This is a genomic window from uncultured Sulfitobacter sp. (assembly GCF_947500075.1).
In the GTDB taxonomy this organism is placed as follows: domain Bacteria; phylum Pseudomonadota; class Alphaproteobacteria; order Rhodobacterales; family Rhodobacteraceae; genus Sulfitobacter.
The window spans coordinates 278,128-334,668 of the sequence record NZ_CANMQS010000004.1 but is presented as its reverse complement, the minus strand read 5'-3'; the positions used below and the strand labels follow the sequence as shown (position 1 = coordinate 334,668).

General features: G+C 61.4%; 56 protein-coding genes (2 of these 56 cut by a window edge). 30 read left to right on the top strand and 26 right to left on the bottom strand.

Annotation, left to right across the window (positions count from 1 at the left end):
• A protein-coding gene (gene modC / locus Q1A91_RS14535) for a molybdenum ABC transporter ATP-binding protein (protein ID WP_299878756.1) crosses the window boundary here: on the top strand, positions 1-465 show its 3' end. 624 nt of this gene lie to the left of the window's left edge; only the last 465 of its 1,089 coding nucleotides appear in the window; the start codon falls outside the window, past its left edge; its stop codon occupies positions 463-465.
• A gap of 2 nt (positions 466-467) precedes the next feature.
• Here the strand turns inward: modC and Q1A91_RS14530 are convergent, their stop codons facing one another.
• Positions 468-1,238, bottom strand: a complete 771-nt coding sequence (locus Q1A91_RS14530; protein ID WP_299878753.1) for an EcsC family protein — start codon at positions 1,236-1,238, stop codon at positions 468-470.
• Between the two features lie 45 nt (positions 1,239-1,283).
• Positions 1,284-1,772: a GNAT family N-acetyltransferase gene (locus tag Q1A91_RS14525; protein ID WP_299878750.1), complete on the bottom strand. Its 489-nt coding sequence runs from the start codon at positions 1,770-1,772 to the stop codon at positions 1,284-1,286.
• A gap of 78 nt (positions 1,773-1,850) precedes the next feature.
• Here Q1A91_RS14525 and Q1A91_RS14520 point away from each other — a divergent pair, with 78 nt between their 5' ends.
• Positions 1,851-2,456: a flavin reductase family protein gene (locus Q1A91_RS14520; protein ID WP_299878747.1), complete on the top strand. Its 606-nt coding sequence runs from the start codon at positions 1,851-1,853 to the stop codon at positions 2,454-2,456.
• 110 nt (positions 2,457-2,566) lie between these two features.
• Here the strand turns inward: Q1A91_RS14520 and Q1A91_RS14515 are convergent, their stop codons facing one another.
• A complete protein-coding gene (locus Q1A91_RS14515) occupies positions 2,567-4,228 on the bottom strand; it encodes a SulP family inorganic anion transporter (protein ID WP_299878744.1) in 1,662 nt (553 codons plus the stop codon).
• A 168-nt stretch (positions 4,229-4,396) separates the two neighbouring features.
• Here Q1A91_RS14515 and Q1A91_RS14510 point away from each other — a divergent pair, with 168 nt between their 5' ends.
• Both Q1A91_RS14510 and Q1A91_RS14505 read left to right on the top strand, forming a co-directional pair.
• Positions 4,397-5,155 (top strand): hypothetical protein, encoded by a 759-nt coding sequence (locus tag Q1A91_RS14510; protein ID WP_299878741.1) that lies wholly within the window; start codon positions 4,397-4,399, stop codon positions 5,153-5,155.
• Positions 5,156-5,260: 105 nt separating this feature from the next.
• A complete protein-coding gene (locus Q1A91_RS14505; protein ID WP_299878738.1) occupies positions 5,261-6,133 on the top strand; it encodes an S-methyl-5'-thioadenosine phosphorylase in 873 nt (290 codons plus the stop codon).
• Here Q1A91_RS14505 and Q1A91_RS14500 read toward each other — a convergent pair.
• Positions 6,130-6,858 (bottom strand): DsbA family protein, encoded by a 729-nt coding sequence (locus Q1A91_RS14500; protein WP_299878735.1) that lies wholly within the window; start codon positions 6,856-6,858, stop codon positions 6,130-6,132. The two genes, Q1A91_RS14505 and Q1A91_RS14500, sit on opposite strands and share 4 nt — an antisense overlap.
• 84 nt (positions 6,859-6,942) lie before the next feature.
• Here Q1A91_RS14500 and Q1A91_RS14495 point away from each other — a divergent pair, with 84 nt between their 5' ends.
• From Q1A91_RS14495 to Q1A91_RS14485, 3 genes are all read left to right on the top strand, one after another.
• Positions 6,943-7,572, top strand: coding sequence for a LysE family translocator (locus Q1A91_RS14495; RefSeq protein ID WP_299878732.1), 630 nt, complete (start codon positions 6,943-6,945; stop codon positions 7,570-7,572).
• The gene (locus Q1A91_RS14490; RefSeq protein ID WP_299878729.1) at positions 7,569-8,099 is read left to right on the top strand and encodes an adenine phosphoribosyltransferase; all 531 of its coding nucleotides are present in this window, start codon (positions 7,569-7,571) and stop codon (positions 8,097-8,099) included. The genes Q1A91_RS14495 and Q1A91_RS14490 overlap by 4 nt, the downstream gene beginning before the upstream one ends.
• A gap of 210 nt (positions 8,100-8,309) precedes the next feature.
• Positions 8,310-8,498, top strand: coding sequence for a hypothetical protein (locus tag Q1A91_RS14485; RefSeq protein WP_299878726.1), 189 nt, complete (start codon positions 8,310-8,312; stop codon positions 8,496-8,498).
• Between the two features lie 6 nt (positions 8,499-8,504).
• Here the strand turns inward: Q1A91_RS14485 and Q1A91_RS14480 are convergent, their stop codons facing one another.
• The 11 genes from Q1A91_RS14480 to coxB all read right to left on the bottom strand — a co-directional run bounded on the left by Q1A91_RS14480 (position 8,505) and on the right by coxB (position 18,465).
• Positions 8,505-9,920 carry an FAD-binding oxidoreductase gene (locus Q1A91_RS14480; RefSeq protein WP_299878723.1) on the bottom strand — a complete coding sequence of 472 codons (1,416 nt, stop codon included), beginning with the start codon at positions 9,918-9,920 and terminating at the stop codon, positions 8,505-8,507.
• A 39-nt stretch (positions 9,921-9,959) separates the two neighbouring features.
• Positions 9,960-10,781, bottom strand: coding sequence for an MBL fold metallo-hydrolase (locus tag Q1A91_RS14475; protein ID WP_299878720.1), 822 nt, complete (start codon positions 10,779-10,781; stop codon positions 9,960-9,962).
• A gap of 111 nt (positions 10,782-10,892) precedes the next feature.
• Complete coding sequence (locus tag Q1A91_RS14470) at positions 10,893-11,477, bottom strand: GNAT family protein (RefSeq protein ID WP_299878717.1); 585 nt, start codon at positions 11,475-11,477, stop codon at positions 10,893-10,895.
• Entirely contained in the window at positions 11,477-12,739 is a 1,263-nt protein-coding gene (locus tag Q1A91_RS14465; protein WP_299878714.1) for a pitrilysin family protein, read from the bottom strand. The genes Q1A91_RS14470 and Q1A91_RS14465 overlap by 1 nt, the downstream gene beginning before the upstream one ends.
• Positions 12,736-14,124, bottom strand: coding sequence for a threonine synthase (gene thrC, locus Q1A91_RS14460; protein WP_299878710.1), 1,389 nt, complete (start codon positions 14,122-14,124; stop codon positions 12,736-12,738). The genes Q1A91_RS14465 and thrC overlap by 4 nt, the downstream gene beginning before the upstream one ends.
• Before the next feature lie 3 nt (positions 14,125-14,127).
• The gene (locus Q1A91_RS14455; RefSeq protein WP_299878707.1) at positions 14,128-14,805 is read right to left on the bottom strand and encodes an SURF1 family protein; all 678 of its coding nucleotides are present in this window, start codon (positions 14,803-14,805) and stop codon (positions 14,128-14,130) included.
• A 99-nt stretch (positions 14,806-14,904) separates the two neighbouring features.
• On the bottom strand, positions 14,905-15,711 hold the full coding sequence (locus Q1A91_RS14450; RefSeq protein ID WP_299878704.1) for a cytochrome c oxidase subunit 3: 807 nt from the start codon (positions 15,709-15,711) through the stop codon (positions 14,905-14,907).
• Positions 15,712-15,734: 23 nt separating this feature from the next.
• Complete coding sequence (locus Q1A91_RS14445) at positions 15,735-16,319, bottom strand: cytochrome c oxidase assembly protein (RefSeq protein WP_299878700.1); 585 nt, start codon at positions 16,317-16,319, stop codon at positions 15,735-15,737.
• Positions 16,319-16,504: a cytochrome C oxidase assembly protein gene (locus tag Q1A91_RS14440; RefSeq protein ID WP_299878697.1), complete on the bottom strand. Its 186-nt coding sequence runs from the start codon at positions 16,502-16,504 to the stop codon at positions 16,319-16,321. The genes Q1A91_RS14445 and Q1A91_RS14440 overlap by 1 nt, the downstream gene beginning before the upstream one ends.
• Positions 16,501-17,439 carry a heme o synthase gene (gene cyoE / locus Q1A91_RS14435; protein WP_299878694.1) on the bottom strand — a complete coding sequence of 313 codons (939 nt, stop codon included), beginning with the start codon at positions 17,437-17,439 and terminating at the stop codon, positions 16,501-16,503. The genes Q1A91_RS14440 and cyoE overlap by 4 nt, the downstream gene beginning before the upstream one ends.
• A gap of 96 nt (positions 17,440-17,535) precedes the next feature.
• Positions 17,536-18,465, bottom strand: a complete 930-nt coding sequence (coxB, locus tag Q1A91_RS14430) for a cytochrome c oxidase subunit II (protein WP_299878691.1) — start codon at positions 18,463-18,465, stop codon at positions 17,536-17,538.
• Between the two features lie 183 nt (positions 18,466-18,648).
• Here coxB and tldD point away from each other — a divergent pair, with 183 nt between their 5' ends.
• The 7 genes from tldD (at position 18,649) to Q1A91_RS14395 (ending at position 27,606) form a co-directional block, all read left to right on the top strand.
• Positions 18,649-20,070, top strand: a complete 1,422-nt coding sequence (gene tldD / locus Q1A91_RS14425) for a metalloprotease TldD (protein ID WP_299878688.1) — start codon at positions 18,649-18,651, stop codon at positions 20,068-20,070.
• A gap of 80 nt (positions 20,071-20,150) precedes the next feature.
• Positions 20,151-21,284, top strand: a complete 1,134-nt coding sequence (gene dprA, locus Q1A91_RS14420) for a DNA-processing protein DprA (RefSeq protein ID WP_299878685.1) — start codon at positions 20,151-20,153, stop codon at positions 21,282-21,284.
• A 222-nt stretch (positions 21,285-21,506) separates the two neighbouring features.
• Positions 21,507-24,110 (top strand): type I DNA topoisomerase, encoded by a 2,604-nt coding sequence (gene topA / locus Q1A91_RS14415; protein ID WP_299878682.1) that lies wholly within the window; start codon positions 21,507-21,509, stop codon positions 24,108-24,110.
• A gap of 226 nt (positions 24,111-24,336) precedes the next feature.
• A complete protein-coding gene (locus Q1A91_RS14410) occupies positions 24,337-25,032 on the top strand; it encodes a CoA transferase subunit A (protein WP_299878679.1) in 696 nt (231 codons plus the stop codon).
• Between the two features lie 11 nt (positions 25,033-25,043).
• Positions 25,044-26,159, top strand: coding sequence for a GSCFA domain-containing protein (locus Q1A91_RS14405; protein WP_299878677.1), 1,116 nt, complete (start codon positions 25,044-25,046; stop codon positions 26,157-26,159).
• Positions 26,156-26,980, top strand: coding sequence for a hypothetical protein (locus Q1A91_RS14400; protein ID WP_299878674.1), 825 nt, complete (start codon positions 26,156-26,158; stop codon positions 26,978-26,980). The genes Q1A91_RS14405 and Q1A91_RS14400 overlap by 4 nt, the downstream gene beginning before the upstream one ends.
• 2 nt (positions 26,981-26,982) lie before the next feature.
• Entirely contained in the window at positions 26,983-27,606 is a 624-nt protein-coding gene (locus Q1A91_RS14395) for a 3-oxoacid CoA-transferase subunit B (protein WP_299878671.1), read from the top strand.
• A 73-nt stretch (positions 27,607-27,679) separates the two neighbouring features.
• On the opposite strand, the gene Q1A91_RS14390 is transcribed toward Q1A91_RS14395, so the two are convergent.
• Positions 27,680-28,492 (bottom strand): lytic transglycosylase domain-containing protein, encoded by an 813-nt coding sequence (locus tag Q1A91_RS14390; RefSeq protein ID WP_299878668.1) that lies wholly within the window; start codon positions 28,490-28,492, stop codon positions 27,680-27,682.
• A 364-nt stretch (positions 28,493-28,856) separates the two neighbouring features.
• Here Q1A91_RS14390 and Q1A91_RS14385 point away from each other — a divergent pair, with 364 nt between their 5' ends.
• From Q1A91_RS14385 to Q1A91_RS14310, 16 genes are all read left to right on the top strand, one after another.
• Complete coding sequence (locus Q1A91_RS14385; RefSeq protein ID WP_299878665.1) at positions 28,857-29,054, top strand: hypothetical protein; 198 nt, start codon at positions 28,857-28,859, stop codon at positions 29,052-29,054.
• Between the two features lie 142 nt (positions 29,055-29,196).
• Positions 29,197-29,379 (top strand): hypothetical protein, encoded by a 183-nt coding sequence (locus Q1A91_RS14380; protein ID WP_299878662.1) that lies wholly within the window; start codon positions 29,197-29,199, stop codon positions 29,377-29,379.
• A gap of 211 nt (positions 29,380-29,590) precedes the next feature.
• Positions 29,591-30,451: a Flp pilus assembly protein CpaB gene (gene cpaB / locus Q1A91_RS14375; RefSeq protein WP_299878659.1), complete on the top strand. Its 861-nt coding sequence runs from the start codon at positions 29,591-29,593 to the stop codon at positions 30,449-30,451.
• A gap of 205 nt (positions 30,452-30,656) precedes the next feature.
• Positions 30,657-32,093 carry a type II and III secretion system protein family protein gene (locus tag Q1A91_RS14370; RefSeq protein ID WP_299878656.1) on the top strand — a complete coding sequence of 479 codons (1,437 nt, stop codon included), beginning with the start codon at positions 30,657-30,659 and terminating at the stop codon, positions 32,091-32,093.
• 16 nt (positions 32,094-32,109) lie between these two features.
• Positions 32,110-32,772: an OmpA family protein gene (locus Q1A91_RS14365; RefSeq protein ID WP_299878653.1), complete on the top strand. Its 663-nt coding sequence runs from the start codon at positions 32,110-32,112 to the stop codon at positions 32,770-32,772.
• A gap of 288 nt (positions 32,773-33,060) precedes the next feature.
• Positions 33,061-34,299 carry an AAA family ATPase gene (locus Q1A91_RS14360; RefSeq protein ID WP_299878650.1) on the top strand — a complete coding sequence of 413 codons (1,239 nt, stop codon included), beginning with the start codon at positions 33,061-33,063 and terminating at the stop codon, positions 34,297-34,299.
• Between the two features lie 106 nt (positions 34,300-34,405).
• Positions 34,406-35,782: a CpaF family protein gene (locus Q1A91_RS14355; RefSeq protein ID WP_299879460.1), complete on the top strand. Its 1,377-nt coding sequence runs from the start codon at positions 34,406-34,408 to the stop codon at positions 35,780-35,782.
• A 12-nt stretch (positions 35,783-35,794) separates the two neighbouring features.
• Positions 35,795-36,757, top strand: coding sequence for a type II secretion system F family protein (locus Q1A91_RS14350; protein WP_299878647.1), 963 nt, complete (start codon positions 35,795-35,797; stop codon positions 36,755-36,757).
• A gap of 11 nt (positions 36,758-36,768) precedes the next feature.
• Positions 36,769-37,764 carry a type II secretion system F family protein gene (locus tag Q1A91_RS14345; RefSeq protein ID WP_299878645.1) on the top strand — a complete coding sequence of 332 codons (996 nt, stop codon included), beginning with the start codon at positions 36,769-36,771 and terminating at the stop codon, positions 37,762-37,764.
• Positions 37,764-38,345, top strand: coding sequence for a tetratricopeptide repeat protein (locus tag Q1A91_RS14340; RefSeq protein ID WP_299878643.1), 582 nt, complete (start codon positions 37,764-37,766; stop codon positions 38,343-38,345). Before Q1A91_RS14345 ends, Q1A91_RS14340 begins: the two co-directional genes overlap by 1 nt.
• Before the next feature lie 41 nt (positions 38,346-38,386).
• Positions 38,387-39,238, top strand: coding sequence for a tetratricopeptide repeat protein (locus Q1A91_RS14335; RefSeq protein WP_299878641.1), 852 nt, complete (start codon positions 38,387-38,389; stop codon positions 39,236-39,238).
• Between the two features lie 14 nt (positions 39,239-39,252).
• Positions 39,253-39,747: a prepilin peptidase gene (locus tag Q1A91_RS14330; protein ID WP_299878638.1), complete on the top strand. Its 495-nt coding sequence runs from the start codon at positions 39,253-39,255 to the stop codon at positions 39,745-39,747.
• Positions 39,748-39,815: 68 nt separating this feature from the next.
• On the top strand, positions 39,816-41,123 hold the full coding sequence (locus Q1A91_RS14325) for an ATPase (protein ID WP_299878635.1): 1,308 nt from the start codon (positions 39,816-39,818) through the stop codon (positions 41,121-41,123).
• A gap of 495 nt (positions 41,124-41,618) precedes the next feature.
• Positions 41,619-44,072, top strand: a complete 2,454-nt coding sequence (locus tag Q1A91_RS14320; protein WP_299878632.1) for a ligase-associated DNA damage response DEXH box helicase — start codon at positions 41,619-41,621, stop codon at positions 44,070-44,072.
• A 39-nt stretch (positions 44,073-44,111) separates the two neighbouring features.
• Positions 44,112-44,774 (top strand): ligase-associated DNA damage response endonuclease PdeM, encoded by a 663-nt coding sequence (pdeM, locus tag Q1A91_RS14315; RefSeq protein ID WP_299878629.1) that lies wholly within the window; start codon positions 44,112-44,114, stop codon positions 44,772-44,774.
• A gap of 8 nt (positions 44,775-44,782) precedes the next feature.
• On the top strand, positions 44,783-45,205 hold the full coding sequence (locus tag Q1A91_RS14310; RefSeq protein WP_299878626.1) for a PaaI family thioesterase: 423 nt from the start codon (positions 44,783-44,785) through the stop codon (positions 45,203-45,205).
• A gap of 4 nt (positions 45,206-45,209) precedes the next feature.
• On the opposite strand, the gene folD is transcribed toward Q1A91_RS14310, so the two are convergent.
• The 10 genes from folD to Q1A91_RS14260 all read right to left on the bottom strand — a co-directional run.
• Positions 45,210-46,127: a bifunctional methylenetetrahydrofolate dehydrogenase/methenyltetrahydrofolate cyclohydrolase FolD gene (gene folD / locus Q1A91_RS14305; RefSeq protein ID WP_299878623.1), complete on the bottom strand. Its 918-nt coding sequence runs from the start codon at positions 46,125-46,127 to the stop codon at positions 45,210-45,212.
• Between the two features lie 13 nt (positions 46,128-46,140).
• Positions 46,141-46,611 (bottom strand): hypothetical protein, encoded by a 471-nt coding sequence (locus Q1A91_RS14300; protein WP_299878620.1) that lies wholly within the window; start codon positions 46,609-46,611, stop codon positions 46,141-46,143.
• A gap of 99 nt (positions 46,612-46,710) precedes the next feature.
• Complete coding sequence (locus Q1A91_RS14295; protein ID WP_299878618.1) at positions 46,711-48,387, bottom strand: formate--tetrahydrofolate ligase; 1,677 nt, start codon at positions 48,385-48,387, stop codon at positions 46,711-46,713.
• 152 nt (positions 48,388-48,539) lie between these two features.
• On the bottom strand, positions 48,540-49,124 hold the full coding sequence (locus Q1A91_RS14290) for an MOSC domain-containing protein (RefSeq protein ID WP_299878615.1): 585 nt from the start codon (positions 49,122-49,124) through the stop codon (positions 48,540-48,542).
• A gap of 109 nt (positions 49,125-49,233) precedes the next feature.
• Positions 49,234-51,165, bottom strand: a complete 1,932-nt coding sequence (gene ftsH / locus Q1A91_RS14285; RefSeq protein ID WP_299878612.1) for an ATP-dependent zinc metalloprotease FtsH — start codon at positions 51,163-51,165, stop codon at positions 49,234-49,236.
• A 103-nt stretch (positions 51,166-51,268) separates the two neighbouring features.
• A complete protein-coding gene (tilS, locus tag Q1A91_RS14280) occupies positions 51,269-52,528 on the bottom strand; it encodes a tRNA lysidine(34) synthetase TilS (protein WP_299878609.1) in 1,260 nt (419 codons plus the stop codon).
• Between the two features lie 4 nt (positions 52,529-52,532).
• Complete coding sequence (gene ybgF, locus Q1A91_RS14275; RefSeq protein ID WP_299878606.1) at positions 52,533-53,381, bottom strand: tol-pal system protein YbgF; 849 nt, start codon at positions 53,379-53,381, stop codon at positions 52,533-52,535.
• A gap of 18 nt (positions 53,382-53,399) precedes the next feature.
• Positions 53,400-53,924, bottom strand: coding sequence for a peptidoglycan-associated lipoprotein Pal (gene pal, locus Q1A91_RS14270; RefSeq protein ID WP_299878604.1), 525 nt, complete (start codon positions 53,922-53,924; stop codon positions 53,400-53,402).
• 87 nt (positions 53,925-54,011) lie between these two features.
• Complete coding sequence (gene tolB, locus Q1A91_RS14265) at positions 54,012-55,334, bottom strand: Tol-Pal system beta propeller repeat protein TolB (protein ID WP_299878599.1); 1,323 nt, start codon at positions 55,332-55,334, stop codon at positions 54,012-54,014.
• 132 nt (positions 55,335-55,466) lie between these two features.
• Positions 55,467-56,541: the 3' portion of an energy transducer TonB gene (locus Q1A91_RS14260; protein ID WP_299878596.1), read on the bottom strand. The gene runs 41 nt beyond the window's last position; 1,075 of the gene's 1,116 nt are visible here — the last part of the coding sequence; the start codon falls outside the window, past its right edge; the stop codon is at positions 55,467-55,469.

The following is a 56,541-nucleotide window of genomic DNA, read 5'->3' as shown; positions in this document are numbered from 1 at the left end:
GACGGGCGCGTCGCGCGTCAGGGTCCTTTGTTTGAGGTAATGGCCGATCCCGCCGCCGTGCCGCTGCTGGGGGTGCGCGAAGCCGGTGCCGTCATCGAAGCGCAGGTGCTGGCCCATGCAGACGACGGGCTGTCCACCCTTGCGATCAGCGCAGGCCAGCTGGAATTGCCCGGTGTCCGGGCAGAGATTGGCGCAAGGGTGCGTCTGCGGGTGCTGGCGCAGGATGTGATCCTGTCGAAGGATCAACCGCGCGGGCTGTCATCCGTCAACGTGCTGCCCGTCACGGTGGAGGATGTGCACCCAGGTGATGGTCCGGGGGCAGCCATCGCCCTGAAAGCCGGGGCGGACCGCCTGCTGGCCCGTGTCACAGCGCGGGCAGTGGATGAGATGGGGCTGGCCCCGGGTATGGCCTGCCATGCGATCCTGAAGGCCACCACGGTCGCACCGGGCAGCATCGGGCGCTGAGCTCAGACCTCGCGCACCGGCACGCGGCCCATTTTCAGCGCCAGACGGGCGACCAGCTGGTCATGTGGCACATCGCCATCAATGGCGAGCTTGCGCATGGCAAAATGCACATGCGCCATGTCCTGATAATAGCTGGTGAAGGCGTAATTCGTCGCCGCTCCGGCCACGGCACCCAGCACCGGCACCGCCTGTGCCGCCAGTTTCTGGCCCAGCACGACCGCCAGCTGTGGTGCCACGCGCGCGATGACCGCCTGCATCGCCTTGCCCGTCAGCGCCAGTCGGGCGGACAGAAAGCCCAGATCAACGCCATCGTCATCCGACAAAGGCCCTGCGGCGGCAAAAACCTGTACGCAATCGAACTGCACACTTTCCGACGCCGGATCAAACCCGTGTTCAACCGCGACTCCCTGAATGACCCGCAACAACAACGTTGTTGTGACCGGCAATTCTGCCAAAGCCGTGGGCAAGCCGCCTGCCCCGCCAGCCGCGCCCATCGCGGCGCTGACGGCCTGATTGAGCCAGTCTTTCTGGTCCGGCACATACGTCCGGCTGGTGTGCGCGGCTTTCATCGCCTGCTCCAGCGCTTTGGTCGTGGCCCCTTCCAGATTGCGGCGCACAGGCGCGGGCAATCGGTCCAGCAAACCATCCGCAGACCCGCCAATCAGGTTCAGCACATGGATCCCGACCCCACCCGCAGCCTGGTAACGTGCTGCGATCTGGTCAAGCTGCGCTTCCACATCGACGGTGGCGGGCAAAGTGTCGGTGATATCCATTCGGTGTCCTTTCACCCCTAGATGTGGGGCATGCGCACCGCGATTTCAATCCGACCAGCGCCGGACTGGCCCCCGGACCCCGTCCCAGGCGTCAGGGCTCAGGTCCCGGCCCAGGACGCGGTCAGGGTTGGTGGGGGGCGGCATCTCTACGCCCTCCAACCGGGTAAAACCAAAGCGTTGGTAGTATGGCGCATCGCCCACCAGCATGACCCGGTCCCATCCCGACGGCTGCGCCAGACGCAGGCTTTCCTCGATCAGGGCATGTCCCAACCCTTCGCCCTGCCGGGTCGGGTGCACGGCAACCGGTCCCAGCAGCAATGCTGGCGTCGCGGCAATACGCACCGGCCAATACCGGATCGCGCCGCCCAGAATGCCGCCTGAGTCGCGCGCCACAAGGCTCAGCCCCGGCACCGCTGGCACGTCATCGCGCAGACGGTAGGACGACAGCGCCTCCCGACCCGGCGCAAAACAGGTGTCATAGAGCGCTTCAACCTCCCAGTCGTCGGCGGCGGTTTCGGGAGACAAGGTATACAACGCGGCGGGCCTTCTGGGTTTGCGGTGGCCTTGCCCCTAGCATGACGCTAGGCAGGGGTGCAAACCAAGGAGACCCGGATGTTCTACCGCCCCCAAGACGGCCACGGCCTGCCCCACAACCCTTTCAATGCCATCGTCACACCACGGCCCATCGGCTGGATCTCCAGCCGGGACAGCGCGGGACGGGACAATCTGGCGCCGTATTCCTTCTTCAATGCTGTGGCTTACGTGCCGCCACAGGTCATGTTTGCCTCTACCGGGGCCAAGGAAGATCGGGACGGCACCAAGGATTCGGTGGCCAATATCCGGGAAACAGGCGTGTTCTGCGCCAATGTGGTGGAACTGGCCGCGCAGGACGTGATGAATGTCTCTTCCGCGACACTGCCCCATGAGGTGGATGAATTTCAGCATGCCGGGATCGATAAAGTGGAGTGCACGGAAATTCCCTGCGCGCGCGTCGCCAACGCCCCTGCCGCGCTGGAATGTCGGGTGACCCAGATCGTCAAGATCGAAGGTGACGTGAACTATGTGGTGTTCGGAGAGGTCGTGGGCGTGCACCTGCGCGACGATTGTCTGGTCGACGGAAAGTTTGACGCGACGACCTATACCCCGCTCAGCCGGATGGGGTATCGCGATTACACCACCGTCACGGATGTGTTTGAACTGTTGCGCCCGGACGAATGACGGGTCCGCACGATGCGGACGCCTGAGAAGAGATTTCAGACCTCCGGTGGGGTTTTTGAACCATTTGGAAGGGGGCGGCTGCGCGAAAGGTGTGGATGTGGGGCGGGGTGTCAATGCCCGCCCAGAATGCCGGTGCGCACCTGGTAATCCACTGCCAGCTGGTAATCGGGATCGTCATCACTGTCGACCACCAGATGCCCCGCCTTTGACAGCAGCCGGTGACAATCCCGGCTGAGGTGGCGCAGCTCAATCCGCTTTCCGGCCGTTTCATATTTGCCGGCAATCGCCTCGATCGCCTGCAACGCGGATTGGTCCACCACGCGGCTGTCGGCAAAGTCGACGATCACCCGGCTTGGGTCCGCGTCCACATCGAAAAGCTCCATGAACCCATCGGAGGAGCCGAAAAACAGCGGTCCCTGCACCTGATAGACCTGCGCGCCTTCCGGGGTCACATAGGTCTTGGCATGGATCCGCCGCGCGTTGTTCCAGGCGTAGGCCAGCGCGGATACGATCACGCCCACGACCACCGCCACGGCAAGGTCTTCCATCACGGTCACGACGGTCACCAAGAGGATCACAAACGCATCCGTCAGGGGCACCTTGCGCAGGATCGTCAGGGAGTTCCACGCGAAGGTCCCGATCACGACCATGAACATCACACCCACCAAAGCGGCCAGCGGGATTTGCTCGATCAGCGGCGCGCCGACAAGGATGAACAGCAACAGGAAGATGGCCGCCGCAATGCCCGCGACGCGGGTGCGGCCGCCGGATTTCACGTTGATCATCGACTGGCCAATCATTGCGCACCCGCCCATGCCGCCAAAAAAGCCGGTTACGGTGTTGGAGATGCCTTGGGCGATACACTCCTGGCTCGCCCCGCCACGGGTGTTGGTCATGTCCCCCACAAGGTTCAGCGTCAGCAGAGATTCGATCAGACCGATGGCCGCAAGGATCACCGCGTAGGGCAGGATGATGTAGAGCGTCTCAAGCGTGAACGGGGCCAGCGCCGTGCCATAAAGCCCCGTGCCCTCTCCAAAGGGGTTGTGCGGCATGGGAAAGCCCCCCTCGATCGAGGCCAGATCTCCCACGCGCGGCACATCCATGCCGGTGGCAATCACCACGACAGCGACGATACCAATGCCTGCAAGCGGTGCCGGGATCGCCTTGGTGATGCGCGGCATCACCCAGATGATCGCCATCGTTGCGGCCACCAGTGCCAGCATCAAGAAAAGCGGCTGGCCGGTCAGCCATTCACCGCCACTCATGCCGTGGCCTGTGTTCTCCATCGTGCCGGGCACTTTGAACTGCCCCAGCTGCGCCAGGAAAATCACAATCGCCAATCCATTGACGAAGCCCAGCATCACCGGATGCGGGACCAGCCGGATGAACTTACCCCACTGCATAACCCCTGCAAAAACCTGCAAAAAACCCATCAGGATCACGGTCGCAAAAAGGTATTCCACCCCGTGCTGCGCCACCAAAGCCACCATCACAACCGCAAGCGCGCCCGTCGCACCTGAAATCATCCCCGGACGTCCGCCAATCAGCGCGGTGATCAACCCCACCAGAAACGCAGCATAAAGACCCACCAGCGGATGCACGCCTGCGACAAAGGCAAAGGCAACCGCTTCGGGCACCAGTGCCAATGCAACCGTCAGCCCGGACAGCAGCTCAATGCGCAGCCGTGAGGGGGAGAACCCATCCTCCGGCATCCAGCGCAGATCAGTGACCTGCAAGTTCTTTGTAAAACTACGGAAGGTGGAACGCACCATTGGGCGACCTCATCAGGGAATTGTCACGGGAAACTGCGGCCCCCCTAGCGCGTCTGTTGCGCGATGGAAACCCTTTGAACACGCTTTCTTACCTACCTCGGACGAAGTGTAGACAATCCCACACGGGTCCTGCATCCTGTTCACAAATTCGAAACGGGTGAGGCTGAAATGGCGAGATTGTTTCTGGTACTGGTGATGTTGGCGTTCGGGCAGACCGCGACAGCCGGCTCTGTGACGCTGACTTTTGATGACTTCCAATGCGGTGGCGCGCCAGCAACCAGCGGCAGTCAGGGCGGTGTTTCCTACACAAACCCCAACAATGGCTTCATCGGCGTTTGCGGTCCCGAGGTCGTGCTGGGGGACGATGGTCTGTCCCAGCAGATGAAGATCCTCGCCGATCCCGGTGTGCGGTTCGATCTTGTGTCCTTCGACGTGGACGCGAACTATGAGGTGTTCAAGATCGCGCGGAACCTGTTCAACGCGGGGCGCGATGAAGAGGTGATCGAACGCGGCGGCAACCTGATTGAGGAATCGTTCTTTTGGGATGTGGGCCCGCAGGGTGAGCTGGCCGAAGCCGCCCGCCCGCAGAGATCAGACAGCCATCCTTTCCTCGCCATCACGGGCCTGCGCGACGGGGAGATCATCGCCCGCACGCGGATCGACCCGAACGGGCGGTCCAGCTACCAGCCCAGCTCCGAATTCGCCGATCTGGATGAGGTCCGGCTTGCGGTCACCGCCAACAGCCGGTCGATCTGGTCGAGCGATCGCTTCCTGTTTGGCTGCGGCAACCAATGTGGCAAAGCCACCATTGATAACGTGGTGTTGAACGTACAGGTGGCGGCCGTGCCCCTGCCCGCCTCGGTCTGGCTGATGGGCCTTGGCCTGCTGGCCCTCTGGCCCCTGCGCCGGATGCGCGCAGGCGGCTGACGCGGACACATCCATGTGACGACCAACGCGGCAGGGCTTGTAAAGGCGCTGCCGTTTTTGCATGTCTGAACACCATCACCCCCGCCCCCAACACATGAGGTTTCCATGAGCGCTCCCAAGATTGCCGTCATCGGTGGTTCCGGCATCTATGACATCGACGGATTGCAGGACGCGACCTGGACCAGCGTGGAGACCCCTTGGGGCGCGCCGTCAGATCAGCTTTTGACGGGACGTTTGAATGGCACTGAGATGGTGTTCCTGCCCCGCCACGGGCGCGGCCATGTGCATTCCCCCACCACTGTGCCCTACCGTGCCAACATTGACGCTTTGAAGCGGCTGGGGTGTACGGATGTGATTTCTGTCTCTGCCTGCGGGTCGTTTCGGGATGAAATGGCACCGGGTGATTTTGTCATTGTAGATCAGTTCATTGACCGCACCTTCGCGCGGGAGAAGAGCTTCTTCGGCACCGGTTGCGTGGCCCATGTGAGCGTTGCGCATCCCACCTGCCCACGGTTGGGCGCGGCTTGTCTTGAGGCGGCGCGGGGCGCCGGCATCACCGTCCATGACGGTGGCACCTATCTGGCGATGGAAGGGCCGCAGTTCTCGACACTGGCGGAATCGAAGATGTACCGGGAAAGCTGGGGCGCGGATGTGATCGGCATGACCAACATGCCGGAGGCGAAACTCGCCCGTGAAGCGGAGCTGTGTTACGCCTCCGTCGCGATGATCACGGATTATGACAGCTGGCATCCCGATCATGGGGAGGTCGATGTGACCGAGATCATCAAGACCCTGATGGGCAATGCCGACAAGGGCCGCGATCTGGTTTCCCGGCTGCCGGCACTTCTGGGTACTGAGCGCGCGCCCTGCCCCCATGGCTGTGACCGCGCGCTGGAGTTTGCGATCCTCACCCAGCCAGATGCCCGTGATCCCGCACTGATGGCCAAGCTGGACGCGGTGGCGGGCCGGGTGATCTAACAGGCGGGTGCAGCCGCTTTCTCCAGCGCGATCAGGGCTTTGAGCTCCCGTGCGGAAAGCCCGCCTGCCACGATCGTACGGCCCACCACCATCCCCGGCGTGCCCTGAAAGCCGAAGATGCGGAACAGGGCGCGGCTTTCGGACAAGGCTGCATCCGTCTCAGAGGCGGCCATCTTTTCGATCAATGCCTCCCCATCCAGCCCTTCTTCCTCGGCAATACTGCGCAAATAGGCGGGGTTGGGGACGAAACTGGTGCGCATCAACCGCGCCCGAAACGCAGCCCCCGCTCCCTGCGCCGCAGCCGCGATTGCGGCCCGGGCGGCCATCTGCGACGGTCGGCCCAGCAACGGCACCTCATGGCGCACCAACGTGATATCGACGTCCTGTGCGGCGATGCCTTCCACCTCAGGATCCAGAATACGGCAATAGGGGCAAAAGTAGTCAGAGAAGACCGCAACCGCCACGCGACCTGACGCCATCTGCGCCCCCTGAAAGGTACGCGCACAGAGCGCTGCGGCTGCGACTGGTGCCTGAGGCGGAAGCAGCCCCACCCCCATGACAGCCGCAGATATGCCAACATCGGGCCGGATCAGACGGCGAAAGCCCGGTGGCACCCCCTTGGTGTCAAACGCCAGCCGGGGTGCGGGCCACAGCGCGGCTGCCGCTGCCGCCACCCCCACGGCGCCAGCGCCCAACAGCACACCACGTCTTGTCCTGACGGTCATTTCCGCTCCACTTGGCCCGGCGGGGTTTACATCCTCCCGCACATCGCTCTTTCATGATGATCTGAACTCAGGAAAGTCGCTATCATGCCGCTCGACCTCTGGCTTGCATTTCTCGCCGCCTCCACGGCTTTGTTACTGATCCCCGGCCCCACCGTCCTTCTGGTGCTGAGCTATGCGCTCAGCAAAGGCCGCTCCGTCGCCGTGGCCTCTGCTGCTGGCGTGGCCTTCGGTGATCTGGTGGCAATGACGGCCTCTCTGCTGGGCCTTGGCGCGCTTGTGCTGGCCTCTGCGACCCTGTTTACCGCGCTGAAATGGGTCGGGGCAGCCTATCTGATCTGGCTCGGCATCAAGCTCATCCGCTCCGCCCCCTCCGGTGGCCTGGCCCCGCCAGCGGTTGAAGATGTCACTGCCACGCAGGTCTTTCGCCACACCGCAGCGGTCACAGCACTGAACCCCAAATCCATCGCCTTCTTCATCGCCTTCGTGCCGCAGTTCATCACCCCCGGCACGCCCCTGCTGCCGCAGTTCGCCATCCTGATCGCCACCTTCGTTGGTCTCGCCGCGATCAACGCCTTCGCCTACGCCCTGCTGGCCGACCGCCTGCGCCGCGTCATCAAACGCCCTTCCGTGCTGACATGGATCACCCGCGCGGGTGGCGGCGCGCTTGTCACCATGGGCCTTCTCACCGCCACCCTGCGCCGGAGCACCGCATGAAAAAGATCGAAGACTACATCCGCACCATTGTCGACTTCCCCCATGAAGGGATCATGTTCCGCGATGTGACCACCCTGTTCGCCGACCCGCGCGGGTTCCGCATGGCCATCGACCAGATGCTGCACCCCTATGCGGGGATGGAGATCGACAAGGTGGTGGGGCTGGAAGCGCGCGGTTTCATCCTTGGCGGTGCCATCGCGCATCAGCTGTCGGTGGGGTTTGTCCCGATCCGCAAGAAAGGCAAATTGCCCGGCACGGTGATCTCCCAGGACTACAAGCTGGAATACGGCGAGGCGATTGTGGAAATCCACGATGACGCCATTCAGGCCGGGGAAAAGGTGCTGGTGGTCGATGACCTGCTGGCCACCGGCGGCACGGCCGAAGCCGGGATCAAACTGCTGGAGCGGCTGGGCGGAGAGATCGTGTCGACTGCCTTCATCATCGACCTGCCGGAACTGGGTGGCCGGGCAAAGCTCGAAGCGATGGGCATGGACGTCCACGCGCTTTGTGCCTTCGACGGCCTGTGACGCAGCAACCGCGATTCTTGGCGCTGTCAAGGATCGCAAAGCGACCGCGCCCTTGCGCGGCTTGTCCTTTACAGCGGCACGAATCGTGACCACCCTTGATCAGGTCTGTTCAGGACGCACCGCGCCCTGAACGACCTCTCAGCAGAAATTCAAAACCCACAGACGCGCACCACCATTGCACGGAATCACCGCACCCCCTACGCTCATCCCATGAAACATGTCCCCAAACCCACCACCGATGACGCGCTCATTCAGGAATTCCTGAACAAAGGCGGCACCGTCAGCAAAGGCAAAACCAAACCGATGAAGCCCGAATTGGGCCTAAGCAACAATGTTTGGAACAACAAGCTGACCAAGGAAGAGAAAGCCGCCCGCGATAAAAGCGCGCAAAAGAAGTAACCGCGCTCAGCCGCGCAGGATCGCCCCCGGATTCATGATCCCCTGCGGATCAAGGGCGGCTTTGATGGCGCGCATCGCGGACAGTTTCGCCGGATCGCCGTAGCGCTCAAGATCACCGACTTTCAGCCGCCCGATCCCATGCTCCGCGCTGATCGATCCGCCCATTTCATCCACCAGATCATGCACCGCGCGTTTGATCACATCGCGCTGGTTCTCGTGATCTGCCCGCGTGCGCCCCGGCTGCGGAAAGACGTTGTAATGCAGGTTGCCATCGCCCACATGTCCGAAGCAGTTGATGCGGAAATCTCCAATCTTTCCAATAATCTCCGCGCCGTTCTTAATGAACGCCGGGATGGCTCCCAAAGGCACGGAAATGTCATGACTCGACACCGATCCAATGCGCCGGTTGGCCTCGGGGATCATCTCGCGGATATGCCAGAAATCCCGCGCCTGTGTGCTGCTCTGTGCGATGAGCCCGTCCCGCACAACGCCTGCTTCAAGCGCTGCGGCGAAGAGCGCCTCAAGCGCTGCATTCGGATCAACCGCGCCGCTCATGCCCACTTCAATCAACACACACCAATCGGGCGGCTCGGCAAAGGGATGCCGCACCTCCGGCAGGGTCTCTGCCAGAAAATCAAAGCCCTGACGGTGGATCAGTTCAAAGGCGCTGACCGTCTCCCCCATTTGCCCCCGCGCCAGTGACAACAACGCCAACGCCGCGCGCGGATCGTCTACAACCAGCAACGCCGTGCCGACGGCCGTTGGCCGGGGGAACAGCTTCAGCGCCGCTGCCGTGATCACCCCCAGCGTGCCTTCCGCCCCAATCAGCAAATGCCGCAGATCATAGCCCGTGTTGTTCTTCCTCAACCGCGTCAGCCCGTGCCAGATCTGCCCGTCGGGCAAGACCGCTTCCAGCCCCAGGCACAGATCGCGCGCGTTGCCATAGCGCAGCACGCCCGTGCCGCCTGCATTTGTGGCCAGATTGCCGCCAATCCGTGCGGAACCCTCCGCCGCCAGCGACAGGGGAAACAACCGATCCACAGCTTCTGCTGCCGCCTGAACATCAGCCAAAATCACACCGGCCTCCGCCACCAGCACATTCTCATCCGGCAACACATCGCGCACCCGGTTCATCCGCTCCAGCGACAGGATCAGCGGCGTGGGTCCTTCGGCGGCAACCTGCCCGCCGACAAGCCCCGTCCCGCCGCCATACGGCACCACACCCACATGTGCCTCTCCCGCCAGCCGAATGAGCGTCGCCACTTCATGCACATCACGCGGCCGCGCCAACAACGCCTGTCGGCCCGCGTAGCGCCCGCGCGGCTCTTCCAGATGGCGCGCTTCGGCCTCTCCCATCACCTCATCGGGCAGGACGGCAGCAAGGCGGGCGCGAAAATTCTGATCGGCGGGGTTCAATGTCATGCGCCTTTGATCCCCGTTGCCGGGGTCAGATGCAAGGCGCTATCTTGGCACATTCAGATAGGCCGGGCGCAGCACCATGATCGTAGGCCGCGACGGCAACCGGCTGCGGGACACAACCAATGACGGCTCGCCCACCTGCACCACTGAAAACTCCCCTTCCATCCCGCGCAGGAAGGCACCGAGCGCCAGGTCCGAAAACCAGTGCATCGGGATCACAATCGACGAGCGCAGCCTTTTGATCACCGTGATCATCTCCGGCAGGCTCAGCGTGTATCCCCCGTCTACCGGTGCCATCACCACATCCAGCCGCCCAAGGGCCGCAAACTGCTCGGCGTCCGGCACGTGATGCAGATGCCCCAGATGGCCGATGCACAGCCCCGCCATTTCGAACACGAAAATCGAATTGCCCTTGTCCTCCACCCCGGACCATTGCGAGCGGATGTCTGTGGAGACATTGCGCACCAGCACCTCCCCCAGTTCAACCTTATGCTCAATGCCTTCGCCAAATTCGCCCCAACCGGGCAGGACATGGGGGATGGCCGGGTCCGGGAAGGCGGTCCAATGGGTGTCATGGGCCTTGTTCATCGTCACCACGTCCGGGATGAACGGCAGCGTGCCGGTGAAGCCGGTGTAATCGGTCACCATGTTCAGGCCCCGGTGGCTGCGGATCAGAAAAGACGCATGGGCCACGTAGTGGAGATACACCTCCTCCTCCGCGACATCAGGCAGGCTGGCATAATGCAGCCCCGGCACACCTTGCGTCAGCGCGATGCAATGGCTTGGCGTGCGGTCGGGCTCTTGCTGCGCGTTCACACCCAGCGGGAAAAGGATCAGGGACAGGGCAATGAGGCTTCGGATCATGGCGGGCGCTCCTTTATGCCTAGGAGTTTAGCGCAGACCCGCGTCATTTCTACCGGGATCACACCCATGCGAGAGCAGCCATGCGGGCCTTGCACAGAAATCAGGCAGCGTTTAGCCCGCTTCCGTCCGTCCGCGCCGGTCACTGCGCAGCGCGGCATAGAGCACATGGGTTCGCCAGCGCCCGTTGATCTGCAAATAGCTTTGGGCCACGCCTTCGTACTTAAATCCGGATTTCTCCAACAGCCCGCGGGAGGCCTTGTTGCTGGGCAGGCACGCCGCCTCAATCCGGCTCAGATCCAGCCGGTTGAACGCCTGATGCACCACCGCTTCAATCGCCTCGCGCATGTATCCCATCCGCGCAAAGGGCTGACCCGTCCAATAGCCCAGCGTCCCCGCCTGAGCCGGACCCCGCCGGATGTTGTCCAGCGTGATTGCGCCCAACAGCGTGTCATCGGACCGCCGGATCAGGAACAACGGCAGCGCCGTGCCGCCGTTGATCGACCGCTGCGCCCAATAGACACGGTTGGTAAAGGCCTTACGGCTCAGATGGTCCTCTGCCCATGCGGGTTCCCATTGGGTCAGGTAGTCGCGGCTGGCCACGCGCAGGGCGGACCAACTGCGAAAATCGCCATGCTGCGGGGTGCGCAGCGTCATGCGCTCCGTTTCAATCCGTATCTTGCGCCGCAAGAGCATCATCAGGCAGCGCGCCGGGCCTGCATGTCCGCCAGTGAGGGCGCGGCAACCACTGGGCCATAAAGCGCCAATGCCGCCGGGGCCGCTTCTGCCATATGCTGGGCCAGATCGCGCACATCGCCCGTGGTGACGGCGTCAATCTTCTCCACCGTTTCCGACAGCGGCGGCACCCGATCCCAGATCTGCACCAGACGCGCCAGCCGTTCGGCGCGGTTGGACGGGCTTTCCAGCCCCATCAGCAACCCGGCTTTCATCTGCGCACGCGCCCGCGCCACCTCCGCCGGAGAGATATCGCCGGCCGCGCGTTTCATCTCATCAATGGTGATCTGCGCCAGTTCCGGCAGCTGTGCCGCCGATGTGCCCGCGTAGATCGTGGTCATGCCGGTATCGGCATAGGCCCCGGCCTGGGCAAAGATCGTGTAACACAGGCCCCGGTTCTCGCGGATTTCCTGAAACAGACGCGACGACATGCCGCCGCCCAAAGCAGAGGCATAGATCTGCGCCACATAGATATCATCCGCACGGTAGCCGGGGGATTCAAAGCCGAGCGCAAAATGCGCCTGTTCCAGATCTTTCACATGGCGCGTCTCTCCGCCGCCGAACCGGGCCTGATCCATCGACATCAGAGGTTTTGCAGGCATATCGCCAAACAATTCTTCGGCCAGTTTCACAATTGCGTCGTGGTCCACTGCGCCTGCGGCGGCGAGGATCATCTGCTCCGGCCCGTAGTGCTCTGCGATAAAGCCTTGCAGATCGTCGCGGCTGAAATTCGACACACGCTCGCCGGGGCCAAGAATGGTGCGGCCCAGCGGCTGGTCGGGATAGGCCTGTTCCTGCAACCAGTCGAAAATCACATCATCGGGTGTGTCCAGCGCCTGCCCGATCTCTTGCAGGATCACACCACGCTCCGTCTCGATCTCATGGGGATCAAGGATGGGATTGCGCAGGATGTCGGCGATCACATCCAGACCCAGCGGCACATCGTTTTCCAACACACGCACGTAGTAGGCGGTCACCTCACGGCTGGTATAGGCGTTGATATAGCCGCCCACATCTTCGATGGCTTCTGCGATCTGCAAGGCAGAGCGGCGTTTGGTGCCTTTGAAAGCCATATGCTCCAGAAAATGCGCGATGCCGTTCTGTGCCGGGCGTTCGTGCCGCCCGCCAGCGCTGACCCAGACGCCGATGGAGGCGGAGGCAAGGCCGGGCATGTTTTCGGTGACAATGCGAAACCCGTTGGGCAAGCGGTGTTGGTGCAGGCTCACGCGGAGAGGTTCCTTTCGATATGCGCTTTCAGCGCTTCGAGGTCATTGGCCACGCGGGTCAGGCGTTCGGGCCGGTCAAAGAGGTCAGCCATGCGCGCAGGCAGCGGCGGGCGGATGCCCGTGGCGGCCTCAACCGCGTCGGGGAATTTGGCCGGGTGTGCGGTGGCCAGCGTGATCATCGGGGTCGCCTCTTCGCGCTGCTCCTCGGCCACTTTCACGCCAATGGCGGAGTGCGGGCACAAAAGCTCACCCATGGTGGCAAGGGCGTGGGTGATAGTCGTCGTGGTTTCACCCTCCGACGCACGGCCGGAGCGATAGTGCCCCTGAAGCACCTCCATCGCGCCCTGGCTTACATCGAAACCACCCTCTCCCAGTTCCGTCATCAGCTGCGCCACAGCGCCACCATCGCGGTCATAGGCATCAAACAAAGCACGTTCGAAATTGGAGCTGACCTGAATGTCCATCGACGGGCTGATGGAGGGATGCACCGACCCCTTGTGATAGCCCTGCCCCTTCAGGCAGCGATCCAGAATATCGTTCTGATTGGTCGCCACCACCAGATCCTTGATCGGCAACCCCATGCGTTTGGCGATATAGCCCGCGAAGATATCCCCGAAATTGCCCGTGGGCACGGTGAAACTCACCTCCCGCTCCGGTGCGCCGAGGCTCACAGCGGAGGAGAAGTAATAAACCACCTGCGCCAGCACCCGGCCCCAGTTGATCGAATTGACACCCGCCAGCTTCACCCCATCACGGAAGGCAAAGTCGTTGAACATATCCTTCAGCCGCGCCTGACAGTCGTCAAAATCGCCATCGACGGCCAGCGCGTGCACATTGCTTTCCACCGGTGTGGTCATCTGGCGGCGCTGCACTTCGGACACGCGGCCATGGGGGTAGAGGATGAACACATCCACATTGTCCAACCCCCGGAACGCCTCAATCGCGGCAGACCCTGTATCGCCGGACGTCGCACCCACAATCGTCACCCGGTCGCCTTTGCGGCCCAGCGCCTTCTGGAACATCTGGCCAATGAGCTGCATGGCGAAGTCCTTGAACGCCAGCGTGGGCCCATGGAACAACTCCAACAGGAAATGGTTCGGCGCCAATTGCACCAGCGGCGCGCGGACGTTGTGGCCGAACCCCGCGTAGGCGCTGGCGATCAGCTCCCGGAATTCCTCATCCGTGAAGGTATCGCCGATAAACGGGCGCATGACTGTGAAGGCCACGTCTTCGTAACTCTGCCCTTCCATCGCCGCGATCTGCGCAGTGGTGAGGGTGGGTATCTCCGCAGGCACATAGAGGCCCCCGTCGCGGGCAAGGCCGGTCAGCATCGCCTCCTCGAAACTCAGGTCAGGCGCGGTGCCACGGGTTGAGATATAGCGCATGGGTCAGCTTTCCGGTCGGGGCGCACGGCGGCGCGAGATGAAATAGAATGACATCGCCACCCAGATCGCCGCGAGGGAGAACCAGGTGATCGCATATTGCAAGTGATCGTTGGGGATGCGGCTGGTGTCTACGGGCAGCGGCGTCACAACCGGATCATCCTGCGACACGGCGTTGGCCACAATCAGGATTGGCCGGGTTTCCAGCGCCTCAGCCAGAAGCGGCACATCACGGGCAAACCAGATGTTGTTATCGAGGTCGGGCGCGGGCGTGTAGCTGTCAGTCTCCTGCGGCCATTGCAGGTTGCCCTGCACAGTGACGGAGACATTGGGCGTGGCGATGCCCTTGTCGTCTACCGCGACAAAGCCACGGTCGATGAGGACCCGGCCTGCGTCGCTGTCCATGGCCGTGATCAGCCTGTAGCCTGCCCCAACCTCTTTTTGCGAGACAAGCACCCGCAGGGTGTCCCCTGCAAACATCCCCGTGATCACCACAGGCAGATAGGAATCACGCTCCGGATCGGGGTCGGCGGGCAATGCGACAGGATCGTCGGCAATGCGGCTGTTGATTTCGGCAATCATGCCCTCTTTCTCTGCCAGCCGCTGAACCTGCCAGATGCCCAACGCCAGCAGGATGGTAGCGCCGCCAAGGCCAATTATCACCAAAAAGAGCGCAGAACGCATAACGGGTCTCATCCGGAATGGAAAAGCGCACGAGGCGGGCCCGCGCGCTTTGGTGTTTGACAGGATCAGGGGCGCAGATGCAACCCCGCGTGCCGTCTCTTAGCCGGGAACGCCCCAGATATAGACAGCGAAGAACAGGAACAGCCACACCACGTCCACGAAGTGCCAGTACCAGGCCGCCGCCTCAAAGCCGACGTGCTTCTCCGGGGTGAAGTCGCCCCGCATGGCACGTATCAGGCAGACCGCCAGGAAGATCGTCCCGATGATCACATGCGCGCCGTGGAAGCCCGTGGCCATGAAGAAGTTGGAGAAGAACTTGTCGCCGCCGAACTCCCAGCCTTTGTAGAGCAGGTAGGAATACTCATAGGCCTGCAACGCCGTGAAGGCGATGCCCAGCACGATGGAGATTGCCAGACCGGCAACCAGATCACGGCGGTTGTTCTCATGCACCAGCGCATGGTGCGCCCAGGTCACGGCACAGCCCGACAGCAGCAGGATCAGCGTGTTGATCAGCGGCAGGTGGAAGGCGTCGACCTGATAGATCTCCGGCGGGATGTATTCAGAACCCACATATTCGTTCATCGGATAGATGGCGTGTTTGAAGAACGACCAGAACCACGCGGCAAAGAACATCACTTCGGACATGATGAACAGGATGAAGCCGTAGCGCAGGCCAAGGCGGACAACGCCGGTATGATCGCCCACGCGGCTTTCGATGACCACATCGCGCCACCAGCCGAACATGGTGTAGAGCACGGCGACAAAACCGATCCAGAACAGGAACGGCGTGACGTCGTGCATCCAGAGGACTGCGCCAAACAGCATGACAAAGCCCGCAAGCGCGCCAATCAATGGCCAGCTTGACGGTGCTAGAATGTGATAATCGTGATTTTTTGCATGGGCCATGGCTGCGGGTCCCTCACCTTTTCTTAATTCAGGTCTGTCTGTGACTGCACATCGAGGGCGGCATACCCTTCAGGCAGGTCAATTTCGTAGAATGTATAGGACAGCGTGATGGTGTGTACATACTTGCCGTCACGGTCCTCGACGATTTCTGGGTCAACGTAGAAGCTGACCGGCATCTGCACGGTCTCACCGGGGGCGAGGACCTGTTCCTCAAAGCAGAAACAGTCGATCTTGTCGAAGAAGGCACCCGCTGTGTAGGGCGTCACGTTATAGCTGGCCTGCCCCGCAATGGGGCGGCTTGTGGGGTTGTGCGCCTCGTAAAACGCCAGACCGGTCTCTCCGATGCGGATTTCCATCTCGCGCACAACGGGTTTGAACTCCCACGCCATACCGCTGTTCAGCGTGCCGTCAAACCGTACGGTGATGGTCTGGTCAAGAATATCGGCGTCGTTTACCGTCACCTGCTCCGGCACACCGCCAAAGCCGGTGACGCGACAGAACCAGTCGTAGAAGGGCACTGACGCCCAGGCGAGGCCGCCCATGAAAACCACAAGCGATACGGTCTGCACCACGGTCCTTGTCGGGCCATCAAGGTTCTTGAGAAACATCAGTCCGTGACCTCCGTCCCGCTTGCCGGGCCCACAGTGCCGGGCGCGTTTGCGAAATCGATCTGGGTGATCTTCACAAAGGTCAGCGCCATGATCAGCACGACAAACCCCGCCAGCATGATGCCGACGCCCACATTGCGGCCCTTGCGGCGGCCATGGATCTCATGCTCGGTCCGGATGCTCATGACCAGCCTCCCAGACCCCATGGTTTCAGCGCCGCTTCCAACAGGATCGCGCCGAAGTGGGCAAAGAGGTAATAGAGCGACAGGCGGAAGAACTTGCGCTCCACCAGATAGTTGTCTTCCTCCGCGTCTTCCTCATCCCGGTGCCAGATGCGCCATGCGCCCATCAGGAACAAGACGTTCAGCACCACAGCGACAGCCAGATAGATGGGCCCGCCGATGGCGGTGAAGCCTGTGCCGACGGCAAGAATGGCCAGCAGCACGGTATAGGCGATGATGTGACGGCGGGTGGCGGGGCGGCCATGGGTCACGGTCAGCATCGGCACATTCGCGTCGTCGTAATCCGACCGCATGAACAGCGCCAGCGCCCAGAAATGGGGCGGCGTCCACATGAAGATCAGCGCAAACATCAGCCACGCCTCGACCGAGAAGGTGCCGGTTGCAATGATCCAGCCGATCACAGGTGGGAAGGCCCCTGCCGCACCACCGATCACGATGTTCTGCGGCGTCGCCCGCTTGAGCCACATCGAGTAGACCACCGCATAAAAGAAGATCGTGAAAGCCAGCATGAAGGCCGCCAGCAGGTTGGCTGACAGCGCCAGCATCATCACCGACAGGCCCGACAGCGCTACACCAAGGCTCATCGCCTCACCGGGCGTGACCTTACCCGCGGGTATGGGGCGTTTGGAGGTCCGGCGCATCACCGCATCAATATCCGCATCCCACCACATGTTCAGCGCGCCAGAGGCACCAGCCCCGATCGCCACAAACAGGATGGAGGCAAACCCAATCAGCGGATGCACGGATACAGGGGCCGCCAGCATGCCAACGACGGCTGTAAAGACCACAAGCTGCATCACGCGCGGCTTCATGAGGGCAAAGTAATCGCCCAGTTCCGCTTCGTTCTGCTGTACTGGCGTATTGGTAACGTCAGTCATCAAGCACCTTTTCTCTGGCCGGGTGGGCAGCGTCGCACCGCCACCTGCCTTTGCATCAAGAACAAGGGCGGACACGCGGCCCGCCCCCCATCGGCGTTAGTTGTTGTTGGAGGCAACCGTCAGAAGTGGCGGCAGGCCAGCGTATTCCTCACGGGCTGCGTTCAGCCAGTCCTCATAGGCCTCTTCAGAGACCACTTTGACCGTGATCGGCATATAGGCATGCGCCTGACCGCACAGTTCGGAACACTGACCGAAATACACACCCTCTTTTTCAGCCTCGAACCACAGCTCCGCCAGACGGCCGGGTACGCCATCCTGCTTCACTCCGAAAGCCGGGATGGTCCAGGCGTGGATCACATCGGCCGCAGTCACCTGCATCACGATGGTCTTGCCCACGGGCACGACGACGGCGGTATCTGTTGCCAGCAGCCATTCATCGCGGGAATACCCGGCGTCGATCAGCTTTTGCTCCATCACCGGGCCAAGCTGGTTGGCAATCGCGCCCGCTTCTTCCTCTTCCGAGGTCAGCGTTGCTGGGGCGCCGATCATGTAGCTCTCAAATTCAAACCCATGATCCACGTATTCATAGGTCCAGTACCACTGGTTGCCGACAACCTTGATGGTCACATCCGCAGGCGGAATTTCCTGCTGCCGGAACAGGATCGGCAGGGAATAGGCACCAATCAGCACCAGAATGACAATCGGACCAACGGTCCATGCAATCTCCACCGGGGTGTGGTGGGTGAATGTCGCAGGCTCCGGATTGCGCTTGGCGTTAAAGCGGACGATGACCCAGCCGATAAGGGCCGTCACGAACAGGGTAATCACGGTGATGATCACCAGAATCAGGTAATCGAGATCATGGATGTCCTGAGCGAGTTCCGTAACAGCGGGCTGGAACCCCATTTCGCCGTCCACCGGAGCGCCAATGACCTCCAGACCGTCAATGCGCAATGCGTCCTGCGCCCATGCTGGGAAGGCTGCACATGTGGCCATAAGCCCGCTCAATGTGAGAAGATGTTTCATAAGTCGTCCTGATCTTTTGACCAACAATGGCTACGGTTCTTTGTCGCGGCGGTCGCTTGGTCAGAGCCTCGCCGTTGTATTCGCCTAGCTTACAATCATATTCTGAGGACGAGATAAAGACTTTCGATTGCGTCAAACAGACGCTCACCGCGATTTTCATCGCTAATTCAGGACGAAATAGATATGAGCCAGACGCCCTTCGCGCCGCTTGAGACCCAATTCGACCGCGAAACCGCGCTCAGCATCCTGCGTGCAGCCACCAAAGGCGCCGATGACGGGGAGCTGTTTTTGGAACGCCGACGGTCGGAAGCGCTGATGTTTGATGACGGGCGCCTCAAGACCGCGAATTATGACGCCTCCGAAGGATTCGGGTTGCGCGCCGTGCGGGGCGAAGTGGCGGGATATGCCCATTCGACTGAAATGACGGAAGCCGCCCTGCGCCGCGCGGCAGAGACGACGCAGCTTGCCGTGGGCGACGGCGGCGGCACCTGGGCGGATGCGCCCGAAGGCACCAATACCAAACTCTATACGGATGATGATCCCATCGCCGGCGCCAGTTTCCCGGTGAAGGTCGAAACCCTGCGCGAGATTGATGATTTTCTCCGTGCGCTGGACCCCCGCGTCATTCAGGTCAGCGCCAGCATCGCCGCCAGCCTGCAAGAGGTTGAGATCCTGCGCCCCGAAGGCACCTCCGTGCGGGACGTGCGGCCGATGACACGCATCGGCATTTCAGTGATCGTCGAGCAGGACGGCCGCCGCGAAAGCGGCTCTTCGGGGGGCGGTGGACGGATCGGGCTGGATGGGCTGATTGACCCCGCCGATTGGCAGGACCGCGCGCGCGAAGCCCTGCGGATCGCCTGTGTGAACCTCGAAGCGGTGCCCGCGCCTGCGGGGGTGATGGACGTGGTCCTCGGCCCCGGCTGGCCGGGCATCCTGCTGCACGAAGCCATCGGCCATGGGCTTGAAGGGGATTTCAACCGCAAGGGCTCTTCCGCCTTTGCCGGCCTGATGGGGCAGCAGATCGCCTCCAGGGGTGTGACGGTGCTGGACGATGGTACAATCCCCGACCGGCGCGGCTCGATCAGCGTCGATGACGAAGGCACGCCTTCCGCCAAAAACGTGCTGATCGAGGATGGCACTCTGGTGGGCTACATGCAGGACCGCCAGAACGGGCGGCTGACGGGTGGCGCCTCCACCGGGAACGGGCGGCGGCAGTCCTATGCGCATATCCCGATGCCGCGGATGACCAACACCTACATGCTCGGCGGCGACAGCGCGCCCGAGGATATCGTGGCCGACCTCAAGGATGGCATCTATGCTGTGGGGTTCGGCGGCGGGCAGGTCGATATCACCAATGGCAAATTCGTGTTCTCCTGCACCGAAGCCTACCGGGTGGAGAACGGCAAGGTCGGCGCGCCGGTCAAAGGGGCGACGCTGATCGGGGACGGTGCGACGGCCCTCAAGCAGATCCGCGCGGTGGGCAATGACCCCGCACTGGACCCCGGCATCGGCAATTGCGGCAAACAGGGGCAATGGGTGCCGGTGGGTGTGGGCCAGCCGACGCTGATGATCGGCGGGCTGACGGTGGGCGGGTCGGCAACCTAAGACATATTGGCCCGAAATGATTCACACCCTGTTAACCAACGCGGCCTATACCTGATTCTAGCAACAGACGGAGCCACGGGATGACTGACAAGGACCACCATCCTTCTTCCACTCACCCCCCACTCCCACCCACCCCGGAAGACGAACAGTTTGCCCGTCTCCGTCTGCTGCGCTCGCGCCGGGTTGGCATATCGACGTACAACCGTTTGCTGACTGAATACGGCACTGCGCAAAACGCGCTGGCCGCGCTGCCCCAGGTGGCGCGTGCCGCGGGCGTTTCAGGCTATCAGATTTGCCCCGAAGGGGTTGTGGCGGCCGAATTGCGCGCCGCCCGTGCTGCCGGCGCGCACCTGCTGGTGAAGGGTGACGCGCCCTACCCGGCCCTGCTCGCCACACTCGACGACGCCCCGCCCTTTATGTGGATGATCGGAGACGCGCACCTGCTGTCGCGCCCGATGATTGCACTTGTGGGTGCGCGCAACGCCTCCTCTCTCGGCACCCGCATGGCCCGCGCCTTGGCCGACGAACTGGGGGCCGCCGGGTTTACCATCGTGTCCGGACTGGCGCGCGGCGTGGATGCCGCCGCCCATCTGGCCAGCCTGACCAGCGGTACCATTGCCGTTCAGGCAGGCGGCGTGGACACCATTTACCCGACCGAAAACACAAAACTCGCGGAAGACATCGCCGCGCAGGGGCTGCGCCTGTCCGAACAACCCATGGGCCTGCAACCGATGGCCCGTCATTTTCCCCGCCGCAACCGGATCATATCGGGCCTTGCGCAGGCAACCGTGGTTGTGGAAGCCGCCGCGAAATCCGGCAGCCTGATCACCGCGCGCGACGCGCTGGATCAGGGGCGGGAGGTGCTGGCCGTGCCCGGCCACCCGATGGACGCGCGCGCTGCGGGCTGCAACATGCTGATCCGCGATGGGGCTGTGCTGGTCCGCAATGCCGCCGATGTCATCAGCGCGCTCAGCGTTCAACCAGCCGTCCCCATTCCCCCGAAACGCCCCGCGCCCCCCAAACGCACCCTGCGCAAGACAGCCGCCCTGCACCAGCAGATCCTCGCCCGGCTCGGCCCTTCCCCGCTGGCAGAAGACCAATTGATCCGCGATCTCAAAGCCGCCCCGTCAGAAGTGGCGCCAGCACTGGTGGATCTGGAACTGGAAGGCGAAATCGCCCGTCGTCCCGGTGGGCTGCTGACCCGCGCGGTCTGACTGCCCCGCGCCCCGGACATGGCTGACGGCCACCGGCCACCACATAAATTTTGCCCCCCTTAACACAGGCAGTGTCAGACCATGATTACAGCACCATAGCGTGTATCCCACAGCCTGACCTGAATGCGCTTGCGCCATCCGGCGCATTGACAATCCCCCCCCTGATCCCACATGAGACTGCGCGAGCGGTGCGCATTCATTAGATGTAAGGTCCTTAAATACATGCCAGTTGTTGTTGTCGAATCCCCTGCCAAGGCCAAAACGATCAACAAGTATCTGGGGGACAATTATACCGTTCTGGCCTCTTACGGCCACGTGCGCGACCTGCCGCCCAAAGATGGATCGGTCGACACCGACAACGAATTCGACATGAAATGGGAAGTGGCCAGCGACAGCAAAAAGCATGTCAAAGCCATCGCCGACGCGCTTGCCAATGACAACGCGCTGATCCTCGCCACGGACCCCGACCGCGAAGGCGAAGCGATCAGCTGGCACCTGCAAGAGGCGCTGACCAAGCGCAAGTCGATCAAGAAAGACACGCCCGTCAGCCGCGTGGTCTTCAACCAGATCACCAAAAAGGCCGTGACGGAGGCGATGGAAAATCCCCGCCAGGTCGACATGCCATTGGTGGAGGCATACCTCGCCCGCCGCGCACTTGACTACCTTGTGGGCTTCAACCTGTCGCCCGTTCTGTGGCGCAAACTGCCCGGCGCGAAATCCGCAGGCCGCGTGCAATCCGTGACGCTCCGCCTGATCACCGAGCGTGAAATGGAAATCGAAGCCTTCCGCGCGCGGGAATACTGGAGCGTCAAGGCCCTGCTCGCCACGCCCCGCGGTCAGGAGTTCGAAGCACGCCTGACCACATTGGCAGGCAAAAAGGTCGAAAAATTCGATCTGGCCAATGGCACGCAGGCCGAACTGGCCGTGCAGGCGATCACCTCACGCGATCTGTCCGTGCATTCGGTTGAGGCGAAACCCGCCACCCGAAACCCTTCTGCGCCGTTCATGACCTCGACCCTGCAACAGGAAGCCAGCCGCAAGTTCGGCATGGGCGCGAAACAGACCATGTCCACCGCCCAGCGGCTCTATGAAGCCGGCCACATTACCTACATGCGGACCGACGGCATCGACATGGCGCCCGAAGCTGTTGTCATGGCCCGCGACGCGATCAAGGACCGCTATGGTGCCGATTACGTCCCCGCCGATCCGCGCATGTACAAAAACAAAGCCAAGAACGCGCAGGAAGCGCACGAATGTATCCGCCCCACGGATATGGCCAAGGCCGCCGCCGATCTGAAACTCGAATCCGATCAGCAGAAGCTCTATGATCTGATCTGGAAGCGCACACTGGCCTGCCAGATGGCCAGCGCCCGGTTGGAACGCACCACGGTTGAGGTTGGCAGCGCCGATGGTCAGGTGGGCCTGCGCGCCTCGGGTCAGGTGGTGCTGTTTGACGGGTTCCTGCGCGTCTATGAAGAAGGCCGCGACGATGTGGTCGATGAGGACGACAAGCGTCTGCCGCAGATCACCCAGGGCGACAAGACCGACAAGCGCAGCGTCACGCCGGAGCAGCATTTCACCCAACCGCCGCCCCGCTATACCGAGGCGACATTGGTCAAACGGATGGAAGAGCTCGGCATCGGGCGTCCCTCGACCTACGCGAGCATCGTCACGACCATTCAGGACCGCGGCTATGTGCGCCGCGAAGGCCAGCGTCTGATCCCCGAAGACAAGGGGCGGCTGGTCACGGCATTCCTTGAGAATTATTTCCGCCGCTACATCGGCTACGATTTCACCGCCGATCTGGAAAACCAGCTTGATCAGGTCAGCGCGGGGGACGCGGAGTACAAGAAAGTCCTGACCCAGTTCTGGACCGATTTTTCCGCCGCCATCGCCGAAACCGCCGATCTGCGCATCACCGAGGTGCTGGAAAAGATCAACGAGGTGCTGGAACCCCATCTCTTCCCGCCGCTTGAAGACGGCGGCGACCCGCGCCTGTGCCCCCATTGCGGTGCCGGGCGGCTGTCGATGCGCACCGCGCGGTCGGGCGGGGCCTTCATCGGCTGCTCCAATTACCCAGAATGCCGCTACACCCGCCCCTTCGGTCCGCCGGATCCGGAGGCGGAGGCCAGCGCCATCCCCCCCGATGGCAAACTGCTGGGCACCGATCAGGGCGACGAAATCCGCGTGTTCAAAGGCCGCTTTGGCCCCTACGTGCAGCGCGGTGAGGTGACCGAAGAGAACAAGAAACCCCCGCGCCAGTCGATCCCCAAGGAGTGGGAGCCGGAAGAACTGGAACTCGAACGCGCCGTCATGCTGCTGTCCCTGCCGCGCGAAATCGGGCCGCATCCGGAGGACGGCGTGACCGTCTGGGCCAACATCGGGCGCTATGGGCCGTATCTGAAACACGCCGAAAGCACCTCGCACCGGGGGGGCACGAACGCCAACCTTGATGGCATTGATGAGGTCTGGACCGTGGGCATGAACCGCGCCGTGCAATTGCTCGCCGAAAAGGTCGCCAGCCGGGGTGGACGTGGTCAGGCGGCCAAGCCGTTGCGTGAATTGGGTGAACATCCTGAAGTGGGCGGTCCGGTCAATGTGATGAAGGGCAAGTATGGGCCTTACGTGAAGTGGGAGAAGATCAACGCCACGATCCCCGACACGATTGATCCAGAAGAGATGACCATGGCGCAGGCCGTGCACTTGATTGATGAACGCGCGGCGAAGTCGGGCAAGAAGGTCGCCAAGAAGAAGGCACCGGCCAAGAAAAAAGCGCCCGCGAAGAAGAAGGCGCCGGCCAAGAAACCGGCTGCGAAAAAAGCCTGATCCACCACGGCGCGGATTTTGACCCAAAATCCGGTCGGAAAATTTCGAATTTTCCGGCCCCTGTTGCGCGGTCGGCCCGCCTCACGCCCGGAATTTCCGCGAAATTCCGACCGTTTTCCGCGTCGGAAAACGCCCCTGCCTGCAACCACCCCGCGAACGAATTGACTTTGCCGCGACGCGGCGTCAGATACGAAGACAACAGTCTGACATCAAAGGGAGCACCCCCATGCAAAAGATCTATGGTTCCGCCGCTGAGGCGCTGGATGGGGTCCTCTCAGATGGGATGCTGATCGCTGCGGGTGGCTTTGGCCTGTGCGGCATCCCCGAACTCCTGCTGCAAGCGATCAAGGACGCAGGCACCAAAAACCTCACGTTTGCGTCCAACAACGCAGGCGTCGATGATTTCGGCATCGGCATCCTGTTGCAGACCAAACAGGTGAAGAAAATGATCTCCTCCTATGTCGGGGAAAACGCTGAATTCATGCGCCAGTATCTGTCGGGTGAGCTGGAGCTGGAATTCAATCCACAGGGCACGCTGGCCGAACGCATGCGGGCGGGCGGTTGCGGCATTCCGGGCTTTTACACCAAGACCGGCGTCGGCACCGTGATCGCCGACGGCAAGGAACACAAAGACTTCAACGGCGAAACCTACATCATGGAGGAAGGCATCTTTGCCGATCTCTCCATCGTGAAAGCGTGGAAAGCCGATGAGACCGGCAATCTGGTCTTCCGCAAGACCGCACGCAACTTCAACCCGCCTGCCGCCATGTGCGGCAAGGTCTGCGTGGCCGAGGTTGAGGAAATCGTCCCAACCGGCAGCCTTGATCCCGATATGATCCACCTGCCTGGCATCTATGTGACCCGCCTCATTCAGGGCACCCATGAAAAACGCATCGAACAGCGCACTGTGCGTCAGGCCTGAAGGCCGCGCCGATGTCTGATCCAGACGCAGACGGTCCCCCGGTCAGCCCTTACGAAGGGCTGGAGGACCGTGCGTTCTGGCGCAGCGGTGTGGTTGAGGCAGGCTATCCCCCGACCGGCCTCTATACACCCAAATTCCCAATCACCCGCGAGGTGCCAATCTTCACCGCCGGCAGCTGCTTTGCCCAGCATGTGGGCCGGACCCTGCGCGACAACGGCTATCACGTGATCGACGCCGAACCCGCCCCCGCCAAAGTGCCGGAGGCGCTGGCCCAGCGGCATGGCTACCGGCTTTATGCCGCGCGGTTCGGCAATATTTATACAGTGCGTCAGTTTCTTCAGCTGATGCTTGAGTGTTTTGACGAACATCAGCCCGCCGATGCGGTCTGGGAACGGGAGGGGCGGTTCTTCGATGCCCTGCGCCCCGGTGTCACGCCGCGCGGTCTGGCCAGCCCGGAAGAGGTGCGGACCTCACGTGCCCAACACCTCAATGCCGTGCGGGAAGCTGCACGGCAGACCGGTCTGGTGGTCTTTACCCTTGGCCTTACCGAAACCTGGGAACATGCGCCAAGTGGTACGATCTATCCCACCGCCCCCGGCACCATCGCCGGCGCTTTCGATCCACAGCTGCACCGTTTCGTGAATTTCCGCGCCGATGCGATCAAGGCTGACTTTCTGGCACTCCGCGCGCTCTTTCAGACGTTTAACAAGGACGTGCGGTTCCTGCTGACCGTCTCTCCGGTGCCGCTGACGGCCACGGCAAGTGGCGGGCATGTGCTGCCCGCAACGATCTATTCCAAGTCGGTCCTGCGCACCGCCGCAGGGGAGCTGGCCGAAGACCACGACGACATCGACTATTTCCCCAGCTATGAGATCGTCTCCTCCCACCCCTCCGGCGGACGGCTGTTTGAAGCCAACATGCGGTCCGTGCATCCGCGCGGGGTCCGAAAGGTGATGAAGACTTTTCTGGCGGCCCACGACAGCGCCGATGATCAGACCCCGCGCCAGATCAGACGCGCCCGCCGTCTGGCCCGGCTGGCCGCGGCCGAAGCCGCGCAGCGCCAGAAGGACGACGCCGCCCATGAAGTGATCTGCGAAGAGCAATTGCTGGAGGCGTTTCGCAAATGACCCGCCTGCTGATCATCGGCTCGTCCCATGTCGGCGCGCTCAAGAACGCGGAAGAAACGTTTCTTGCAGGCCGCCCGGACCTCGCGCTTGATTTCTTCGGCCTGCGCGCCCCCGCGTTTCTCAAAAGCCGGATGGATGCGGAGGGCGTTTTTCACCCGCCTGAGCAGGATGAAGACGGCCGGGACCTGATTCTGAAGGCCAACGGCGCGCTCACCGTGGCAACCGCCGGCTATGATCATGTCATGTTGATCGGCTACCGCTTTGGCTTTCCCGAAGTCGCGTCGCTGCTGGAACGGTACGACATTCTGGGCCTGACAGATGCAGGCCACCCGGCCACAATTGATCTGGTGTTGGTCGAAGACATGATCGACACGATGATCAGCGCCTCTCTTGATGACGTGCTCGCCGCACTTGCCCCTGCCAACCGCAGCCTCACCCTGTGCCTTGCACCCTACCCCTCCAAAAGCATCGCCAGCCGCGCGCCCCGGATGGAACTTGCGCGCGAACTGGTGGCGTTCTGGGATCATCCCGGCGCGAGCCACGTGTTTGAGATGTGGCTTAGCCGCCTGCGCAGCCAGATCGAAGCGGCAGGTCACACGCTGCTGGAACAACCCTACCGGACGGTCGCGGGCCCCTTCGCGACAAAACCAATGTTCGCCCGCGCGCCCGACAACTTCGATGGCAGCGCGATGAAAGGCACCGATCATCGCCATATGAACGCAGAGTTTGGGCTGACGGTGTTGACCAGCTTCGCCCGAATGATCAAAAACACAAGCGAGGCGCCCCGCCCCGCAGAAACACCTATCAAAGAGAGGATCTGACGATGCCCTGGGATCGCAACCAAATGGCCGCACGCGCCGCGGAAGAGCTTGAAGACGGCATGTATGTAAACCTTGGCATCGGCATTCCGACGCTGGTGGCGAACTATGTGGGCGACAAGGACATCACCCTGCAATCCGAAAACGGCATGCTGGGTATGGGCCCTTTCCCGATCGAAGGGGAAGAAGACCCTGATCTGATCAACGCAGGCAAGCAGACCATCACCGAACTGCGCCGCACGGCGTATTTCGACAGTGCCACCTCCTTTGGCATGATCCGGGGCGGCAAGATCGCGGCGGCGATCCTTGGCGCGATGGAAGTGGCCGAAAACGGCGATCTGGCAAACTGGATGATTCCGGGCAAGCTGGTCAAGGGCATGGGGGGTGCCATGGACCTTGTGGCCGGCGTGGGCCGCGTGATCGTTGTGATGGATCACACCAGCAAACATGGCGACAGCAAATTGCTCAAGTCATGCACCCTGCCGCTGACCGGCCAGGGGGTAGTGGACCGGATCATCACCAACCTTGGCGTGCTGGATGTGGTTGACGGGGGTCTGCGCATCGTGGAATGCGCCGATGGCGTCTCCGAGGAAGAGCTGCGGGCCGCGACCGAAGCCACCATCGTCTAGGCCGAAAACGGCGCTCTATATATACAGTATATAATGTATGGTGAAACACGCGCGGTCCTTGGGCCGCGCGTTTCTAGTTCATGGACGCAAAGACACAGCCGTCGGTGATCAGTTCCGGCGGGGTCAGGCACAGCCCCTTGGCCACCTGAAACGCCGCCAGCACCTTGGGCACGTAATCCCGTGTCTCCGCAAAGGGCGGCACACCTTCATGCTTGCGCACAGATCCCTCCCCTGCATTGTACCCCGCCAGCACAAGGATCGGGTCGCGTTCGAATTCATCCATCAGCCAGTTGAGGTATTTCACCCCTCCGGCAATGTTCTGCGGCGGCTGCATGCTGTCTTCCACGCCAAAGCGCGCCGCTGTATCGGGCATCAGCTGCATCAAGCCTTGCGCCCCTGCCCCACTCACCGCGTCAGTCTGGCCGGAGGATTCAACCGCAATCACCGCCAGCACCAGCGCGGGCGAAACCTGTGTGCCCACCGTGGCGCGCAGAATGTCGATGCCATGCCCCGATGCGATGTCCTGCATCTGCTGCATCCGCGGGGCGTTCACCTTGGCGGTGGCGCCGGCCAGCGTGCTCATCGCCACATCCAGCCTGCCCGGCCCGCTCATCGCCATCTCGGGAGAGACCTTGGCCCAGAACCAACCATAACGCCCCGGAGAGGCCGGAGCAGCGCCGCTCTCTGCCGTGGGCGGTGGTGGTGATTGCAAGGCAGCGCTCTGCTCTGCCGGATCAATCTGGATATCAATGACCGGTTTGCTGCCCGCTTTGGGGGCTTTGATCCGTTTGGCGCTGAAATCCGCGAACGGCGCAGGCTGTTCCGCCCCGACCGGGCTCACGGCAAGGCTCATCAGCGCCAATAACGCACTTATGCTTCGGATCATGCCTGTCTGCTTCGCTGTTTCAGTTTGTTTTGCGCAGATCATCACACGGAATGGCCCGCAAAACCAGTTAATCAAGGCACAGATCATGGCGATTTCGCCCCAATTGCAGGGGAAAAGGCACAAATTGGAACGAAAACACGACGTTGTTAACAAATTCATCATTCAAAAACAGATGGATAAAAGAAATCTATGAAGAATTCGTGCAGCAGATGTAAATGTCACATTTGCCGCCAAATTAGTGCCCCATTTACCCGGCTATATATCGGCATACCAAGTCGGACAGGCATTGATTGAGAGAAACAGCGCCACCAACGGACGGCAAGGTAGTAACTTAGTAATTAAATGATCCTTGGAGGGACATACCATGATGAACTTTATCAAAAACTTCCGCAAAGACGAAGACGGTGCTGTGACAGTTGACTGGGTCGTGCTGACCGCTGCTGTTGTTGGCCTGGCAATCGCTGCTTACTCTTCCATCGAAGGCGGCGCGTCTGACCTGACATCCAACACTTCCACCTACCTGGACACACGGAACCCAGCCACTGTGATCTCTTCCGAGTAATTGATCACTTTGGCCTGAGAAGGCTTCGATTTGCCTGACTAGGTTTCTGGGGCCGCGTTCTCTCCGCAGAATGCGGCCCCTTTTCTATAAAGTGATGATGCGCAGTAGCGCGCCGCACTCAGACCGTATCCCAGGAATTATCATGCTGAATTCAATTAAGACCTTCATGAAAGCCGAGGACGGCGCCGTCACCGTTGACTGGGTGGTGCTGACGGCCGCTGTATGTGGGCTGGCTGTTGTGACAGTTGTCGCAATCCTCAGCGGTACAGACAACGTTGGCACAGATGTGGGCAATTGGCTCACCGCCCGCGAAATAGGCGAATAACCAAACCAAGTGATCAGATCTGACCGATACATTTTTCAGTCAGCTTTTTGTCCTAGACACGTCTGGGATCAGCCCCGCGGAGAATCCGACGGGGCGTCACGCCGAATTCTTGCGCCCGGCTTATAATCGCCACAATGGTCGCGCAATCTAAAGACCATGAATAAAGGCGCCGGGGCCAACCCGGTAGTTTGAGTAGAACGAGGTACACGATATGCGAATGATTTTCGGATTGGTTTTATTGGTCGGCATCGCGCTGGCGGGTGGGGCTGTATACTTGGCCAAAGATCGGATTGCGCAATATCAACAAGCCAACGCGCGCGCCCAGCAGGCGCTGGCGCAGGTGGTGCCGACCGTTCCCGTCTATGTCGCGACAAAATCGCTCAAATACGGTCAAAAGCTCACCCAGGAAGATGTGCGCGAAGTGCTCTGGCCTGAAAACGCGATCCCCGAAGGCACCTTCACCGAGCTGACAGCGCTTTTCCCTGAGCGTACCGATGAATTGCGCGTCGTGCTGCGCGCCATCGAAAAGGACGAAGCGATCATGGCCGTCAAAGTCACCGAACCTGGTGAAGACACCGGCCTGACCTCACGGCTGGAGCGTGGCATGCGCGCCTTCACCCTGCGTGTTGACGTGTCCAGCGGTGTATCGGGTTTCCTGCGCCCCGGTGACCGGGTCGATGTCTACTGGACTGGTCGCGTGAACCTCGCGGGGCGCGGTGCAGACAACGGGGATGTCACCAAGCTGATCCAGGCAGGCGTTCAACTGATCGCCATTGACCAGATCGCGGGTGGCAACGTGAATGAAACCACCATCGCCCGCACCGTAACAGTGGCCGTCAGCCCGCAGGAAGTGGCCGGACTGGCGCAGGCGCAATCCACCGGGAAGCTTTCCCTGTCTCTTGTCGGCGCAGAGGATGACACCGTTGCCAGCGCAATTGAGGTCGACCAGCGGTCGCTTTTGGGAATTGAGACGCAGGAAATCAAAGCCGAAGTCGAAAAGGAAAAGGTCTGTACCATCCGGACGCGTCGTGGCGCCGAAGTGGTCAACCTGCCCATTCCCTGCACGAACTGATCTGAAAACATCACAAAACCAACTGGTTGAATCGGCGCCGCCTGCCCGCGGCGCCTTTTCCCGTTTATGGGGATGTTGCCATTTGTCCACATAAGCTGTGCCTGCGAAACCATTGATTATTGCAAAAAAAACTAAACTAACGCAGAGTTATCCAAACGACGGGCGACAAGACCCTTCCCGAGGCGTGATCAAAAAGGCAGGTCACATGAAAATTGACAGAATGATCAAGGCAGCCCTTCTGGGGCTGACGATGAGCGTTGGCGCAGTGGCGCTCACCGCTCCGACGATGACCTACGCCGACACCCTCCGCGTGGTCAAAAAAGGAACCAATGCTGCACTCAACGTGCCCATGAACAGGGCCGTGGTGGTGGAAAGCGAAATCCCCTTCGCCGAGCTCAGCATCGCCAACCCCGGAATCGCGGATATCTCCTCGCTCTCGGACCGGACCATCTATGTGTTGGGCAAATCGCCCGGCCTGACCACGCTGACCTTGCTTGATGCAAGTGGCCAGCTGATCACCAACGTGAATGTCCGTGTCGCTGCGGATGTGACGGAGTTCAAAGAGCGCCTGCGCCAGATCCTGCCCGGTGAACGCATCGAAGTGCGCACCGCCAATGACGGGATTGTCCTATCCGGCGTCGTCTCTTCCGCGCAGCGGCTGCAACGCGCGCTTGATCTTGCCGAACGCTACGCACCGGAGCGTGTCTCCAACCTGATGAGCGTCGGTGGCATTCAGCAGGTGATGATGAAAGTGCGTTTTGCCGAAATGCAGCGCAACGTGTCCAAATCCCTCAGCTCGTCCCTCGCCCTCAATGGCGCGATCGACAGCACCGGCATCAACGCCGGTTCCGGGACAACCAACACATCCGGCGGCGTGGCCGGCTCACTGGGCGGCAACATTCCGGGCGTCAACCAGAACGCAGGCGCGATCCTGTTCGGGTTCAACGCAGGCTCTGTCCAGGTCGGGCTTCTGCTGGAAGCGCTTGAGCAGAAAGGCGTTGTACGGTTCCTGGCAGAACCGAACCTTGTCGCGCTTTCCGGGCAGGAAGCCTCCTTCCTTGCGGGGGGCGAATACCCTGTGCCCATCGCGCAGACAGACGACAGGATTACCATTGAATTCAAACCCTTCGGTGTTGAACTCAACTTCATCCCACGGGTCGTGGACAAGGACATCATCAATCTTGAGATGAACGCCGCTGTCTCCGCAATCGACCCTTCCAACAGCCTGTCACTGGGCAACGGTCTGGAAATCGCGGCCTTCACCCGCCGTGAGACACAGACCACCGTGGAAATGCGCGACGGCGAAAGTTTTGCCATCGCGGGGCTGTTGACCGATGACTTCACCGACAACTCCAGCCAGTTGCCATGGATCGGCGATGTGCCCATCCTCGGCTCGCTGTTCCGCTCCGCTGAGTATCAGCGCAGCCAGACAGAGCTGGTCATCATTGTCACGGCCCATCTGGTCACCCCAACCCGTGGCGAGGCGCTGGCCCTGCCCACCGACCGGATCAAACCTCCCACCGAAAAGGATCTGTTCCTCTACGGTCGCACCGCAGAAAGCAGCAATACCCCCAGACAGGGTGCTGCCGGCGAAGTGGCCAAGCAGGACTTTAGCGGCTCCTATGGATATGTATTGGACTAAGCTGATGAAAAGCGTGATGGCCAAAAAGATGCGAACCCTTGGCGCTGGTGCAGGCCTTGTGGCCCTGATGGGCTGCGCTGCCACCGATCCCGTCTACACCCAGTTCTATCAGGAATCCGGTGCGATCGTGGATACCGGCACTTTCGGGAACGCCACCCTGAACAATCGGCTGATCCAGACGGGTGAGAAAGACTACACCATCGACCTTGCCCGACGTTTTGCAGCCGAAGTTCCCTCTACGGTGACGTTTGCGTTCAATTCAGCACAGCTTGATGCCAACGCCCAGGCCACATTGCGCCATCAGGCCGACTGGATCCGTCAATTCCCCGAGGTGCGCTTCAAGGTCTTCGGCCACACCGACAAGGTGGGCAGTGCCGCTTACAACCGCCGTCTGGGCAAACGCCGCGCCATTGCAGTTGTGGCCTACCTGACATCGCTGGGCATCAGCCGCAGCCGTTTGCAGGCCGTCGTCTCCTTCGGAGAGACCCAGCCGCTGATCCTGACAGACAACCGGGAACGCCGGAATCGGCGTACCGTGACGGAAGTCAGCGGATTCGTGGGCCGCAACCCAACGGTGCTTGACGGCAAATACGCAGCAATTGTGAACCGTGAATATGTGGCAAGCGCCACCTATCGCACCACCCTCTCCCAGACAGAGCTGGGTCAGGCGACACAATAAGCCTAACGCATTGAAATCAAAGGCCGCGCCCTGCTCCGGGCGCGGCCTTTTTGTGTTCTGGGGGCCCTGTCGCAGGACGATCTAATCCCGTGCAATTGACGGGATCGTTTCAACAAACCCAACAATAGAAACTTTTTAGCCCCAATCTCGCCTAACTTCACTGCGATAGATTCCCCAATGGACGAATGTGTCTGTGCAAAATGCCAGGCATGGGCGACGTTGGGGCAAGGATCTGCTGTACGGGCAGGTCACCGCTCTGCCGCGCCCTTGGAATAGAGGATGAAGGCTATGAGCAGCAGTATGCCACAACCCGAAGCGGCGGCCATCGTAGCCTGCACTGTCAGCCGTGACGTGCAGAATTTCGATTTGCTGATTGAGGATATGGAAGCGACCCTTGGCGAAAGCTGGGGCGATCTCGGCTTTGCCGAGGCTTTGGCATTCTTTGGTCAACCCGAAGCCGACACGATGGAGTTTATCGCACTGGCGCTTGATGAAACGGACGAGGACAACCTCGTTCTGATGTCCGAGATCATTACCCGCGCAAAGGCGCGCAACATCAAAGTGATACTTATCGCAGAGGACGTCACCCCCGCCGCATTGCATTCGCTGTTGCGGCAGGGCGCGGATGAATTTGTCCCCTACCCTCTGCCCGAAGGTGAACTGGCGCAGGCCATCGCCCGCGTGCGCGCCCCCGACGCCCCGGTTGAAGCCGAAGTGGCGAACGCCCCGCAGTTGAAAGCAGGCCGTCAAAAGGATGGCGCCCTTATCGTGGTCCAGGGCCTTGCAGGGGGCACCGGCTCCACCACCACGGCCGTGAACCTCGCGTGGGAACTGGCCACCGTGGACAAGAAAGCCCCGCCCACCGTCTGCCTGATTGATTTCGATCTGCAATACGGCGCTGTGGCGACGTTCCTCGACCTGCCCCGCCGTGAGGTGGTCTATGAGATGCTGTCAGACACCGACAACATGGACGAAGAGATTTTTGGCCAATCGCTGCTGACCTATGAGGAACGCATGCACGTGCTGACCGCGCCATCGGACATGCTGCCGCTGGATATTGTCACATCCGAAGACATTGACCGCGTGCTCGACATGGCGTGTGCGCAGTTCGACTATGTCGTGGTCGATATGCCCTCCACGCTGGTGCAATGGTCTGAAACCGTGCTGAACAAGGCGCATATCTACTTTGCCATGCTTGAGCTCGACATGCGCTGCGCCCAGAACGCCCTGCGCTTCAAACGCGCGTTGCAGTCCGAAGAACTGCCCGTGGAAAAGCTGCGCTACGTGATGAACCGCGCGCCCAAGTTCACTGATCTGAACGGCAAGGGCCGCGTCAAGCGCATGGCGGAATCGCTGAGCATTTCCATCGACGTGCAACTGCCAGATGGCGGCAAACCCATTACGCAGGCCAACGACCACGGTCTGCCTCTGGCCAATTCGGCCCCCAAAAGCCCCCTGCGGCGTGAGCTGGCAAAGCTGGCCGCCTCTATCCATGACCTCAAGGGGGATCAGGCCGAAGCTGCCTGATCCTGCCGTGACCTGAAAGAGCGCTGAGATGTTTTCGAAGTACAAAAAGCCAAGCAAACCGACCGAGGTTGTTCTGGACGCACCAGATGCGTCCAATGTTACACCAATGAAGACCTCCAGTGCCGCACCCGCCCCCGAAGCGGCCAAGGCATCCATGCGCAAGGCAGCCCAACCCGCCGCCCCCGTGACCGAGGACAAGGAACTCAAGCGCAAGAAGCGCATGAGCGAGATCAAACTCGAACTTCACCGCTCCCTGCTGGACAACCTGAACCTCGCCGCACTCGAACATGCGACGGAACAGGATCTGCGTCAGGAAATCAATGAAATCTCGGCAGAAATCCTGTCCGAGAAATCCATCGTTCTGAACCGCGAAGACCGCATGACGCTCAATTCCGAGCTGTTTGACGAGGTCACAGGTCTGGGTCCGCTGGAAACACTGCTCAAGGACGAAACCGTCAACGATATTCTCGTGAACGGCCCGCAGCAGATCTTTGTGGAACGTGCGGGTAAGCTGGAATTGACGGACGTCACGTTCAAGGATGAAAAGCACCTGCTGCGGATCATCGACAAGATCGTGTCGGCCGTGGGACGTCGCGTGGACGAATCCAACCCTTACGTGGACGCCCGCCTGAAAGACGGCTCGCGTTTCAACGCGATGGTGCCGCCGGTGGCCGTGGACGGCTCCCTCGTCTCCATTCGTAAATTCAAAAAAGACAAGCTCGGCATCGACGATCTGGTCGAATTTGGTGCCTTTACCGAAGAAATGGCCGCCTATTTGCAGGCCGCCGTTGCCACACGTCTCAACGTGATCGTGTCGGGTGGTACGGGTTCGGGTAAAACGACAACGCTCAACGCGCTCTCATCCTTCATCGACAACGCCGAACGCATCCTGACGATCGAGGATACCGCGGAACTCCAGCTGCAACAGACCCACGTGGGCCGGATGGAAAGCCGCCCGCCGAACGTCGAAGGCAAGGGGGAGGTTTCCCCCCGCGACTGTCTGAAAAACGCCCTGCGGATGCGTCCAGACCGGATCATCGTGGGGGAAACCCGTGGTGAAGAAGTTATCGACATGCTCCAGGCCATGAACACCGGCCACGACGGCTCGATGACCACGATCCACGCGAACTCCGCCCGTGATGGCGTGTCGCGTCTGGAAAACATGATCGCCATGGCCGGCATTGAAATGCCGCTGAAAGCCGTGCGCTCCCAGATCTCCTCCGCTGTGAACCTCATCGTGCAGGCCTCCCGTCTGCAAGACGGCTCCCGCCGCATGACGTCGATCACCGAGATCACCGGCATGGAAGGCGAGGTGATCTCCATGCAGGAAATCTTTCGGTATCAGCGGGTTGGCCTGACACCCGACAACAAGATCATCGGTCACTTCACCGCCACCGGCGTGCGCAGCCACTACGCGGAGCGTTTCCGCATGTGGGGCTATGACCTGCCATCCTCCATCTATGAACCAGTAGCAGCCGAGTAAGGAAACCGGGACATGAGCGCAGAACCCATTATCTATGGTCTGATCTTCATCGGCGTGCTGGTGTTGGTCGAAGGCCTCTATCTGGTTGCTTTCGGCAAGTCGATCAGCCTCAACAGCCGCGTGAACCGCCGGCTGGAAATGCTGGAAAAAGGCACACGCCGCGAAGAGGTGTTGGAAAAGCTCCGCAAGGAGATGGAACAACACATGAGCGCGAAGACCATTCCGCTCTACTCCCTGCTGTCTGAAAAGGCACAGAAGGCCGCGATTGCCTTTACGCCCAAACAATTGCTGATGATCATGGGCGGTGTCAGCGCGGGCGCCTTCATGGCGCTGACCGTGGGCACGGAAACCGAACCGCCCGTGCGCGCCTTGCTGTCCGTCGGCATCGGCGTGGGTGCGGTGTATTTCTGGATCTCCTCCAAAGCCAACAAGCGGATGGGGATGATCGAAGAACAGCTCCCAGATGCGGTGGAACTGATGGTCCGCTCCCTGCGCGTTGGCCACCCGTTCACCAATGCGATCTCCATCGTGTCAAAGGAAATTCAGGACCCGCTGGCGTCCGAATTCGGCGTCATCGCTGACGAGTCCGCCTATGGCCGTGACGTGGGCGAAGCGCTCAAGGATATGGCCGAACGTCTGGACATGCAGGATTTGCGCTTCCTCGCGGTGGCCGTGACGATCCAGCAGCAATCTGGTGGTAACCTCGCGGAAATTCTGGCCGGTCTGGCCAAGGTGATCCGCGCCCGTTTCCGCCTGTTCCGCCGGGTGAAAGCCATCACGGCGGAGGCGAAATGGTCCGGGAAATTCCTGTCCGGCTTCCCCATCATGGCGCTGATCGTCATCAACATCGGCGATCCGCACTACTACGACGAAGTGCGCGACCACGCGATGTTCATTCCTGCCTGTTTCCTTGTGGGCATCTTCCTGGCGCTGAACCTGTTTGTGATGCGCATTCTCACTGACATCAAAGTGTAAGGAGCAGAACCATGGATTCCTTCACTGCGATAGAAGAGCAGATCAATGGTGTTCTTGGCCCAATGGGGTTGATCATCATCGCCGGTGTGCTCGGGTTGATGCTCGTGGCAATCACCGTTGTGCTGATGCTGCGCCAACCCGAAGACCCGCTGGACAAGCTCAAGCGGAATGCAACAGGGAGCGGCAAGGCGGCCGAAAAGCAGGCGCAGAAATTGCGCCAGACCGGCCAGAACGCCCAGCTTCAGAAATTCGCCAAGTTCCTCGAACCCGAGGACGTTAATGAACTCAGCGCGAAACAACTCCAATTGCGTCAGGCGGGTTATGCCACGCGCGATGCGGTGCGGATCTTCTACTTTGCGCAATTCTCACTTGGGCTCCTGGGTCTGCTTGCCGGCGTGATCTACGTGAACTTTCTGGGGGGCGGCGAAGGCATGACCACGCAGAAAACCATGATGTGGACCATCGGTCCGGGTGCTATTGGGTACTATCTGCCCAAGTACTGGGTCACCCGCCGCGTTGGCGCACGGCAGGAAGAGATCACCCAAGGCTTCCCCGATGCGCTTGATATGATGCTGGTTTGTGTGGAAGCGGGCCAGTCGCTTGATCAATGTATCGTCCGTGTGGCCAAGGAACTGCGCGCGTCCTACCGTGCGTTGTCCGAAGAATTCGAAGTGGTCGCCTATGAGATGAAAGCGGGCAAGGACAAGATCAACGTTCTCAACGACATGGGCGAACGCTGCGGTGTGCAGGACGTGAGTTCCTTTGTGACCGTGCTGGTGCAATCGGCGGCCTTTGGTACATCCATCTCCGATGCGCTCCGGGTCTATGCGGCGGAAATGCGTGACAAACGCGTGATGCGCGCCGAAGAGGCCGCAAACAAGTTGCCAACCAAGATGACCCTTGCCACTATGATGCTGACCGTGCCACCGCTGCTGATCATTCTGGTCGGCCCGTCGGTCCACGGCATCACAGAATTGGGCAGCATGACCGGCCCAGGCGGGAATTGATGGTTTCACTTTTCAGGCGTTGCCTGACCTCGGTCGCGGGATGTGGCATTGCATTTGGATTGACCGCCTGTACCGCAGGCGGTTTTTCCGCGTCTGACGATCAGGTCTTTGCCCCCGGCGTCGATCAGCGCGCCGTCGCCGAAGACGGTGTCGAAGTCGGCCACCGCCTGATCGCTGCCGGACAATTCGAACTCGCCTTGCGGGCCTTCAACCGGGCCGCCCTTGATCAGGGCGGACTGGATGCGGATATCCTCTCCGGCATGGGCTCTGCCAATCTGGGGCTCGGCCGTCTGGGGCAGGCAGAAGAACTGTTGCGCCGCGCCGTGCGCGAGGACGAAGCCCTGCCCGAGACATGGAACAACCTTGGCGTGGTGCTCATGGAACGCGGCAAGACCGTCGAGGCCGAGCAGATTTTCCGCAAGGCCTTCGCGCTCGATAATGGCGAAAGTGACGCAATCCGCGACAATCTTCGCCTGGCCCTCGCAAAATCCGACAATTCTGATACTTTAAGTCTTGACGATGAAGAATTTAAATTGGTGCGACGCGGCGGCGGAAACATTCTACTCCGGCCTGCGATCTAAAAGACACCACATCGAGGCAGAGCAGTAAAAGGACGCACAACATGCGCCACCCTATCCTTTTGACCGCCGTTCTGGCGGCAGCAACAGCCGTGGCAGGCTGTGCAGAGAAAGACGCAAACGCGACCGTCGAACGCGCTTTCAAAGACGTCAATGTCATTGATGAGACAAACCTTTCCGAGGTCATGCTCACCGTCAGCGACCCCAATGAAGCCGTCAGCTACTTTGAGCGCGCGCTTTCACAGGACCCTGACCGCATCGACCACCAGCGTGGGCTCGCGTCCTCGCTGGTTCGGGCCAAGCGCGTGATCGAAGGCACGTCCGCCTGGAGCAAAGTGGTCAAGATGGACGGTGCCACCCCCGCAGACAGCGTCGAATATGCCGATGCGCTGATCCGTTCGGGGGATTGGGCCAAGGCCGAAACGGTTCTGGATGGCATCCCGCCCACCCATGAGACCTTCGCGCGCTACCGGTTGGAAGCGCTGGTCGCGGACAGCAAGCAGGAATGGAAGAAAGCCGACAGTTTCTATGAAATTGCCGCAGGTCTGACCACCACCCCCGGCTCCGTCATGAACAACTGGGGCTATTCCAAGCTGACCCGTGGCGACTACGCCGAAGCGGAACGGCTGTTCGGCGAAGCCGTCCGGCAGGATCCCGGCCTGTTTACCGCCAAGAACAACCTCGTCCTCGCCCGTGCCGCGCAGCGTGACTATGTGCTGCCCGTCGTGCCGATGGACCAGACAGAGCGGGCGCAGCTTTTGCACACCATGGCGCTCTCGGCAATCAAACAAGGAGACGTGGAGACGGGCAAAGGATTGCTGCGTGAAGCCATCGACACCCATCCACAGCACTTTGAAGCGGCGGTGCGGGCTCTGCGCGCTCTTGATCGCACCTGAACGGCACCGCTCCGATGTCGATCACTGCCCTGACCGCCCTGTGGTTTCTGCCACTGGTCCTGCCGATCTGCTTCTATGTCGCCTATACCGACATGGCGCAAATGCGGATCACCAATCAGGCCGTGATCGCGCTGGCATTGGTGTTTGTGGTGATGGGGGTCTTCCTGCTGCCGTTTGACGTCTACCTGTGGCGGCTTGCCGCGATGGTCCTTGTTCTGATCGTTGGCGTCATCCTGAACGCGGCAGGTGCCTTTGGCGCAGGCGATGCCAAGTTCTGTGCGGCCGCCGCGCCCTACATTGCCCTGGGGGACCTGCGGTTTCTCATGGCGATGTTCATGGTGGTCCTGCTGGCCGCCGCCGCGACGCACCGCGGGGTCAAATACACGCCCCTGCGCAAACTCGCCCCCGATTGGGCCAGCTGGGATCAGGGCAAGAAATTCCCCATGGGCTTTGCGCTTGGCTTCACACTTGCCCTCTATTTGATCCTTGGTGCCCTTTATGGCGCCTGATTAACGCCATATTCGACAGGTAGATCAGCGTGTAACGCAACCTCTCCTTTGGCAGAAGGATCACCGCAATGAACATGCAATCCAATTCCGTGATGGCCCCGCCGCCCCCCAAACGGCTGGAGGACATGCGCCTGCCCATCGTGATGATGCGCGACATCCTGATCAAGACGATCTTCCGCAAGAACATCGACATGGTCAGCGAACTGGCTGCTGCCGTCTGCCTGCCCATCCCGGTGACGCAAGAGCTGGTGGACATGGCCCGCGAACAGCGGCTGATCGAAGCGACAGGTACCCTGAACGCCAACAATGGCAATGAAATGGGCTACCAGCTGACCGATGCGGGCAAAGCCCGCGCGCTCGACGCGCTGGCGCAGTCCGAATACTTCGGCCCCATGCCCGTGCCGCTGGAAGTGTACCGCGAACAGGTCAAACGCCAGTCGATCCGCAACATTCAGGTCAGCCGCACGCAGCTCACCGGTGCGATGGGTCACCTCATCCTGCCCGACAGCCTGCTTGACCACCTTGGCCCTGCTGTCTCTGCCGGTCGTTCCATTCTGATGTACGGCCCGCCTGGCAACGGTAAATCCTCGATCTCCAACGGCATCCGCGACGCGCTTGGCGACAGGGTCTATGTGCCGCGCGCCATCGAATACGCCAGCCAGGTGATCACGGTCTATGATCCCATCGTGCACGCTGCCGTGGCGGAAGAAGTGCAGGACCCCACGTCCCTGCGCCGCGTGACGCGCTTTGACACCCGTTACGTCTGCTGCGAACGTCCCACGGTTGTGACCGGTGGTGAACTCAGCCTCGACATGCTCGATCTGGTCTACAACCCCACCGCCCGAACCTATCAGGCCCCGCTGCAATTGAAATCCACCGGCGGCATCTTCATCGTCGATGACCTTGGCCGCCAGAAAGAGCCTCCTCAATCCATCGTCAACCGCTGGATCGTGCCGCTGGAAGAAAGCAAGGACATCCTCGCCCTGCAATCGGGTGAGAAATTCGAAGTGCCGTTTGACACGCTCGTGATCTTCTCCACCAACTTCCACCCCAATGAGATCTTCGACCAGGCCGCCCTGCGCCGGATCTTCTTCAAGATCAAGATCGACGGCCCGGACCAGCAGAACTACCTCAAGATCTTTGCCATGGTCGCCAAGAAAAAGGGCATGCAGCTGGATGAAGCCAGCCTCGTGCATCTGTTGAAGGTGAAATACCCGACGATCGACAACATCTACGCCAACTATCAGCCGAACTTCCTGATCGACCAGATGATCGCGATTTGTGACTTTGAAGGCATCCCCTACAAGATGGCCCCCGACCTCATTGATCGCGCCTGGGCAAACATGTTCGTCAAGGACGAGAAAATCGTAAAGTAGAGGCTGTTATTGATTTTTCTAACGGGTCGGGATTGCGCTTTTCTCAGCGATACTGTCTTCGGACATATTCTTCCAAAAGTTGACGCCATCAGAATTGTGACAAGGATGGTCACGACCATCAAAGCGGTCACCAGCAAGCGATATCTGTTGTCAGACATGTATCCCTCCCCTCAAAGATCCGCCTTCACTGCCGACGAAATTCCGCCTGCCTTGTGTTAAATTAACTTCAACAACCACCCGTAACCTGCTGTTCTCACGACAGTAACAGAAGGTTAACACCTGTCCCCGCGGGGACAAACACCCCTTTTTCACTCCAAGCCCACCCCCATCTCTCTTTCCAAATGGTTCAAAAAACCCGGGGGTATGGGGGCTGGCCCCCATTTGACGGCGCGTATGGGGGCTGGCCCCCAGTACAACAGTGCGTCTGGGGGCTGGCCCCCATTTGACAGCACGTATGGGGCTGGCCCCCATTGCAACACCTGCTACATCTCCGCCATGACCGCATTGCCCGCAACATTCCAAAACTGGTTCCACAGCAAAGGCTGGTCCATCCACCCGCACCAGCAAGACATGCTCGACCGCGCCGACGCCCCCTCCCTTCTCCTGATCGCACCCACGGGCGGCGGCAAAACCCTCTCCGGTTTCCTGCCCACGCTGATCGACCTTGCGGATGGCACGCATGAGGGCATGCACACGCTCTACATCTCCCCGCTGAAAGCGCTGGCGGCGGACATTAAACGCAACCTCACCACCCCGGTCGAGGAGATGGGATTGCCAATCACAATCGACGAGCGGACAGGCGACACGCCTGCCACCCGCCGCAAACGCCAGCGCGCCGATCCCCCCAATATCTTCCTAACCACCCCTGAATCCCTTGCCCTGCTGGTCAGCTACGAAGACGCGCCGCGGATGTTCAAAGGTCTCAAGCGGGTGGTGATTGATGAGATCCACGCCCTGGCAGAATCCAAACGCGGCGATCAGATGATGCTGGCGCTGGCGCGGCTGCAAACCATCTGCCCGGACCTGAAACGTGTCGGGCTTTCGGCCACGGTTGAGGACCCCGCCGCCATCGCCCATCTGATGGCGCGACACCCTGATCCTTGCGAGATCCTGCTGGCCGATCCCGGCCCGGCCCCCGACATCCAGATGCTGCGCACCGAAGAAGCGCCGCCTTGGTCCGGGGGCGGTGCCGCCTATGCCATTCCCGCCGTGCTGGAGGAAGTGCGCAGACACAACACCACGCTGATCTTTCACAACACCCGCGCGCAGGCAGAGATTTTCTTCCACAACCTGTGGCTGGCCAATGACGACAGCCTGCCCATCGGCATCCACCACGGCTCCCTTGACCGGGAACAGCGCGCGCGGGTCGAAGCCGCCATGGTGCGCGGCGACCTGCGTGCGATTGTCTGCACCGGCAGCCTCGATCTCGGCATTGACTGGGGCGATGTGGATCTTGTCATCCAGATTGGCGCGCCGAAGAACGTCAAACGGCTGGTGCAGCGCATTGGCCGCGCCAACCACCGCTACAACGCGCCCTCCAAGGCGCTGCTGGTGCCTGCGAACCGCTTTGAAGTCGTTGAATGCGTGGCCGCCCTTGAGGCGGTGCTGGAGGGCACGCTGGACGGCGATCCGCGAGGACAGGGGCCGCGCGATGTCCTGTGCCAGCATATCCTGATCACCGCCTGCGCAGGCCCGTTCGACGAAGACGTGCTGTATCGGGAATTCAAGACCGCCGGAGCCTATACCAGCCTCACCCGCGCGCAATTCGATGCCTGTCTCGATTTCTGCGCCACGGGGGGCTACGCGCTGCGCGCCTATGACCGCTGGCAGCGGCTGATCCAGCGGCCTGACGGGCACTGGCAGTTGCGCGATCCGCGCGCGGCACAGCGCATCCGCATGAACATCGGCACCATTCAGGACACCGATACGCTCAAGGTCCGCATGCGCCGCAACCGGGGTGGCAAGCCGCTGGGCGAAATCGAAGAGGGCTTTGCCGCAACCCTCACGCCCGGCGATACATTCCTGATCGGCGGGCAGATCGTGAAATACGAAGGACTGCGGGACATGACCGTGGAGGTCAGCCGCGATTCCGCGAAAAAACCCAAGGTGGCCACCTTCATGGGCACGAAATTCGCCACCTCGACGCAATTGTCGGACCGTGTGCAGCAGATGTTCACCCAGGACAGCTGGCCGGAGTTGCCCCCTCACACCGCAGAGTGGCTGCGCCTTCAACGCGAGGTCAGCCAGTTGCCCCTGCCGGGACGGCTGCTGATCGAGAGTTTCCCGCATGACGGACGGGCGCAGACGGCCATTTACGGCTTTGCCGGCCGGAACGGGATGCAGACGCTGGGGCTGCTGCTGACCAAACGGATGGAGGAACTGGGGCTCAACCCACTGGGGTTTCTGGCCACGGATTACGCCACGCTGATCTGGGGGCTGGATCAGATCGACGACCCCGCGCCGCTGTTTGACCGCGCAGCGATCGAGAAGGGCCTTGAGACCTGGCTGGGTGGCAACGCGGTGATGAAACGCACCTTCCGCGCTTCGGCGACCATCGCAGGGCTGATCGAACGCAACAGCCCGCAGGCGCGCAAGTCGGGGCGGCAGGCGACCTTCTCCAGCGACATCCTCTATGACACGCTTTACAAATATGACCCTGAGCATCTGATGCTGGACGTGACCCGCGAAGAAGCCATGCGCGGGCTGGTGGACTTTGGCCGGATTGAGGAAATGCTGGACCGGGTCGAAGACCGGATCGACCACCGGGTGCTGAGCCGCGTCAGCCCGCTGGCCGCGCCCCTGATGCTGGAAATGGGCCGGGTGCCGGTGAAGGGCGCGGCAGAGGAGAAGCTGCTCGCGGATGAAGCGGCGCGGTTGATGGAAACCTCCGGCCTTGCGCAGATCACGCCCGCGCCGTCGCATAAACCGAAGTGGCGGGTCGGCTACTAGAGGCTTGCACCGCAGGCCATTTTCAAACATGAACAAAGGATGAACGGATGTGAGTTCTCCTTGCAGGGCGCGCGGCTGAGCGCGCTTGGCTCTGGCGCGCTGTGGTGGCCGGAGGAAGCGCTGCTGTGCGTCAGTGATCTGCATCTGGGCAAGTCGGAACGCATGGTGCGGCGCGGGGGGGCGGCACTGCCCCCCTATGAGACCCGCGACACGCTGGAGCGGTTGGAAGCGGTGATCAACGCCTGCCAGCCTGCCACAGTGGTCTGTCTGGGCGACAGCTTTGATGATCTTGGTGCAGCGCTGGCCCTTGGGCAGGAGGATCGCTTATGGATCAATCGCTTGCAGGCGGGGCGGCGCTGGGTCTGGATCGAGGGCAACCATGATCCCGGCCCCGTGGATCTGGGCGGCAGCCATCTGGCGGCCCTGCACATCGGGCCGCTGGCCTTTACCCATATCGCGCAGGCGACGGCGGTGGGCGAAGTCTCAGGCCACTACCACCCCAAAGCCGCATTGCACGCACGCGGTCGCACCATTTCGCGGCCCGCGTTCCTGATCGACACGGCCCGCGTGATCATGCCCGCTTTTGGTACGTATACCGGCGGGCTGCGCAGTGAGACGGATGTGCTCAACCGCTTGATGCAGCCGGCTGCGCAGGCCATCATGACCGGCAAGACGCCTGTGGCGTTGCCAATGCCCCGATAGGATTGCCCATGGACCAGGATGCACGTGACCGGATTGCAGAGAGTTTTGCCGCACAGACCATGATGGCCACCCTGGGGGCCGAATTGGCAGAGGTGGCAGAGGGGGCGGTGACCATCACCGCGCCCATTCTGCCGGGCACCCGCCAGCAGCAGGGGTTTGGGCACGCGGGGCTGACGTTTTCGATTGGGGATTCATCGGCAGGCTATGCGGCTTTGACGATGCTGCCGTTGGACCAGGAGGTTGTCACCGCCGAGATCAAGATCAACTTGCTGGCGCCTGCGCGGGGGGAGGTGCTGAAAGCAAAAGGCCGGGTGGTGAAACCCGGCCGTCGCCTGTGTGTTGTCACCTCAGAGGTTTTTGCGGTGGATCAGGGCGTTGAGACCCTGATCGCCATTTTGCAAGGCACGATGGTGCCGGTCCCCCGGTCTTGAGGGGTCAGGCGGTCAGCCCTTCGGGCTCTTCCAGACCATTGGCGCGGCAGCAGGCCGTTACGGTGTTGGCCAGCAGGCAGGCGATGGTCATCGGGCCCACGCCACCGGGGACGGGCGTGATGGCCCCGGCGCGGGCGGCACAGCTTTCAAAGTGAACGTCACCGACCAGCTTGGTCTTGACGGTGCCGTCTTCCTTGAGGCCCTTTTCCGGCGCGTCCAGGCGGTTGATGCCGACGTCAATGACGGTCGCGCCTTCCTTGATCCAGTCGCCGGGGATCATCTCGGGACGGCCCACGGCGGCCACCACGATGTCCGCGCGGCGGACCACATCGGCCAGATCCTTGGTGCGGCTGTGCGCGATGGTGACAGTGGCGCTGTCGTTCAGCAGCAGTTGCGCCATGGGTTTGCCCACGATGTTGGAGCGGCCCACAACCACCGCGTCCATGCCGGAGATGGAGCCATGGTGATCGCGCAGCATCATCAGGCAGCCCAGCGGGGTGCAGGGGACCATGGATTTCTGGCCCGTGCCCAGAAGGCCCACGTTGGAAATGTGGAAACCGTCGACGTCTTTGGCCGGGCTGATCGAGTTGATCACAAGGTCTTCGTCCAGATGCTTGGGCAGCGGTAATTGCACAAGGATTCCATGGATTTCCGGGTCGTTGTTCAACTGGTCAATGAGGGCCAGAAGGTCCGCCTCAGACGTCTCCACGTCCAGCTTATGCTCAACCGATTTCATGCCCACCTCAACCGTCATCTTGCCTTTGGAGCGGACGTAGACCTGAGAAGCGGGATCCTCGCCCACCAGCACCACCGCAAGGCCGGGCGTGATGTTGTGGTCGGCTTTCAGGCGGGTGACGTGATCGCCGACTTGGGCGCGGACGCGGGCGGCGAATTCCTTGCCGTCGATGAGGGTGGCTGTCATGTGAATCTTCCTGTTATCTTTCGAAGTGAACCCGATGGGTCCATGTTTTACCGTCGGTGATGAGCAGTTCGTCGAATGCCATCAGTTGAAGCAGATCATAAAAGGTTGCGACATCCTGTAGGTTTTGCTGCTGAAAGAATCCGCCCTTGCGCACCGACACTGTCAACTGGGCCATGATGGCGCGGGCGCGGTACAGGGTTGCGAACACCTCGTCATCCAGTGCGGTCAGGATCAGGGTCGTGGCGCCCTCTCCCTTGCTGAAAAACACAAAACGGGGATTGGCGGGGGCCTCCAGCTGGGCTGTGGTCAGGACGTTTATGAAGTCGATGCGGACCGCTTTGGGTGTCGGCGGAGGGGTGCGGATCACGCGGTCGAATGTCTCTTCCGAGGTGATCTGCGGATAGTAGTAGTCGACATAGCGATCGTTGGCCGAAGCGACAGGGGCGAGCAGGAGAGCGCAGAGAAGTCCGGCATATCTGATCATGAGCTGTCCTTTGGCGGGGGGGTGGAAGGTGCGCAATGAATGCGCACCTTACGTTCGGGTTGTCGGGTGCGCATTAACTGCGCACCGCAACTGTTTGACTTAAAACAAACCTTCGACTTCACCAGCGTCGTTGAGCATGATGCTTTCCGCCGAGGGCACGCGCGGCAGGCCGGGCATGGTCATGATCTCACCGCAAATGGCGACGACAAAACCGGCACCCGCGCTCAGGCGGACTTCACGCACGGGGATGTCGAAGCCGGTGGGCGCGCCGCGCTGGTTGGGATCGGTGGTGAAGCTGTACTGGGTTTTCGCCATGCAGACCGGCAGATTGCCGTAGCCCTGATCTTCCCAATCTTTCAACTGGTTGAGGATCTTCTGATCCATCGTGGCCTGATCGGCGCGGTAGATCTTGGTGGCAATCGTGTTGATCTTTTCGGCCAGTGGCATGTCGTCGGGATAGATCGGTGCGAAGTTGCCTTCGCCCTTCTCGATGGTCTCAACCACTTTGGTTGCCAGATCTGCGGAGCCTTCGGAGCCGAGTTCCCAGTGGCGGCTGAGGACAGCCTCAGAACCTTGGGAAGCGACGTAGTCCTTGACCGCCTGCACTTCGGCGTCGGTGTCGGTGACGAAGTGGTTGATCGCCACAACCACGGGCACGCCGAAGGATTTGACGTTTTCGATGTGACGGCCGAGGTTCGCGCAGCCGTTCTTGACCGCATCGACGTTTTCTTCGCCAAGGTCCGCTTTGGCGACACCGCCGTTCATCTTCATCGCGCGCACGGTGGCGACAACGACGACTGCGGAAGGTGCCAGACCCGCTTTGCGGCATTTGATGTTGAGGAATTTCTCAGCGCCAAGGTCCGCGCCGAAGCCCGCTTCGGTCACGACATAATCGGCCAGTTTCAGGGCCGTCGTGGTGGCGATGACGGAGTTACAGCCGTGGGCGATGTTGGCGAAAGGACCGCCGTGCACAAAGGCGGGGTTGTTTTCCAGCGTTTGCACGATGTTGGGCTGCATGGCGTCTTTCAGCAGGACGGTCATCGCGCCGTCGGCTTTGATGTCGCGGGCGAAGATCGGTTTTCGCTCGCGGGTGTAGGCGACGATCATGTCGCCCAGACGCTTTTGCAGGTCAGAGAGGTTCTTGGACAGGCAGAGGATCGCCATGACTTCGGACGCCACGGTGATGTCGAAACCCGCCTCGCGCGGGAAGCCGTTGGCCACGCCACCCAAGGAGGCGGTGATCTGGCGCAGGGCGCGGTCGTTCATGTCAACCACACGGCGCCAGACAACGCGGCGGGTGTCTATCTCAAGGGCGTTGCCCCAGTAGATGTGGTTGTCGATCATCGCGGACAGCAGCGAATGCGCGGAGGTGATCGCGTGGAAGTCACCGGTGAAGTGGAGGTTCATCTCCTCCATCGGGACAACCTGCGCGTAGCCACCGCCAGCGGCCCCGCCCTTCATGCCGAAGTTTGGTCCAAGCGAGGCTTCGCGGATGCAGACGCAGGCTTTCTTGCCAATGCGGTTCAGGCCATCGCCCAGTCCCACGGTGGTGGTTGTCTTGCCTTCGCCCGCGGGCGTGGGGTTGATCGCGGTCACGAGGATCAGCTTGCCGTCAGGGCGGTCCTGAACGGAATTGATGAAGGACTGGCTGACCTTGGCCTTGTCGTGGCCGTAGGGCAGCAGATCGGCGGAGGCGATGCCCAGCTTTTCACCAATTTCCTGAATGGGGCGCTTTTGCGCTTCGCGGGCGATTTCGATGTCGCTTTTGTAAGACATGGGGTGGCCTTCCTGATGCCGGAGTGATCTTTCGACCTGTCTTACAGGGCCAGAGGGCAGAATCGAGGGGGCGTTTCCGACATTTCCGGCACGTGATGCGGCCCGATGTCGCAGAATCGTTTCTGATCGGAAACGCCGAGGCTGATTGGGGGCTACCCTTCTGGTGCCCAGGCGCGTTGGCCGGGGACATGCAGGCGCATCTTGTCACCCACGCGCAATTCGCCCTGGCGTTCGACCCAGCCACAGACCCCGCGTCGGCCCCGTGCGGCGGGTACGAAGCCTTTGCCGTGGCCGGGGTGTTCCTTTTCGATCTCGCGCGCGGGGTATTGGCAGGGCGCGTTGAGCATGTCGACCACGATGGTCGTGCCGTTTTCGGCCTGCAAGCGGGAGGATGGGGGGACATGGGTGAAGTCGGGGATGCCCGAAAGGACGATGGAAGCGCCGACCAGCAGGGGGTCGATGGCGTCGATGTCGATTTCCTGTGCAATTGCGTTCAGTTCCTCGGCAGAGAGGATGGAGAACTGGCGGACGTTACGGATTTCAGTGCCTTCGGGGTGTTGGGATTTCACGCGCACGCAGGAGGCGCGGGTGAGCCCTGCGTGAAATTCGCCGTCGAAGCCTTCGTAGCTGGCGTAGGCGCTTTGGATCGCTTCGGCGCGGATGTTGTCGCGATTTTGGGGAACGCGGCCCAGAAAGGTGATGGTGGCGACATGGTCGGTCGGGACGAGTTCGGGCATGTGGGTCTCCTTGCGGTTGACCCACCCTTGCTGCGTTGCGGGGAAAAGAAAAGGCCCCGACGATGCGGGGCCTCATTCTATTTTGTGACGTCGCCATCACCCGAATTGATCAGGCGGAGGGTTCAGGCTCCATCCCGCCTTCGGAGGGTGGGGTTTTCTTGACCTTGCCCTTGGCTTTGGGGATCGCGGTGACGCTGGGCGCGTTGCCTTCGTCAGAGCCGCTGTCGTCGTTGTCCTCTTCGGTCGGCGGATTGCCGGCCATGACACGTTTGATTTCGTCCCCGGTGAGGGTTTCGTACTCAAGCAGGCCCTGGGCCAGACGCTCAAACTCTTCCGCGTTCTCTTCGATCAGCTTGTAGGCCAGGTCGTAGCCTTCATCGATGATGCGCTTGACCTCTTCCTCGATCAGTTCCTTCGTCGCGGCAGAGACGGAGAAACCGCCTGCCCCGCCATTGGCCTGATAGCCCGCCGCCGCTTCCTGATAGTCGATGTTGCCGACCTTGTCGGACATGCCGTAGCGCATGACCATCGCACGGGCCAGTTGGCTGGCCTGCATGATGTCACCGACCGGGCCGGAGGAGACGCTTGCCGCGCCGTATTTGAAGATTTCAGCCGCCTTGCCTGCCATGGTCATGGCGATCCGCTCTTCGGCTTCGTCCTTGAACATTTGCAGTTTGTCCATTTCCGGCAGGCTCATCACCATGCCAAGGGCACCGCCACGCGGGATGATGGTGGCTTTGTAGACCGGATCGCACTTGGGCAGCTTGATGCCAACGATGGCGTGGCCTGCTTCGTGGTAGGCGGTTTTTTCCTTCTGGTCCTGCGTCAGCACCATGGAGCGGCGTTCCGCACCCATCATGATCTTGTCCTTGGCCTGCTCAAAGTCGAGCATGGCCACGAAACGGCGGCCCACACGGGCGGCGGTCAGCGCTGCTTCGTTCACCAGGTTGGCCAGATCGGCGCCGGAGAAACCGGGTGTGCCGCGCGCGATGATGCGCAGATCGACATCCGGGCCCAGCGGTGTCTTGCGGGCGTGCACGCCGAGGATTTTCTCCCGACCCTTGATGTCGGGGTTGCCCACGGTGACCTGACGGTCAAAACGACCGGGGCGCAGCAGCGCAGGGTCCAGCACGTCCTTGCGGTTGGTGGCGGCGATGATGATCACGCCTTCGTTGGCTTCAAAGCCGTCCATTTCGACCAGCAGCTGGTTCAGCGTCTGTTCGCGTTCGTCATTGCCCCCGCCGTAACCGGCACCACGGTGACGGCCCACGGCGTCAATTTCGTCGATGAACACGATGCAGGGCGCGTTTTTCTTGGCTTGTTCGAACATGTCGCGGACACGGGATGCACCCACGCCAACAAACATTTCCACAAAGTCGGAACCGGAGATGGTGAAGAAGGGCACGCCCGCCTCCCCCGCGATGGCGCGGGCCAGCAGGGTTTTACCGGTACCGGGAGGGCCTTCGAGCAGCGCGCCTTTGGGGATCTTGCCTCCAAGGCGGGAGAATTTCTGCGGGTTGCGGAGAAATTCAACGATTTCCTCAAGCTCTTCCTTGGCTTCATCGATGCCTGCGACATCATCGAAGGTCACGCGGCCATGCTTTTCGGTCAGCATCTTGGCTTTGGATTTGCCAAAGCCCATCGCGCCGCCTTTGCCGCCGCCCTGCATGCGGTTCATGAAATAGATCCATACACCGATCAGCAGAAGGATGGGCAGCAGGGACATCAGGAAGGTCTGGAAACCCGACTGCTGCTGCGGTTTGGCCGACAGCGGCACGTTGTTGTCGATCAGCAACGAGGTGATTTCCGCGTCACCCGGTTTGATGGACACCAGTTCCACCCCGTCGGTGTTGCGGAAACGGACCTGTTCACCGTCCAGAGTGACCGCCCGGACCTGTCCCTGCTCAACCGCGTCGACAAATTCGGAATACGTTACCTCATTGGTCTGCATGTTGCCGCCAGACCCGGTAAACAGGTTGAAAACGGCCAGCATGAGAAGCAGCAAAATGGCCCAGAAGGCGAGGTTGCGCATATTGCCCAAGGGAATTCTCCTATATCACGAGGGATGCGATATCGCATGACCCACAGTGTCCTACCATGACGGCACGACCTTTGGGGTTAAGATAGACAGCATTTCCCCGCATTCAATGCGTAAGTAGTGCGGCAAAAAAGGTCTCATCACCGCCATCCACCTCCGCATGCCAGTTTTGGCCTGTCCCGGCAAGGGGGGCGGAAAGCAACTCATCCTTGTGCCAGATGGACGGGGTGGAGAGCAAAACCGGGTGCGGACGGCCGCAGGAGCGCCAGTCGGGGCATTGCGCCAGCCCCTCCTCACCAAGCGCGCGGACCTCAAGATCGGAGGCCAATGCGCCGGGGTCGGAGGAGGTGATGCGCCAGCGCCCGTCCCAAAGCACATCCACCGTGGAGCGGACATTGGCCACGGCGTTGAATTCCCGGAATATCCAGACGGCGCCGCCGACGCGGCGGGCGTGACATCCTTCGGCTGTCCCGGCCTGCCCACGCCGCAACCCTTTGAGCACGGACATCACCGCTTGCCTGCGGGCGGGATAGGCCTCCCCGGAGATCCAGTTCATGGCGCGCACCAGCAGGCGGCGCTGCACCTCGTCCGGCATCAGCCGCATCTTGCGGTCGTCCACGACCACCGCGCCGCCATTGACGTAGATACTGTCACGCGCGGCCAGAAACGTTTGCCATTCCAGTGCCTTGCGGGCCTCAAGCATATTGTCGGCCACTTCGGCAAGCCCGCAAACGGTGATGCCCAATGGCTCCAGCGCCTCAAGCACCTTGCGCGCCCGGATGCGTTCGAAGTTTTCGTTTTTGTTGCTGGGGTCTTCGATCCAGGGCACATCGCTTTGGATCAGGTAGTCGCGCAGGTCAGAGCGGCTGGCCCCCAGCAAGGGGCGCACCCATGTCATGCCCTCCATCACCAGCCGTCGCTTCATGCCTGAAAGGCCGTCTACGCCAGACCGGCGGGCCAGGCGCATCAGGACCGTTTCGGCCTGGTCATCCGCCGAATGGCCAACCGCGATCGCCTCCACGTCATGGCGGCGCCCCCAATCGGCCATCATGCCATACCGCGCCCGACGTGCAGCGTCTTGCAGGTTCCCCGATCCGTCCCAGCCTTCCCAGTGCAGAACATCATGCAGAAGGCCCAGCTTGCTGCAGACATCGGCGACCATCTGCGCCTCTGACGCGGCTTCCGGCCGCAGCCCGTGGTCCACGGTGACCACCCGCAACCGCGTGCCGTGCAGGGTACATAATTTGTGCAGCAGATGGAGCAGCGCCATGGAATCGCCCCCACCGGAGACTGCCACCCCCAAAACAGCGGGTGGCCGCGGAAGGAAGGCATCGGCAACCTGTTGTGTGAGGCGGTTTTGCGGCATCAGATCAGTTTGAACAACTCAGGGCGCGTTGTTCAGCCTCGGCGCGGGCGACTTCGGGGCTGGCGGGAAAGCGGATTGCAACCTCGCTCAGGGTGACGCAGGCCTCCTGGGTTTGGCCAAGTACGCCCAGGGCACGGCCGAGTTCGGTAAGGGATGTGGGGGCCAGCGGGCCTTCGGGTGACGCGCTGAAGCTGGCCAGAAAGGCGCGCGCCGCTTCGCGGGTGTCGCCCAGCCCGACCAGCGCTTCACCGCGCCGCAGTTCGGCTTCGGGGGCTAGCGGTCCGCCCGGATAGGTCTGATTGAAGGTCGCAAAGAGGTCCGCGGCGGTACGAAAGTCACCTGTGGCGAGCACCTCCTTGGCCCGGTCGAAATCGGCAGCCTCGCTCACGGCCAGCGACGAGGTATCGACGCCGCCGGTCTGCGGTGACGTTGGTGCCGGGGTGGGCGCGGCCACAACAGGGGTTTCCGTCGGGCCGCCCAAAGTGGTTGTTTCACCCAGAGCCGCCACATCGCCGCCTTCAAGCTCCACCAGACGGAATTCCAGATCACCGATGCGGTTGGTGCCGTCCGCGACGATGCGGTTGACGCGGTTTTCCAGTTCCTCGGTCTTGGACGTCAGCCGTTGCAGTTCGCTTTCCATCGCGGTCATGCGTTCCAGCACGGTGGTGCCTGCGGTGTTCACGCTGGCGCCCCCCGTTGTGGACAGCTCCCGACGGAGTTTTTGCACTTCGACAAACAGCACGTTCAATTCTTGCCGGATGTCGGCAAGGGTCTGCTCGTCCTGGGCCTGTGCCGGCCCGAGGGACAGGTTCAGCGCCAGAACGGCCCCTGCAATGATGCGCAATGTTCTCATGGCTATCCTTAACTGGCCTTAGCTGGTCAGCCCTCCGGCCAGCACCGTGACGGCGCGGCGGTTCTTGGCATAACAGCTTTCCTCCGAGCAGATCTCAATCGGGCGTTCCTTGCCGTAGCTGACAACACGCATGCGGCTGCCGGGCACGCCTTTGGAGACCATGTATTCGCGTACTGCATTGGCGCGGCGTGCGCCAAGGGCGACGTTGTATTCTCGCGTGCCCTGCTCATCCGCGTGACCTTCGATCACGGCCTGATAATCCGGGTTGGACAACAGCCACTGGGCCTGCCCGTCCAGCGTGATCTGCCCTTCGGGCGTCAGGTTGGACTGGTCCACTGCGAACAACACCCGGTCGCCGATGGTCTGCTGGAAATACGCAGGCGATGTGGGATCGCTGGCGCTGCCGGGGACGATGCCGCCGTTCAGGGCGTTTGCTGATCCCGCGCCTGCTCCGGTGCCATCCGCGCCAAAGCGCGCAGGGTCGGTACAGGCCGCCAGGCCAAGTGTTGCGATCAGGAGAGGGACTGTCAAAATCCGGTTCATGCTACTGCCTCGTTTCCGATATTTTTTATTGAGACCTGATTAGCAGGTCCGCCGCGTTTTGGGAACATAACTCGGACCTGCGGGTGTTTACTTTTGCAAAGGCGACCAGGAGGGGTCCGATCCACCCTCGGGTGTGGGCACGGGGCGCAGATTGCGGCCCGAGATGTCCACGGAATAAAGCGTGGACGACCCGCCTGCCCCTTGGGTTTCACGGGCGAACATGATCACCCGGCCATTGGGCGCCCAGGTGGGGCCCTCATCGAGGAACGAGGCGGTCAACAGCCGTTCTTCGGAGCCATCAAGACGCATCACCCCGATGTGGAAGCGCCCGGCGTTCTGCTTGGTGAAGGCCACCAGATCCCCGCGCGGGGACCAGACAGGTGTGCCGTACCGCCCCTGTCCGAAGGAAATTCTTGTGGCTTCTCCGCCAGTTGCGGGCATCACGTAAAGCTGCTGTGTGCCGGATCGGTCGCTTTCAAAGACGATCTTGCTGCCATCGGGAGAGAAGCTGGGCGCGGTTTCGATGGACGGCGTATTGGTCAGGCGCACCGATTGGCCTGAGTTGATGTCCATCGTGTAGATGTCCGTATTGCCGCCCTGCGTCAGTGAAAAGACCACCGTCTGACCGGAGGGAGAGAAGCGCGGCGCAAAGCTCATCGTGCCATCGGCACTTTCCAGCACGCGCCGCTGCACCGACCCGATATCGAGCACATAGATACGCGGAAATCCGCTTTCGTAGCTGGTGTAGAGCACGCGATCACCAGAAGGTGAAAAGCGCGGCGCCAGCACAATGGCGCTGGAATCGGTCAGGAACTGCACGTTCGCGCCGTCATAATCCATGATCGCCAGCCGCTTTTTGCGCGCGTCCTTTGGCCCGGTTTCGGAGACATAGACAACCCGGCTGTCGAAATAGCCGCTCTCGCCCGTAATCCGGCTGTAGACCGCATCGGCCACCTTATGCGCCATGCGCCGCCAGCCATCGGTCGTGCCGGAGAATTGCAACCCATCCCCCAGTTCCGCCCCGGAGAACACGTCATAGAGGCGGAACTTCACCGTCAGGTTGTTGCCAGAGACATTGACCGCGCCGGTGACCAGTGCCTGCGCATTGATCGCTTTCCAGTCGGCGTATTGCACCTCGGCGTTGAAGTCGCTCACCGTGGAAATGAAGGCACTGGCGGGGATTTCCCGGAACAGACCGGTGCCGATCAGATCCTGCGCGACCACGCGCGCCAGATCATTGGCAAGCTGTCCGGCTTCGGCGCTTTCAGGCTGAAAGCTGGGCACGGCAAAGGGCAAGGGTTCGATCACACCTTCGGTGATCTCGATCCGCAGAGGGCCTTGCTGGGCCTGCACCTGACCTGCAACGGCAACAATCATCGCCAGACAGAGGGTTAAAATCCTGATACTCATATTACCTGCATCCTTTCGGGACTGAACCGGGTCATAGTATTATGGGACATTCGGGAAGTTCGAGGGGAAGTTTGCCAATGTTACAGCCCCCGGCAGGGGATTGCCGGTCATCTGCCATATAAGGCGCGCGCATCATCTGCGCCGCATCTCTTCTGGGTTGAATGTGATCTCGATCTCTTTCCACTGTTCGTATTTCTCTGACGGCAGTTGATAGCCGCGCGCCCCACAGCGGATAATCGCACGTCGGGCGGCTTCAAACGCCTGCCGCGCGCCCGCCTCGGATCCGCCGTCGCGCCCTTCCAGCGTGATGGAGCCGGTGATCGGCGTGCCGTCCGGGTTCATCGACACGCTGACAATCACGGTGGTGCTGAGCGCATCGGAAGACAGGGAGCCCACGTTCCAGCATTGGGAGACCGCCACCCGCAGACTGTCCCGCTCTCCTGCGGACAACGGCGGACCGCTTGGGGCGGCGGGCGTGTCTTCTGCCGTTTCGGTCTGCGCTGCGGCCACAGCGGCGGCAATTGCGGCGGCATCGACGTCTGTTTCTTCCTCTGTCGGGGCTTCAGTCTCAGCAACCTGCGGTGCGGGGGCTGCGGGCCGATCCGGGCGGCGGCCCGGTGGGCGGATGGAGGCGGCGGGTGCCGCGGTGGCTTCGGTGACAATCTCTGTCGTGGCCGCTTCGGGGGCGGTGGCTTCCTGCGGCTCCTGCTCCACCGCTTCGCCTTGCGCGTCCGGGGCGACGGCCTCCTGCGCCACCGGGTCGGGCGTTGCATCGGGGTCTGGCTGGGCCACGGGCTCTGGGGCCACCCGCTCCACATCTTCGGGTGCGGCTTCTTCGGCGACATTGGGCACCAACACGGCCTGATCGCCGATGGGTTCCGACAGATCAGGCGGCGTGTCTTCCACTTCCGCTTCGGGCGGCAGGGCGGCTTGTTCGGTCACATCAGGGGCAGGATCGGGGGGCAGCGTTTCGGCCTGCAAGGGTTCGGGCTGTTCTATCACCTCATCCGGTGTGGCGGTCAGATCGGGTTGTTCTTCCTCCACCACGGGCTGCACAGGCTGCGCCACATCGGTGGTGGAACTGGGCGGCTTCTGCGCGGCCAGCAGCGCCTCGAACTCAGCACCCGAGACCATGGAGACCGATTGCGCCTCAAACGGTGGCGGTTCAGAGGCGAAGATATCGCCCAGCAAAAGCCAGCCGATCAGC

Excerpts from the sequence above, each read along its gene's own strand:
- Q1A91_RS14530 (WP_299878753.1), bottom strand. The coding sequence starts at position 1,238 with ATGGATATCACCGACACTTTGCCCGCCACCGTCGATGTGGAAGCGCAG.
- Q1A91_RS14520 (WP_299878747.1), top strand. The coding sequence starts at position 1,851 with ATGTTCTACCGCCCCCAAGACGGCCACGGCCTGCCCCACAACCCTTTC.
- Q1A91_RS14515 (WP_299878744.1), bottom strand. The coding sequence starts at position 4,228 with ATGGTGCGTTCCACCTTCCGTAGTTTTACAAAGAACTTGCAGGTCACT.
- Q1A91_RS14510 (WP_299878741.1), top strand. The coding sequence starts at position 4,397 with ATGGCGAGATTGTTTCTGGTACTGGTGATGTTGGCGTTCGGGCAGACC.
- Q1A91_RS14505 (WP_299878738.1), top strand. The coding sequence starts at position 5,261 with ATGAGCGCTCCCAAGATTGCCGTCATCGGTGGTTCCGGCATCTATGAC.
- Q1A91_RS14500 (WP_299878735.1), bottom strand. The coding sequence starts at position 6,858 with ATGACCGTCAGGACAAGACGTGGTGTGCTGTTGGGCGCTGGCGCCGTG.
- Q1A91_RS14495 (WP_299878732.1), top strand. The coding sequence starts at position 6,943 with ATGCCGCTCGACCTCTGGCTTGCATTTCTCGCCGCCTCCACGGCTTTG.
- Q1A91_RS14490 (WP_299878729.1), top strand. The coding sequence starts at position 7,569 with ATGAAAAAGATCGAAGACTACATCCGCACCATTGTCGACTTCCCCCAT.
- Q1A91_RS14485 (WP_299878726.1), top strand. The coding sequence starts at position 8,310 with ATGAAACATGTCCCCAAACCCACCACCGATGACGCGCTCATTCAGGAA.
- Q1A91_RS14480 (WP_299878723.1), bottom strand. The coding sequence starts at position 9,920 with ATGACATTGAACCCCGCCGATCAGAATTTTCGCGCCCGCCTTGCTGCC.
- Q1A91_RS14475 (WP_299878720.1), bottom strand. The coding sequence starts at position 10,781 with ATGATCCGAAGCCTCATTGCCCTGTCCCTGATCCTTTTCCCGCTGGGT.
- Q1A91_RS14470 (WP_299878717.1), bottom strand. The coding sequence starts at position 11,477 with ATGATGCTCTTGCGGCGCAAGATACGGATTGAAACGGAGCGCATGACG.
- thrC (WP_299878710.1), bottom strand. The coding sequence starts at position 14,124 with ATGCGCTATATCTCAACCCGTGGCACCGCGCCTGACCTGAGTTTCGAG.
- Q1A91_RS14455 (WP_299878707.1), bottom strand. The coding sequence starts at position 14,805 with ATGCGTTCTGCGCTCTTTTTGGTGATAATTGGCCTTGGCGGCGCTACC.
- Q1A91_RS14450 (WP_299878704.1), bottom strand. The coding sequence starts at position 15,711 with ATGGCCCATGCAAAAAATCACGATTATCACATTCTAGCACCGTCAAGC.
- Q1A91_RS14445 (WP_299878700.1), bottom strand. The coding sequence starts at position 16,319 with ATGTTTCTCAAGAACCTTGATGGCCCGACAAGGACCGTGGTGCAGACC.
- Q1A91_RS14440 (WP_299878697.1), bottom strand. The coding sequence starts at position 16,504 with ATGAGCATCCGGACCGAGCATGAGATCCATGGCCGCCGCAAGGGCCGC.
- cyoE (WP_299878694.1), bottom strand. The coding sequence starts at position 17,439 with ATGACTGACGTTACCAATACGCCAGTACAGCAGAACGAAGCGGAACTG.
- coxB (WP_299878691.1), bottom strand. The coding sequence starts at position 18,465 with ATGAAACATCTTCTCACATTGAGCGGGCTTATGGCCACATGTGCAGCC.
- tldD (WP_299878688.1), top strand. The coding sequence starts at position 18,649 with ATGAGCCAGACGCCCTTCGCGCCGCTTGAGACCCAATTCGACCGCGAA.
- dprA (WP_299878685.1), top strand. The coding sequence starts at position 20,151 with ATGACTGACAAGGACCACCATCCTTCTTCCACTCACCCCCCACTCCCA.
- topA (WP_299878682.1), top strand. The coding sequence starts at position 21,507 with ATGCCAGTTGTTGTTGTCGAATCCCCTGCCAAGGCCAAAACGATCAAC.
- Q1A91_RS14410 (WP_299878679.1), top strand. The coding sequence starts at position 24,337 with ATGCAAAAGATCTATGGTTCCGCCGCTGAGGCGCTGGATGGGGTCCTC.
- Q1A91_RS14405 (WP_299878677.1), top strand. The coding sequence starts at position 25,044 with ATGTCTGATCCAGACGCAGACGGTCCCCCGGTCAGCCCTTACGAAGGG.
- Q1A91_RS14400 (WP_299878674.1), top strand. The coding sequence starts at position 26,156 with ATGACCCGCCTGCTGATCATCGGCTCGTCCCATGTCGGCGCGCTCAAG.
- Q1A91_RS14395 (WP_299878671.1), top strand. The coding sequence starts at position 26,983 with ATGCCCTGGGATCGCAACCAAATGGCCGCACGCGCCGCGGAAGAGCTT.
- Q1A91_RS14390 (WP_299878668.1), bottom strand. The coding sequence starts at position 28,492 with ATGATCCGAAGCATAAGTGCGTTATTGGCGCTGATGAGCCTTGCCGTG.
- Q1A91_RS14385 (WP_299878665.1), top strand. The coding sequence starts at position 28,857 with ATGATGAACTTTATCAAAAACTTCCGCAAAGACGAAGACGGTGCTGTG.
- Q1A91_RS14380 (WP_299878662.1), top strand. The coding sequence starts at position 29,197 with ATGCTGAATTCAATTAAGACCTTCATGAAAGCCGAGGACGGCGCCGTC.
- cpaB (WP_299878659.1), top strand. The coding sequence starts at position 29,591 with ATGCGAATGATTTTCGGATTGGTTTTATTGGTCGGCATCGCGCTGGCG.
- Q1A91_RS14370 (WP_299878656.1), top strand. The coding sequence starts at position 30,657 with ATGAAAATTGACAGAATGATCAAGGCAGCCCTTCTGGGGCTGACGATG.
- Q1A91_RS14365 (WP_299878653.1), top strand. The coding sequence starts at position 32,110 with ATGGCCAAAAAGATGCGAACCCTTGGCGCTGGTGCAGGCCTTGTGGCC.
- Q1A91_RS14360 (WP_299878650.1), top strand. The coding sequence starts at position 33,061 with ATGAGCAGCAGTATGCCACAACCCGAAGCGGCGGCCATCGTAGCCTGC.
- Q1A91_RS14355 (WP_299879460.1), top strand. The coding sequence starts at position 34,406 with ATGAAGACCTCCAGTGCCGCACCCGCCCCCGAAGCGGCCAAGGCATCC.
- Q1A91_RS14350 (WP_299878647.1), top strand. The coding sequence starts at position 35,795 with ATGAGCGCAGAACCCATTATCTATGGTCTGATCTTCATCGGCGTGCTG.
- Q1A91_RS14345 (WP_299878645.1), top strand. The coding sequence starts at position 36,769 with ATGGATTCCTTCACTGCGATAGAAGAGCAGATCAATGGTGTTCTTGGC.
- Q1A91_RS14340 (WP_299878643.1), top strand. The coding sequence starts at position 37,764 with ATGGTTTCACTTTTCAGGCGTTGCCTGACCTCGGTCGCGGGATGTGGC.
- Q1A91_RS14335 (WP_299878641.1), top strand. The coding sequence starts at position 38,387 with ATGCGCCACCCTATCCTTTTGACCGCCGTTCTGGCGGCAGCAACAGCC.
- Q1A91_RS14330 (WP_299878638.1), top strand. The coding sequence starts at position 39,253 with ATGTCGATCACTGCCCTGACCGCCCTGTGGTTTCTGCCACTGGTCCTG.
- Q1A91_RS14325 (WP_299878635.1), top strand. The coding sequence starts at position 39,816 with ATGAACATGCAATCCAATTCCGTGATGGCCCCGCCGCCCCCCAAACGG.
- Q1A91_RS14320 (WP_299878632.1), top strand. The coding sequence starts at position 41,619 with ATGACCGCATTGCCCGCAACATTCCAAAACTGGTTCCACAGCAAAGGC.
- pdeM (WP_299878629.1), top strand. The coding sequence starts at position 44,112 with ATGAACGGATGTGAGTTCTCCTTGCAGGGCGCGCGGCTGAGCGCGCTT.
- Q1A91_RS14310 (WP_299878626.1), top strand. The coding sequence starts at position 44,783 with ATGGACCAGGATGCACGTGACCGGATTGCAGAGAGTTTTGCCGCACAG.
- folD (WP_299878623.1), bottom strand. The coding sequence starts at position 46,127 with ATGACAGCCACCCTCATCGACGGCAAGGAATTCGCCGCCCGCGTCCGC.
- Q1A91_RS14300 (WP_299878620.1), bottom strand. The coding sequence starts at position 46,611 with ATGATCAGATATGCCGGACTTCTCTGCGCTCTCCTGCTCGCCCCTGTC.
- Q1A91_RS14295 (WP_299878618.1), bottom strand. The coding sequence starts at position 48,387 with ATGTCTTACAAAAGCGACATCGAAATCGCCCGCGAAGCGCAAAAGCGC.
- Q1A91_RS14290 (WP_299878615.1), bottom strand. The coding sequence starts at position 49,124 with ATGCCCGAACTCGTCCCGACCGACCATGTCGCCACCATCACCTTTCTG.
- tilS (WP_299878609.1), bottom strand. The coding sequence starts at position 52,528 with ATGCCGCAAAACCGCCTCACACAACAGGTTGCCGATGCCTTCCTTCCG.
- ybgF (WP_299878606.1), bottom strand. The coding sequence starts at position 53,381 with ATGAGAACATTGCGCATCATTGCAGGGGCCGTTCTGGCGCTGAACCTG.
- pal (WP_299878604.1), bottom strand. The coding sequence starts at position 53,924 with ATGAACCGGATTTTGACAGTCCCTCTCCTGATCGCAACACTTGGCCTG.
- tolB (WP_299878599.1), bottom strand. The coding sequence starts at position 55,334 with ATGAGTATCAGGATTTTAACCCTCTGTCTGGCGATGATTGTTGCCGTT.